At 72.2% G+C, this 57,671-nt stretch carries 54 protein-coding genes (1 of these 54 running past the window's edge); 33 read left to right on the forward strand and 21 right to left on the reverse strand.

The genetic code is table 11. The features are described 5' to 3' along the window. On the reverse strand, positions 1-628 hold a 628-nt coding region (locus tag CG719_RS00005; RefSeq protein ID WP_100566348.1), incomplete at its 3' end, for a helix-turn-helix domain-containing protein. A 159-nt stretch (positions 629-787) separates the two neighbouring features. On the opposite strand from CG719_RS00005, the gene CG719_RS00010 reads away from it, so the two are divergent. Beyond that, positions 788-1,255, forward strand: a complete 468-nt coding sequence (locus tag CG719_RS00010) for an ATP-binding protein (RefSeq protein ID WP_100566349.1) — start codon at positions 788-790, stop codon at positions 1,253-1,255. A gap of 12 nt (positions 1,256-1,267) precedes the next feature. Here the strand turns inward: CG719_RS00010 and CG719_RS00015 are convergent, their stop codons facing one another. Further along, on the reverse strand, positions 1,268-1,975 hold the full coding sequence (locus CG719_RS00015; protein ID WP_100566350.1) for a GntR family transcriptional regulator: 708 nt from the start codon (positions 1,973-1,975) through the stop codon (positions 1,268-1,270). A gap of 140 nt (positions 1,976-2,115) precedes the next feature. On the opposite strand from CG719_RS00015, the gene CG719_RS00020 reads away from it, so the two are divergent. From CG719_RS00020 to CG719_RS00075, 12 genes are all read left to right on the forward strand, one after another. Next, positions 2,116-3,141 (forward strand): aromatic ring-hydroxylating dioxygenase subunit alpha, encoded by a 1,026-nt coding sequence (locus CG719_RS00020; protein WP_199836445.1) that lies wholly within the window; start codon positions 2,116-2,118, stop codon positions 3,139-3,141. 5 nt (positions 3,142-3,146) lie between these two features. Beyond that, a complete protein-coding gene (locus tag CG719_RS00025) occupies positions 3,147-4,160 on the forward strand; it encodes a succinylglutamate desuccinylase/aspartoacylase family protein (protein WP_199836446.1) in 1,014 nt (337 codons plus the stop codon). 181 nt (positions 4,161-4,341) lie between these two features. Beyond that, entirely contained in the window at positions 4,342-5,259 is a 918-nt protein-coding gene (locus CG719_RS00030; RefSeq protein WP_100566351.1) for an ABC transporter substrate-binding protein, read from the forward strand. Position 5,260: 1 nt separating this feature from the next. Next, a complete protein-coding gene (locus CG719_RS00035; protein ID WP_100566352.1) occupies positions 5,261-6,199 on the forward strand; it encodes an amino acid ABC transporter permease in 939 nt (312 codons plus the stop codon). Next, positions 6,196-6,984: an amino acid ABC transporter ATP-binding protein gene (locus CG719_RS00040; RefSeq protein ID WP_324838176.1), complete on the forward strand. Its 789-nt coding sequence runs from the start codon at positions 6,196-6,198 to the stop codon at positions 6,982-6,984. The genes CG719_RS00035 and CG719_RS00040 overlap by 4 nt, the downstream gene beginning before the upstream one ends. Before the next feature lie 69 nt (positions 6,985-7,053). After that, the gene (locus tag CG719_RS00045) at positions 7,054-7,599 is read left to right on the forward strand and encodes a hypothetical protein (protein WP_100566353.1); all 546 of its coding nucleotides are present in this window, start codon (positions 7,054-7,056) and stop codon (positions 7,597-7,599) included. Next, complete coding sequence (locus CG719_RS00050) at positions 7,599-8,573, forward strand: PDR/VanB family oxidoreductase (RefSeq protein ID WP_100566354.1); 975 nt, start codon at positions 7,599-7,601, stop codon at positions 8,571-8,573. Before CG719_RS00045 ends, CG719_RS00050 begins: the two co-directional genes overlap by 1 nt. Positions 8,574-8,837: 264 nt before the next feature. Beyond that, positions 8,838-9,677, forward strand: a complete 840-nt coding sequence (locus tag CG719_RS00055) for a polyphosphate polymerase domain-containing protein (protein ID WP_234375376.1) — start codon at positions 8,838-8,840, stop codon at positions 9,675-9,677. Next, complete coding sequence (locus tag CG719_RS00060) at positions 9,674-10,357, forward strand: DUF4956 domain-containing protein (RefSeq protein ID WP_100566356.1); 684 nt, start codon at positions 9,674-9,676, stop codon at positions 10,355-10,357. Before CG719_RS00055 ends, CG719_RS00060 begins: the two co-directional genes overlap by 4 nt. Continuing rightward, positions 10,357-12,093: a CotH kinase family protein gene (locus CG719_RS00065; protein WP_100566357.1), complete on the forward strand. Its 1,737-nt coding sequence runs from the start codon at positions 10,357-10,359 to the stop codon at positions 12,091-12,093. Before CG719_RS00060 ends, CG719_RS00065 begins: the two co-directional genes overlap by 1 nt. 166 nt (positions 12,094-12,259) lie before the next feature. Further along, a complete protein-coding gene (locus tag CG719_RS00070) occupies positions 12,260-13,012 on the forward strand; it encodes a response regulator transcription factor (protein ID WP_100566358.1) in 753 nt (250 codons plus the stop codon). Beyond that, a complete protein-coding gene (locus CG719_RS00075; RefSeq protein WP_100566359.1) occupies positions 13,009-14,544 on the forward strand; it encodes a sensor histidine kinase in 1,536 nt (511 codons plus the stop codon). The genes CG719_RS00070 and CG719_RS00075 overlap by 4 nt, the downstream gene beginning before the upstream one ends. Here the strand turns inward: CG719_RS00075 and CG719_RS00080 are convergent. Beyond that, positions 14,534-15,400, reverse strand: a complete 867-nt coding sequence (locus CG719_RS00080; RefSeq protein WP_234375354.1) for a L,D-transpeptidase family protein — start codon at positions 15,398-15,400, stop codon at positions 14,534-14,536. The genes CG719_RS00075 and CG719_RS00080 overlap by 11 nt on opposite strands. Before the next feature lie 184 nt (positions 15,401-15,584). Here CG719_RS00080 and CG719_RS00085 point away from each other — a divergent pair, with 184 nt between their 5' ends. The 3 genes from CG719_RS00085 to CG719_RS00095 all read left to right on the forward strand — a co-directional run bounded on the left by CG719_RS00085 (position 15,585) and on the right by CG719_RS00095 (position 18,523). Next, positions 15,585-16,274: a response regulator transcription factor gene (locus CG719_RS00085; protein WP_199836447.1), complete on the forward strand. Its 690-nt coding sequence runs from the start codon at positions 15,585-15,587 to the stop codon at positions 16,272-16,274. A 59-nt stretch (positions 16,275-16,333) separates the two neighbouring features. Next, on the forward strand, positions 16,334-18,073 hold the full coding sequence (locus CG719_RS00090; protein WP_234375355.1) for a sensor histidine kinase: 1,740 nt from the start codon (positions 16,334-16,336) through the stop codon (positions 18,071-18,073). Positions 18,074-18,184: 111 nt separating this feature from the next. Next, the gene (locus CG719_RS00095) at positions 18,185-18,523 is read left to right on the forward strand and encodes an STAS domain-containing protein (protein ID WP_100566361.1); all 339 of its coding nucleotides are present in this window, start codon (positions 18,185-18,187) and stop codon (positions 18,521-18,523) included. A 63-nt stretch (positions 18,524-18,586) separates the two neighbouring features. Here CG719_RS00095 and CG719_RS00100 read toward each other — a convergent pair whose 3' ends face one another. Both CG719_RS00100 and CG719_RS00105 read right to left on the reverse strand, forming a co-directional pair. Further along, a complete protein-coding gene (locus tag CG719_RS00100) occupies positions 18,587-19,039 on the reverse strand; it encodes a DUF5707 domain-containing protein (protein WP_100566362.1) in 453 nt (150 codons plus the stop codon). Positions 19,040-19,145: 106 nt separating this feature from the next. Beyond that, entirely contained in the window at positions 19,146-20,543 is a 1,398-nt protein-coding gene (locus CG719_RS00105) for an MATE family efflux transporter (protein ID WP_234375377.1), read from the reverse strand. Between the two features lie 144 nt (positions 20,544-20,687). Here CG719_RS00105 and CG719_RS00110 point away from each other — a divergent pair, with 144 nt between their 5' ends. Further along, positions 20,688-21,239 (forward strand): PadR family transcriptional regulator, encoded by a 552-nt coding sequence (locus CG719_RS00110; protein WP_100566363.1) that lies wholly within the window; start codon positions 20,688-20,690, stop codon positions 21,237-21,239. A gap of 300 nt (positions 21,240-21,539) precedes the next feature. On the opposite strand, the gene CG719_RS00115 is transcribed toward CG719_RS00110, so the two are convergent. From CG719_RS00115 to CG719_RS00125, 3 genes are all read right to left on the reverse strand, one after another. Further along, the gene (locus CG719_RS00115; RefSeq protein ID WP_100566364.1) at positions 21,540-22,358 is read right to left on the reverse strand and encodes a rhomboid family intramembrane serine protease; all 819 of its coding nucleotides are present in this window, start codon (positions 22,356-22,358) and stop codon (positions 21,540-21,542) included. A gap of 125 nt (positions 22,359-22,483) precedes the next feature. Continuing rightward, complete coding sequence (locus CG719_RS00120; protein WP_199836448.1) at positions 22,484-23,893, reverse strand: FAD-dependent oxidoreductase; 1,410 nt, start codon at positions 23,891-23,893, stop codon at positions 22,484-22,486. Positions 23,894-24,079: 186 nt separating this feature from the next. Further along, positions 24,080-25,078: a DUF4349 domain-containing protein gene (locus CG719_RS00125; protein ID WP_100566365.1), complete on the reverse strand. Its 999-nt coding sequence runs from the start codon at positions 25,076-25,078 to the stop codon at positions 24,080-24,082. A 172-nt stretch (positions 25,079-25,250) separates the two neighbouring features. On the opposite strand from CG719_RS00125, the gene hemG reads away from it, so the two are divergent. Both hemG and hemQ read left to right on the forward strand, forming a co-directional pair. Next, positions 25,251-26,705 (forward strand): protoporphyrinogen oxidase, encoded by a 1,455-nt coding sequence (hemG, locus tag CG719_RS00130; protein WP_100566366.1) that lies wholly within the window; start codon positions 25,251-25,253, stop codon positions 26,703-26,705. 4 nt (positions 26,706-26,709) lie between these two features. Continuing rightward, positions 26,710-27,441: a hydrogen peroxide-dependent heme synthase gene (hemQ, locus tag CG719_RS00135; RefSeq protein WP_100566367.1), complete on the forward strand. Its 732-nt coding sequence runs from the start codon at positions 26,710-26,712 to the stop codon at positions 27,439-27,441. Here the strand turns inward: hemQ and CG719_RS00140 are convergent. From CG719_RS00140 to zapE, 10 genes are all read right to left on the reverse strand, one after another. After that, positions 27,392-29,167 (reverse strand): alpha/beta hydrolase, encoded by a 1,776-nt coding sequence (locus CG719_RS00140; RefSeq protein WP_100566368.1) that lies wholly within the window; start codon positions 29,165-29,167, stop codon positions 27,392-27,394. The two genes, hemQ and CG719_RS00140, sit on opposite strands and share 50 nt — an antisense overlap. Positions 29,168-29,430: 263 nt before the next feature. Next, positions 29,431-29,655: a hypothetical protein gene (locus CG719_RS00145; protein WP_159024794.1), complete on the reverse strand. Its 225-nt coding sequence runs from the start codon at positions 29,653-29,655 to the stop codon at positions 29,431-29,433. Further along, positions 29,652-30,491: a TIGR04222 domain-containing membrane protein gene (locus CG719_RS00150; protein ID WP_100566370.1), complete on the reverse strand. Its 840-nt coding sequence runs from the start codon at positions 30,489-30,491 to the stop codon at positions 29,652-29,654. Before CG719_RS00150 ends, CG719_RS00145 begins: the two co-directional genes overlap by 4 nt. 125 nt (positions 30,492-30,616) lie before the next feature. Continuing rightward, the gene (locus tag CG719_RS00155) at positions 30,617-31,945 is read right to left on the reverse strand and encodes a DUF692 domain-containing protein (protein ID WP_100566371.1); all 1,329 of its coding nucleotides are present in this window, start codon (positions 31,943-31,945) and stop codon (positions 30,617-30,619) included. 330 nt (positions 31,946-32,275) lie between these two features. Then, entirely contained in the window at positions 32,276-33,043 is a 768-nt protein-coding gene (locus tag CG719_RS00160; protein WP_100566744.1) for a peptidyl-tRNA hydrolase, read from the reverse strand. A 278-nt stretch (positions 33,044-33,321) separates the two neighbouring features. Then, positions 33,322-34,191 carry a polysaccharide deacetylase family protein gene (locus CG719_RS00165; protein WP_100566372.1) on the reverse strand — a complete coding sequence of 290 codons (870 nt, stop codon included), beginning with the start codon at positions 34,189-34,191 and terminating at the stop codon, positions 33,322-33,324. A 104-nt stretch (positions 34,192-34,295) separates the two neighbouring features. Next, positions 34,296-34,775 (reverse strand): YbhB/YbcL family Raf kinase inhibitor-like protein, encoded by a 480-nt coding sequence (locus CG719_RS00170; protein WP_100566373.1) that lies wholly within the window; start codon positions 34,773-34,775, stop codon positions 34,296-34,298. Between the two features lie 170 nt (positions 34,776-34,945). Further along, on the reverse strand, positions 34,946-35,950 hold the full coding sequence (locus tag CG719_RS00175; RefSeq protein ID WP_100566374.1) for a slipin family protein: 1,005 nt from the start codon (positions 35,948-35,950) through the stop codon (positions 34,946-34,948). 100 nt (positions 35,951-36,050) lie between these two features. After that, complete coding sequence (locus CG719_RS00180) at positions 36,051-36,629, reverse strand: carbonic anhydrase (protein WP_100566375.1); 579 nt, start codon at positions 36,627-36,629, stop codon at positions 36,051-36,053. Positions 36,630-36,747: 118 nt separating this feature from the next. After that, positions 36,748-37,866, reverse strand: a complete 1,119-nt coding sequence (gene zapE, locus CG719_RS00185) for a cell division protein ZapE (RefSeq protein WP_100566376.1) — start codon at positions 37,864-37,866, stop codon at positions 36,748-36,750. A 37-nt stretch (positions 37,867-37,903) separates the two neighbouring features. On the opposite strand from zapE, the gene CG719_RS00190 reads away from it, so the two are divergent. The 4 genes from CG719_RS00190 to msrB all read left to right on the forward strand — a co-directional run bounded on the left by CG719_RS00190 (position 37,904) and on the right by msrB (position 41,219). Then, on the forward strand, positions 37,904-38,731 hold the full coding sequence (locus CG719_RS00190) for a pyrimidine reductase family protein (protein WP_100566377.1): 828 nt from the start codon (positions 37,904-37,906) through the stop codon (positions 38,729-38,731). Between the two features lie 130 nt (positions 38,732-38,861). After that, a complete protein-coding gene (locus CG719_RS00195) occupies positions 38,862-39,335 on the forward strand; it encodes an indole-3-glycerol phosphate synthase (RefSeq protein WP_199836449.1) in 474 nt (157 codons plus the stop codon). A gap of 73 nt (positions 39,336-39,408) precedes the next feature. Beyond that, entirely contained in the window at positions 39,409-40,797 is a 1,389-nt protein-coding gene (gene murC / locus CG719_RS00200; RefSeq protein ID WP_100566379.1) for a UDP-N-acetylmuramate--L-alanine ligase, read from the forward strand. 14 nt (positions 40,798-40,811) lie between these two features. Next, positions 40,812-41,219 (forward strand): peptide-methionine (R)-S-oxide reductase MsrB, encoded by a 408-nt coding sequence (gene msrB, locus CG719_RS00205; RefSeq protein ID WP_100566380.1) that lies wholly within the window; start codon positions 40,812-40,814, stop codon positions 41,217-41,219. 39 nt (positions 41,220-41,258) lie between these two features. Here the strand turns inward: msrB and CG719_RS00210 are convergent, their stop codons facing one another. Beyond that, positions 41,259-43,940, reverse strand: a complete 2,682-nt coding sequence (locus CG719_RS00210; protein ID WP_324838177.1) for a SpoIIE family protein phosphatase — start codon at positions 43,938-43,940, stop codon at positions 41,259-41,261. Between the two features lie 240 nt (positions 43,941-44,180). Here CG719_RS00210 and CG719_RS00215 point away from each other — a divergent pair, with 240 nt between their 5' ends. The 5 genes from CG719_RS00215 (at position 44,181) to CG719_RS00235 (ending at position 48,562) form a co-directional block, all read left to right on the forward strand. After that, positions 44,181-44,546: a DUF6479 family protein gene (locus CG719_RS00215; protein WP_100566382.1), complete on the forward strand. Its 366-nt coding sequence runs from the start codon at positions 44,181-44,183 to the stop codon at positions 44,544-44,546. A 363-nt stretch (positions 44,547-44,909) separates the two neighbouring features. Next, positions 44,910-46,082, forward strand: coding sequence for an ABC transporter ATP-binding protein (locus CG719_RS00220; RefSeq protein ID WP_199836450.1), 1,173 nt, complete (start codon positions 44,910-44,912; stop codon positions 46,080-46,082). After that, positions 46,079-46,795 carry an ABC transporter permease gene (locus tag CG719_RS00225; RefSeq protein ID WP_100566746.1) on the forward strand — a complete coding sequence of 239 codons (717 nt, stop codon included), beginning with the start codon at positions 46,079-46,081 and terminating at the stop codon, positions 46,793-46,795. Before CG719_RS00220 ends, CG719_RS00225 begins: the two co-directional genes overlap by 4 nt. Then, positions 46,792-47,460 (forward strand): ABC transporter permease, encoded by a 669-nt coding sequence (locus CG719_RS00230; RefSeq protein ID WP_100566383.1) that lies wholly within the window; start codon positions 46,792-46,794, stop codon positions 47,458-47,460. Before CG719_RS00225 ends, CG719_RS00230 begins: the two co-directional genes overlap by 4 nt. Before the next feature lie 142 nt (positions 47,461-47,602). Beyond that, the gene (locus CG719_RS00235) at positions 47,603-48,562 is read left to right on the forward strand and encodes an ABC transporter substrate-binding protein (protein ID WP_100566384.1); all 960 of its coding nucleotides are present in this window, start codon (positions 47,603-47,605) and stop codon (positions 48,560-48,562) included. Between the two features lie 118 nt (positions 48,563-48,680). On the opposite strand, the gene CG719_RS00240 is transcribed toward CG719_RS00235, so the two are convergent. Beyond that, positions 48,681-49,136 (reverse strand): tellurite resistance TerB family protein, encoded by a 456-nt coding sequence (locus CG719_RS00240; RefSeq protein ID WP_100566385.1) that lies wholly within the window; start codon positions 49,134-49,136, stop codon positions 48,681-48,683. Positions 49,137-49,433: 297 nt separating this feature from the next. On the opposite strand from CG719_RS00240, the gene CG719_RS00245 reads away from it, so the two are divergent. Both CG719_RS00245 and mgtA read left to right on the forward strand, forming a co-directional pair. Beyond that, positions 49,434-49,790 (forward strand): ArsR/SmtB family transcription factor, encoded by a 357-nt coding sequence (locus CG719_RS00245; protein ID WP_100566386.1) that lies wholly within the window; start codon positions 49,434-49,436, stop codon positions 49,788-49,790. Then, positions 49,780-52,419 carry a magnesium-translocating P-type ATPase gene (gene mgtA / locus CG719_RS00250; RefSeq protein ID WP_100566387.1) on the forward strand — a complete coding sequence of 880 codons (2,640 nt, stop codon included), beginning with the start codon at positions 49,780-49,782 and terminating at the stop codon, positions 52,417-52,419. The genes CG719_RS00245 and mgtA overlap by 11 nt, the downstream gene beginning before the upstream one ends. Before the next feature lie 18 nt (positions 52,420-52,437). On the opposite strand, the gene CG719_RS00255 is transcribed toward mgtA, so the two are convergent. Beyond that, positions 52,438-53,451 carry a lytic polysaccharide monooxygenase gene (locus tag CG719_RS00255; protein ID WP_100566388.1) on the reverse strand — a complete coding sequence of 338 codons (1,014 nt, stop codon included), beginning with the start codon at positions 53,449-53,451 and terminating at the stop codon, positions 52,438-52,440. Positions 53,452-53,667: 216 nt separating this feature from the next. Here CG719_RS00255 and CG719_RS00260 point away from each other — a divergent pair, with 216 nt between their 5' ends. The 3 genes from CG719_RS00260 to cyc2 form a co-directional block, all read left to right on the forward strand. Continuing rightward, on the forward strand, positions 53,668-54,315 hold the full coding sequence (locus CG719_RS00260; RefSeq protein ID WP_100566389.1) for a ScbR family autoregulator-binding transcription factor: 648 nt from the start codon (positions 53,668-53,670) through the stop codon (positions 54,313-54,315). Between the two features lie 22 nt (positions 54,316-54,337). After that, positions 54,338-55,516: a damage-control phosphatase ARMT1 family protein gene (locus tag CG719_RS00265; RefSeq protein WP_100566390.1), complete on the forward strand. Its 1,179-nt coding sequence runs from the start codon at positions 54,338-54,340 to the stop codon at positions 55,514-55,516. A gap of 114 nt (positions 55,517-55,630) precedes the next feature. Continuing rightward, on the forward strand, positions 55,631-57,671 hold the 5' portion of the coding sequence (gene cyc2, locus CG719_RS00270) for a germacradienol/geosmin synthase Cyc2 (protein WP_100566391.1). 122 nt of this gene lie beyond the right edge of the window; 2,041 of the gene's 2,163 nt are visible here — the first part of the coding sequence; it begins with the start codon at positions 55,631-55,633; its stop codon lies beyond the right edge, outside the window.

Consider the following 57,671-nt stretch of genomic DNA (forward strand, 5'->3'; position numbering starts at 1 on the left):
CCGCCCCATGGCCAGGGGCTATGCAGAGATCGCTGTTACACCACTCGGTGGGACACCATCCCCGCGTCACCTCCTCCCCGCCCGTGTACCGCTCCAGCACAGCCTGTTCCAGGATGAAACTGAACGCCGCCGGGGGCTTTCGCTTGGCCGACAGCAGCTCCTGCCGAGCCAGCCGCGCAGCGATCCGCGCGTTCATCTCCTCCTCGTCCGGCAGCGGCGGCACACTCAACGACACCGCCCGCGCGTACCCCTCCGTCTGCAACAGGCCTGGCACGACCCGGCATTCGTACGTGCACAGGCTGATCGCCGTCCCCTCCAGCCGCGCCCACTGCCGGAACCACGCCGCAAGTCCCGGCTGCCGGGTCAAATGGCTCGCGGCCTTCCGTAGCGCGCCCGTGTTGCCCAGGGCCTGCTCCGCCTGTTCCACGAAGGTGGGATCCGGCATGCGGCGGCCCAACTCCACCGATGCCACCGTGTGTTTGGAGAAGCGGACCAGTTCGCCCAGCTCCGCCCGGGTCAGGCCGGCGTGCTCGCGCAACGCCTGGACCACCGCGCCGAACGTCCGCAGACTGTCCGAGCACTCGGGCTCGCCGCCCGTGCCCGTTCCCGCCAAGCTGTCCGCCGCCATCGGCCACCTCCCGTGCACCCGCGCCCCGCCGTACACATCGAACAACGAACGCGCTCACGGATAGTCACATGTACTGCCTGCGCCGTGACCGTGTACGCCGTCGCGACGTACGCGGTGTCTGCCTGGTGAAAGGCCGTTCCGGGGCGCCAGATTGGGCCCATGACCGCACCATCCGCGCCTCAACGGCCGGTTACTGTACGTACGTTCACCCAGTGCTTCAGCTCCACCCCGCTCGGCGCCCGCCTCGCCCGGCACCTCGCTCTCGTCCAGCTGCACGCCTGGGGCGTCCCGCACGGCACCCCGCTCTCCGACGCCGCCGCCACGATCGTCGGCGAGCTGGCCGCCAACGCCGTGACCCACGGCCGCGTACCGGGCCGCGACTTCGAACTTCGCCTGACGCACACCCCGGGCGCCCGGCTGCGCATCGAGGTGTCCGACACTCGCGGTGAACGCCGGCCGCCCGCGCGTGAAGAGGCCACGGCCCCGGCGCTGCTCGACGAGACCGGCCGGGGCCTGTTCCTCGTCGACGCGCTCGCCGACCGGTGGGAGGTGCTGGACCGCGTGTGCCGGGGCGTGGCGCTGCCCGGCAAGACCGTCCGCGCCGAACTCGACCTGCCCTCCGCGTGAGGCGGCCCGTCCTCAGTCAGGATTCTCCGACTCCGGCCGCGGTACCAGGTCCAGGCCGCTGTCCGCCGGCAGGGTCTGCCGGTAGCCGGCGTACATGTGCTCGGTCGCCAGGCGGGCCAGGCCGTCCCCGTCCGCCGCGCGGGCGGCCTCCAGGATGGCGCGGTGCTCGCTCACCATCACCGGCACGCTCCCCGGCTCGTGGACGTAGGAGCGGGTGATGCGGCGGTTGACCGGGTGGTCCCAGAGGGTGTCGATCATCCGCAGGAGCAGCGCGTTGTCGCAGGGCTCGATCAGCAGCCGGTGAAAGGACCGGTTGAGTTCGAACTGTGCCGCCGCGTCGGCCGGATCCGTGTCCGCCATCTCCTCGATGACCGCCGCCAGCCGGGCCAGCCGGGCCCGGTCGTGCCGGCCGCAGGCCAGCCGCAGGGCCAGCGTCTCCAGGGACTGCCGCACCTGGTAGACCTCGGCGATGTCCTTGGGCTGCAGGGCGTTGACGATGTATCCGCTGCCGGGAAGCCAGGTGACCAGCCCCTCGTGGGCGAGGCGGTTCAGCGCGTCCCGTACCGGGGTGCGGGACACGCCCAGCCGCTCCGCGACCTGCTCCTGCACCAGGGTGGCGTCGGCCTCCAGGCTGCCCGAGACGATCTCGTCGCGGAGTCGCTCGTACACCCGGACGCCCAACGGCCTGGTGTCCCTGGGGTCGCTCCGCAAAGGCTGCACGTCTGCTCTCCGTCCTTGAGGGCCGTTCCCGCGCGATTCTCGGTGTCCGCTCCGCCGAAGAATTCCACCTCGCGCGGACCGTTGTCTTCCCTGAACTCACTGTATACGGTGTGCGCACTGCATCCAGAGGAGGTCTGGCCGTGTTCGTTCTGAACACCTGGTATGTCGCTGCCTGGTCCACCGAAGTCACCCGCGAGCCCGTACGCCGGGTCGTCTGCAAGCAACCCCTCGTGCTGTACCGCACCCAGGACGGCGCGGCCGTGGCTCTCGCCGACCGCTGCGCCCACCGCGCCTACCCGCTGTCCGCAGGCCGCACCGTGGGGGACTCCGTCGAGTGCGGCTACCACGGTTTCGCCTACGGGCCCGACGGCGTGTGCACCCGCGTCCCAGCCCAGGCCGCCATCCCCGCCCGGGCCCGCGTGCGCCGCTACCCGGTGGTGGAGAAGGACGGCTGGATCTGGGTGTGGACCGGCGACGAGGACCTCGCCGACGAGAGCCTGGTCCCCGACACGCACTGGATGAACGACCCCGCGTGGGCGACGGTCACCCACACGATGCTCTTCGAGTGCCGCCACGACCTCATCCACGACAACCTGCTCGACCTCACCCACGAAACGTTCCTGCACAAGACGACCGTCGGTGACGACTACATCCCCGAGTACGGCATCACCGTCGAGGTGGACGGCACCGTCGTGACCGTGGACCGCTTCATGCCCGGTGTCGAGGCGCCGCCGCTGTACGCGCGGACCATGGGCACCGAGGGCCTGTACGACCGGTTCCACGCCACCGAGTTCCACATCCCGGGCTACCACGTGCTGCACTCCGGCATCACGGCCCAGGGGCGCCCGCGTGAGGAGGGCCACCTCATCAAGGTGCTCAACGGGATCACCCCGGTCGACGAGCGGACCACCTGGTACTACTACGCCTTCAGCCGCAACTTCGCGGTCGACGCCGAGTGGGCCACCAAGGAACTGGAGGTCGGCCTCGAAACCGTGCTGCGCGAGGACGCCGACGCGCTGCGCGAGCAGGAGATCGGGATGCGGGAGCGCCCCGACGCCGAGCACGACGTGCTCATCGGGCAGGACGCCGGTGTCGCCAAGGCCCGCCGGATCCTGGGCCGGCTGCTCGCCGCCGAACAGGCCGCCGACCAGGGCACGAAGGGCTGACGGCTGTGGCACGCCTGTACGGAATCGACCTCGACGCACCGGGGCGCCAGGTCGGCGCCCTCCACCTCACCCACTCGGACAACCGGCACGACAACGGCGTCATCCCCGTCCCGGTCGCGGTGCTCTCCGGCGAGCCCGGCCCGACGGCCCTGCTCGTCGCCGGTACCCACGGCGACGAGTACGAGGGGCAGGTGGTCCTGCACCGCCTGCTGCGTGAGACCGATCCCGAGCGGCTGACCGGCCGGCTCATCGTCCTGCCGGCGCTGAACCTGCCCGCGGTCCGTACCGCGTCCCGGGTCTCCCCGCTCGACGGCGGGAACCTCAACCGCAGCTATCCCGGGAACGGTTCGGGCGGTCCCACGGACCAGCTCGCCCACGCCCTGGCCGGCGAACTCCTGCCGCACGCGGACCTGGCGATGGACCTGCACTCCGGCGGTTCGACCAGCCACTACCTCCCGTCGGTGTTCGTCTACGAGGGCCCCGACGCCGAGGCGTGGCAGGCCAAGCTGCGGCTGACGGAACGGATGGGACTGCCGTGGACGATGGCCGTCCCCGCGCGGTTCGAGCCCGGCTCGCTCTCCACCGCGGCCGACGACGCCGGGGTCGCGATGATCTCCACCGAGCTCGGGGGCGGGGGTGAGGTCAACCACGCGTTCGTGTCCGACGCGGTCCACGGACTGCGCCGGGTGCTGGCGGGAGCCGGCATCCTCCCGGCGGAGCCGGACACTCCGCCCGCCCCGCCGACCCGCTGGATCGACCTGCTCCCCGACGGCGCCGTGTACACCCCCGTCCGGGGGCTCTTCGAGCCGATCGTCCGCCTCGGCCAGGAGGTCGAGGAGGGTGACCTCATCGCCCGGGTCCACCCCGTGGAGGAACTCACCCGCCCCTCCGTGCCCGTCCTCGCCCACCGCACCGGCATCGTGGCCGTCGTCCGCCGTCCACCGCTCGTCGACCTGGGCGACGCCCTCTACCACCTGGCCGCCGACCGCCCGGACGCGGTCGCTCCGGCCACTCGCTGACTGCCCGGACGCGGTCGCTCCCACCACTCACCGACCGTCCGTACCCGGTTCGCTCCGGTCACCCGCCGACCGTCCGGACACCGCCACCCCGGTCACCCGCCGACCGCCCGGGGCCGCCGCTCCGACTCCCGCTGACGCATCACCCACGCCTGTCCTGCCCTCCCTGAAGAAGGACGATCCCGTGCGCCATCCGATACGACTCCCCGTTCTCGCCGCGGCCCTCGCGCTGGCCGTCGCGGGCTGCACCAACGCATCCGCCGAAAGCGATTCCGCCGCCCAGGGACCGTCCGGCACGGCGTCCGGCGGGCCCGCCGCCGCGGCAGAGGTGGACGCCGCCGCCGCGGCCCTGCTCCCCGCCGACGTCAAGGCCAAGGGTGTGCTCGCGGTGGCGAGCGACGCGTCCTACCGGCCGTTCGAGTACTTCGACACCGACAACAAGACGATGATCGGCTTCGACATCGACCTGACCGACGCCCTCGGTGCCAAGCTGGGCCTGAAGGTCACTCACGTCAACGCCGGATTCGACGGCATCCTGCCCGGCCTGGCCGCCCGTAAGTTCGACGTCGGTGCCTCCGCCTTCTCCATCACCCCCGAACGGTCCAAGACCGTTGACTTCGTGCCCTACCTCAACGGCGGATCCGGTATCGCGGTCAAGACGGGCAACCCGCTGGGACTCAAGATGGATCCGGCAGTGCTGTGCGGGCACACCGTCTCCGCTCAGAAGGGCAGCCTCCAGGGCCTCGAACAGCTCCCCGCGATCTCCAAGAAGTGCACCGGCGCCGGCAAGGCCCCCGTCAAGATCGACGTGTTCCCCTCGCAGGACGGCGCCAACCTGGCGGTCGTCAGCGGCCGGGTCGACGCGGTCATGGCCGACTCGGTCTCGCTCGCACTGCAGGCCAAGGCGTCCAACGGCCAGTTCGAGCTGGCACCCGGCACCGACTACGAGCCGACGCCCACCGGCGTCGCCCTGCTCAAGGACTCCCCACTCAAGCCGGCTCTGGACGCGGCCATGAAGAGCATCCTGAACGACGGCACCATGGAGTCGCTCATGAAGAAGTGGGACATTCCGGCCGGCCTGCTCCTGAAGTCCGGGAGCTGACATGGCCACCCTGCCGGCCCCTCCCGCACTGGACACCGACAAGGTGTCCGACTCCGACCTGACCGTCGTTCCCAAACGGCACCCGGTCCGCTGGCTCACGGCAGCCGTGCTGCTGCTGATCAGCGCGGCGACACTGCGGTCGGTGTTCACCAACCCCCGTTTCCAGTGGGACGTCGTCAACACCTACCTGCGGGACATCTCCATCGGCCGCGGGCTGGCCGTCACCCTGGAACTCACCGCGATCTGCATGGTCCTCGGCGTCGCCCTGGGCGTCGTCCTCGCGGTGATGCGCCTGTCGGTCAACCCGGTCGTACGGTCGGCGGCGTTCCTGTACGTCTCGTTCTTCCGCGGCACACCGGTGCTCGTGCAACTGCTGTTCTGGTACAACCTGGCGGCGCTCTACCCCACGCTGTCCTTCGGCATCCCGGGCCTGTCCCTCGACGCCAACCGGCTGATCACCCCGCTGGTCGCGGCCATCCTCGGCCTTGGACTGAACGAGGCGGCCTACATGTCGGAGATCGTGCGGGCCGGCATCCTGTCCGTGGAGCAGGGCCAGGCCGAGGCCGCCGGGGCGCTGGGGCTGACCAGGACGCAGACCATGCGCCGGGTGATCCTCCCGCAGGCCATGCGGGTGATCATCCCGCCGACCGGCAACGAGACCATCGGCATGCTCAAGACCACCGCCCTGGTGAGCGTGCTGGCCGTGCCCGACCTGCTCTACTCCGCGCAGATCCTGTACTCGCGCAACTTCCAGACCATCCCGCTGCTCATCGTCGCCAGCATCTGGTACATGGTCGTCACCAGCGTCCTCACGATCGGTCAGTTCTACATCGAGCGCCGGTTCGCGCGCGGCAACCGCACGTTGCCACCGACCCCGTTGCAACGGCTGAGGCAGATGCTCAGCACCCATGCGCCGATCGCCACCGGGAGGCAGTCATGACCGTCGACGGTGCCGCCGGGGACCTCGTCCCGATGGTCAGGGCCGAGAAGGTCCGCAAGCACTTCGGGCGTCTTGAGGTCCTCAAGGGCGTCGACCTGGAGGTCCGGCGGGGCGAGGTGGTCTGCCTCATCGGGCCCTCCGGCTCGGGCAAGAGCACCTTCCTGCGCTGCATCAACCACCTGGAGACCGTCGACGGCGGCCGGATGTGGGTGGACGGCGAGGTGATGGGCTACGAGCAGCGCGGAAACAAGCTGCACGAGCTCGGCGACAAGGAGATCTGCCGTCGGCGCACCCGGATCGGCATGGTGTTCCAGCACTTCAACCTCTTCCCGCACATGACCGTGCTGGAGAACCTCGTCGAGGCGCCCCGGCGGGCACTGAAGGAGCCCAGGGCGGCTGTCACCGAACGGGCGATGGACCTGCTCGACCAGGTGGGTCTCAAGGACAAGGCCCAGGCCTACCCCCGCCACCTGTCCGGCGGACAGCAGCAGCGCGTGGCCATCGCCAGGGCACTGTGCATGCGGCCCAAGCTGATGCTGTTCGACGAGCCGACCTCGGCCCTGGACCCCGAACTCGTCGGCGACGTGCTCAGGGTGATGCGGGACCTGGCCGCGTCCGGCATGACCATGATCGTGGTCACCCACGAGATGGGCTTCGCCCGCGAGGTCGCCGACCGGGTGGTCTTCTTCGACGGCGGCCAGGTCGTCGAGACCGGTCCCGCCCGGCAGGTCATCACCGAGCCCCGGCACGAGCGGACCAAGGCCTTCCTGGCCGCCGTGCGGTGAGCGCCCCTGGCACCCACCCTTGAGGAAACCCCCTCGAGTTCCCCGAGTGACGACGAAGGAGGACGACCGATGAGACTCCTGCTCCGCGCCAACGCCCACCGGCAGGTGGACGGCGGCTGCCGGGAGGTCGCGGCCGCACCGGACACGCCCCGCCGTGAGACCTGGCAGTGGCAGGTGCGGCTGCTCGCCCAAGGCCACGGCCCCACCACCGCCCCACTGCCCGGCGCCCGGCGGGTCACCGAAGCCCTGCCGGACGGGGCGTTGCTGGAGGTCACGGCCGACCCCGCCGCGGTCACCGCCCGCGTGGAGGTCCTCGACCCCGGCGCCGGCACGACCGTGGACCGCGCCGAGGACGACGTGCTGGTCCTCGTCTCCACCGGGGGACGGCTGCTGGTGGAGGGACGGCACCTGCTGGCGGACGCCGACGCGATGGTGCTGGCGGGGGACGACCCCCTGCACGTGGACGTCCGGCACCCGGACGGCCCATCCCGCGACGGCTCAGTCTCCCGCGACGGCTCCTGCGACGACCAAGTCTCCTGCGACGGCCCGGACGCCCGGGTCGCCGTGGTCCGCCTCGGCTCCGCCCGGGGCCGCACCCTGAGCTGGGTGCCCTGATGGCGGCGGCACCCGTCGCGGACGGGGAGCAGCGGCTGCGACTGCGTGTGTCCGCCCTGGTGCGGGAGGCCGAAGGCGTGGTCTCCGTGCGCCTGCGGCGTTCCGACGGCGGCGAGTTGCCGGCCTGGGAGCCGGGCGCGCATGTCGACCTGCACCTGCCCGGGGACCTCACCCGGCAGTACTCGCTCAACGGATCGCCCGAGGACCGGTCCCTCTGGCAGGTCTCCGTGCTCAGGGAACCGGCGTCCCGTGGCGGCTCCCTGGCCGTGCACGAGGCCCTGCGCCCGGGCCAGGAGATCGAGGTGACCGGGCCGCGCAACCGGTTCCGGCTGGTCGACGCCCCCGAGTACCTCTTCGTCGCCGGAGGCATCGGCATCACCCCGCTGCTGCCGATGCTGGACCGGGCCACCGCCGCCGGTGCCCACTGGACGCTGCTGTACGGCGGGCGGACCCGAGCGAGCATGGCATTCCTGCCGACGCTCGCCCGCCACGGCGACCGGGTGCTGGTGCGCCCGCAGGACGAGTACGGCCTCCTCGACCTGGAGCCCTTCCTCGGCACACCGCGGGAGGCGACGAAGGTCTACTGCTGCGGCCCCGAGCCCCTGCTCGCCGCCGTCGAGCGGCTCTGCGCCCCGTGGCCCACGGGAACCCTGCACACCGAGCGGTTCGCCGCGGCACCCCGTCAGGACGCCGACACGGACGCCGACGGGGAGTTCGAGGTGGTGCTCCAGCGCTCCGGCCGCAGCGTCACCGTGCCCGCCGGAACGACGATCCTCCAGGCGCTGGAGGACCAGGGGATCGACGCCGCGAACTCCTGCCGGGAGGGCATCTGCGGCACCTGCGAGACCAAGGTCGTCGAGGGGGTGCCCGACCACCGGGACAGCCTCCTGTCCCCGGAGGAGCGCGCCGCCAACGACACCATGATGATCTGCGTCGGCCGCGCCCGCTGCTCCCGGCTGGTGCTGGACCTCTGACCGCCGGGCCTTCGACCACCGGACCGCGCCCGGGCACAGCCCCGGCGCGGTCCGGCCGTACGTGCGCCCGTTCTCCCGGCGTTCGCTTTTTCGCCATCCCGAGGACTCCTGGAATCGACCAGGAATTCTCATGAGCCCATCATGTGCCGCTGATTGCGTGTGCGGAACCGGTCGGTCCGCGACGTATCAGCAAGGAGGCGCATGGTGTTCCTGTCGAAGGAGGCCGCAGCGCATGAGAGCCGCGTCGGCCAGGAGCCGTCGCATGTGGCCAGTCGGCTGCACGCGTTCAACCGGTTCGAGCTGAAGTACCTGGTCCCCGTGGACCAGGCGGCTCAGATCCGGGACGAGTTGGCCGAGCGGATGGACCGGGACGCGCACAGCCCGGTCGGTGGCTACGGCGTGTGGAGCCTGTACTACGACACCCCTCGGCTGCGGTTCTACTGGGAGAAGATCGACGGTCTGAAGTTCCGCCGCAAGCTGCGCATCCGCCACTACGGCGACCTCGACGGCGTCACCGACGAGTCACCGGTGTGCGTGGAGATCAAGCAGCGGGTGAACCGGGTCACCCAGAAGCGCCGCATCACCCTTCCCTACGGCGTGGCGCGTCAACTCTGCGACGGCCGGGAGGAGGTGGCGCACTCGGCGAAGGAGAGCGCCTTCGTCCAGGAGGTCCTGGACCTCGTCGTACGGCTGGACCTCAAGCCCACCGCGATCACCGGCTACCAGCGCGAGGCCCTGGTCGGGCGGCACGCGGACACCGGTCTGCGGGTCACCTTCGACCGCCGTGTCCGCGGCCGGGACAGGGACTTCCACTTCGGCATCGAGACACCGGAGAACCGATTCACGATCCCGCCGCACCTGTCGGTCATGGAGGTCAAGGTCAACGAGCGCACCCCGCACTGGATCACCGACCTGGCCGCCCGCCGCAACCTCAACCTCGTGCGGGTCTCGAAGTACGTGCAGTCCGTTGAGGCGTTCGGCCTGGCCCCCCGGTCGGTCTTCCACATCCACGAGGCGGACTACCCGCCACCCACCCCCACCGAAGAGCAGCCGCCCCCGCGGCGGCCGGCGCCGGACGCGCCGTTGAAGGCAGGAGCACAGTGAACTTCGACCTCGATCTGCAGGAACTCAGCGGCACGTTCAGCGTGGCGGACGTCGTGGCGGCGATGGCGCTGTCGTTCATCCTGTCCACGCTCATCGGCTACGTGTACCGGTACACGCACCGCAACGTCTCCTACAGCCAGTCCTACGTCCAGACCCTGGTCATCGTCGGCATGATCGTCGCGTTGATCATGCTGGTCGTGGGCTCCAACCTGGCCCGCGCGTTCTCCCTGGTCGGCGCGTTGTCCGTGGTCCGTTTCAGGAACGCGGTCAAGGAGACCAGGGACGTCGGTTTCATCTTCCTCGCCATGGCGATCGGCATGGCCTGCGGTGCCCGCTTCTACACGCTGGCCGCGGTGGGCGCCGTGGTGATCTGCGCCGTCGTCGTCGTGATGGCCAAGTTCAACTGGTTCGCGCTGAACGTGCAGCGCCAGGTCGTCAAGGTCCAGGTACCGGCCGGTGACGACTACACGCCGCAGATCCGTGACGTACTGATCAAGTACACCAGCGAGTTCGAGCTGGTGAGCACCGAGACGATCCGTGGCGGCGCGCTGAGCGAGGTCTTCTACACGGTGCGGCTGAAGAAGGGCGCCGAGCCCGGCGACCTGGTCAGCGCCCTTCAGGAGCGGACGTCCGGACAGCGGGTGACGGTTCTGACCGGTTACGACACCACCGATCTGTGATGGCCGAGGACACCACCGCGCGCCGCCGGCGCCGTCTGCGGGACCGGCTGCCCGTGCGGCTGCGCCACCACTGGAAGCCGACCGCGGCCCTGGGCGTCGGCCTCACCGCGATGGTCGTCTTCCTGGGCGACGCGCGGATCTCCCCCTATGTCACGTCGTCCTCGCGGGTCGAGGGGGACCCCATCACCGAGAACGTCAGGGGATCGGTGGGCCTGTACGACACGTCGGCGTCGCACTCGATCCAACTCACTTATAAGCAGACCGACTTCGACAAGATGATGAAGGAGTTCCGCGACGACGGCACCAAGGAGTACATCGAGGCGGACCTCATCATCGACGGGGTCTACCTCAACGACGTCGGGATCCGGCTCAAGGGCAACTCCACGCTGATGTCGCTGCGCGGCAACAGGGGCATGCCCGGTGGCGGCCGGGGCCTGCCCGGTGCCGCACAGGGGGCTCCCGCCGGAGCCCCCGGCGGGGCCGGAGCCCCCGGCGGCGTCGGCGGGGCCGCTGCTCCCGGTGGGGCCGCTGCTTCCGGTGGGACCGGCGCACCCAGTGGGACCGGCGGGACTGGGGCTGGTGGGGCTGGTGGGACCGGCGGGGCCGGGGACCAGGACCGCGGCCGGAACCAGAACGCGGGCGGCGGTCCGGGCAGGGCCGGCGGCGTGGGCGGGATGATGCAGTACGACCTGTCCGAGAAGAAGCCGGAGGAACTGCCCTGGCTCGTCAAGATCGACGCGTTCGTCGCGGGCCGCGCCTACCAGGGCGAGCGGGAGATCTCGCTGCGTCCCGGCAGCAACAGTCAGGTGCCGCTGAACGAGGCGCTGTCGCTGTCGCTGATCCAGAAGACCGGGCAGAAGGCCGAACGGTACGCCTTCACCGAGTTGACGGTGAACAACCGGCCCTCCGTCACACGGCTCATGGTCGAAAGTCCCGACACCGACTACGCCCAGGAAGTGGCCGACGGCAACGGCGTGCTGTACAAGGCGAAGGCCGGCGGCAGCTTCACCTACCGCGGTGACGATCCGACGGACTACGAGAGTTCCTTCAAGCAGCTCAACAAGAAGGGCAGCCAGGACCTCGAACCGGTGATGAGGCTCATCAAGTGGGCCGACAAGGCATCGGACAAGGAGTTCGCCCGCGACCTCGGCAGGTACGTGGACGTCGACTCGCTGGCCACCTATCTCGCGACGCAGAACCTGCTGCTGAACTTCGACGACATGGCCGGGCCCGGCAAGAACTACCTGCTGTGGTACGACCTGGACACCAAGAAGTTCTCCGTTCTCGGCTGGGACTACAACCTGACCTTCAGCGGGGACGCGACGGCCGGGCCCGACGACTCCATCAGCATGGGCGGCGGCATCGGTGGCGGCATGGGCGGCGGTAGACCTGAGGGGATGCCGGAGGGGATGCCCCAAGGGATGCCCGGCGGTGGTCAGGGCGACGGTCCGGGCCAGGGCATGCCCGGAGGCAAGGGCGGACTCATGGGTCATGTCCTGAAGACCAAGTTCCTGGAGTCCGACGCGTTCGACGCCGTCTACAAGAAGGCCTACCGGGAGCTGTACCAGAAGTTCTACCAGTCGGGTACGGCGGCCAAGGACCTCCAGGCCCTCGCGGACCAGGCCCGTTCCGCGGGCGCGGACTCCAAGGAACTGGACACCGCCGTCACCAGGCTCGACAAGACCGTCACCGACCGTGCCGCGGCTCTCGCCAAGGACAAGCAGGTGACCGGCTGAAGACTCCGGCATCCCGGGCCGCTCCCCTGGACGGCCCGGGACGCCGGCCGGCCCGCCCGGGCCGGATGCGCGCCTTTCGCGCACAGGGTTCCTGGCTACCATCGCCCCGCACGACCAGGACCGCCCCGCAGCGGCTCCTCCTGCCCGTACCCCGAGGTGCCCGAACGTGACCGATCCACACGCCCCCGCGCGGACACCCGCTTCCCGGCACACCGTCCTGGTCGTCGAGGACGACCCCAGCATCCGTACCCTGCTCACCTCCGCGCTCAGCGCGGCCGGTTACACCGTGGCGAGCGCGGCCGACGGACAGGAGGCCATGTTCGAGGCCGGCAACCGCCGCCCCGACCTGATCGTGCTGGACGTGATGCTGCCCGACACCGACGGTTTCCAGCTCACCCGCGACCTGCGGGCCCAGGGCGCCTACACCCCCGTCCTGTTCCTCACCGCCCGTACCGGCGTCGAGGACCGCATCATCGGCCTGAGTTCGGGAGGCGACGACTACGTCACCAAGCCCTTCCACATCCAGGAGGTACTGCTGCGCGTCCGCGCCATCCTGCGCCGCAGCAGCGCTCCCGCCTCCACCTCCGACCTCCGCCCTCCACTGCGCTACGCCGACCTCACCCTGGACGAGCGCACCCGTGAGGTGAGACGAGCGGGCAGGCTCCTGAAGCTGTCGCCGACCGAGTTCCGGCTCCTGGTCTGCCTGCTGTCCCACCCCGAACGCGTGCTGGAGAAGACGGAGATCCTCCAGCAGGTGTGGCAGTACGGCTTCTCCGGCGACACCCGCATCGTCGACACCTACGTCAAGAACCTGCGCGGCAAGGTCGACCGCAGTCCGCCCGCGCTGATCCACACCGTGCGCGGAGTGGGCTACTGTCTGCGGCTTCCGCGCGACGAGACGAACACCGGCGCACGATGAGGTGGCCGGCCCGACCGCGGCCGCGCTCCCTGCGCAGCCGCCTCGTGCTGATCGCCGGCCTGCTGGCGACGTGTGCCGTCGTGCTGTGCCAGATCGCCGGGCTGACCGTCGTACGCACCTGGCTCACCGATCAGGTCGACGACCGGCTGTCCCACTTCCGTCCCCCCGCCGACGCCTACCGTGACATCGGCGACGACGGCATGCCGGGGCCACCCGACGGGAACGCCCCCCTGCCCTCGGACTACCGCGTCTACTTCTACGGCCAGGACGGACATCTGCTGCGCGCCTCCCTGGGCAACGGCGACGGTCCCGGCCCGCGCCTGCCCGCAAAGGCGGACGACCTGCACCTGGACACGGAGAAGCCCCGTACGGTCGAGTCCGAGGACTCGTCCGGATCGGACTGGCGGGTGATCGACCACGCGGGCCCCGACGGGATGCACGCCGTCGTCGCCCTCCCCTTGGACACCGTCGACGGCGCCACCACCAAACTGCTCTGGCTCAGCGCCGTTCTCGGCGTCTGCGTCGCCGGCGGAGTCGTCGTCCTGGGCAACGTCGCCGTCCGCCTCGGCCTGCGCCCCCTCACCCGCGTCGAGCGGACCGCCCAGCGCATCACCGAGGGCGCCCTGGAACTCAGCGTCCCCATCACCGACCCGGACACCGAGGTCGGCCGGCTCAGCCTGGCACTGAACACGATGCTCGACCGCCTGCGCACCGCGCTGCACCGCGCGGAGACCTCCGAACAGCAGCTGCGCCGCTTCATGGCGGACGCCGGTCACGAACTGCGCACGCCCCTCACCGCGATCCAGGGCTTCGCCGAACTGCTCCTCGACGAGTCCCGGATGAGTGACCTGCGACGGCACGAGGCCCACGCCCTGATCAACCACAACGCGGAGCGCATGAGCCGTCTCGTCGACGACCTCTTCCTCCTCGCCACGCTCGGAGACACCCCTCTTCCGCACCGCGAGACCGTCGACCTGCTCTCCCTGGCCGCGGACGCCATCGCCACCACCGCCGTCCGCCATCCGCGGCGCACCATCACCCTCGAACCGCTCCTCAGCCGCTCCGGCGGCGACGAGCACGGTCTCGACATCGTCGAGACGTCCGGCGACCCGCACCAACTCGCCCAGGTACTCGGCAACCTCCTCTCCAACGCCTGCGCCCACACCCCCGACGACACCCCCGTCCGCGTCGCAGTAGGCGTCGCTCACGCCGGCGAGCACGGCTGCGGCACGGACCGCCCCGACCGCGTCCGTACCGGCCCGCCACCGGCGCCCGGCACACCCGTCGGCGTCATCGAGGTCACCGACAGCGGCCCCGGCCTCGCCCCCGACCAGGCGGCCCATGTCTTCGACCGCTTCTACCGTGCCGAACGGCCCGGCCCGCGAACCCAACCGGGCTCCGGCCTCGGCCTCGCCATCGCCGCGGCCATCACCGAGGCACACGCAGGCCGCCTGGAACTGGACACCCAGCCCGGCGAAGGCTGCACGTTCCGCCTCCTTCTCCCCGAGTTCCCCGGCCGCGTCAGCGTGTGAGGGAAGCGGCGTCCCCCATGACGATCACCGGATGCTCGGCGGGGTCGAGTCGCAGCAGGAGTTCTTTCATGTGCTCCTGCTTCAGGCTCACGCAGGCGTGCGTGGGGCCGCCGTGGTCGACGTGGAGCCAGATGCCGCCGCCCTTGTCCGCGCCGAGAGGCCTGGTCCAGTCGAGGGGTGAAGTACCGGGCTCGTGGTTGTAGTTGATGGCGACGACGTAGTCGAAGGCACCCGCCAGCGGCTCTCCGTCGAAGCCGGTGCCGCTGATCGTGAAGCCATGCGACTGGTCGTACGGCAGCCTGGCGCCGGGATCGGGGAGCAGCCCCCCGGCGTCGGTGAGGGAGAACACGCCGATGGGCGACCGCAGATCATTGAGGTGATGGTCGTCCGTCCAGCCCTTGAGGGCGTTGTGCGCCGGCCACGGGGTTCCCGGTGTCCAGCCCGCATCGGTGCGCCGGTAGAGAATCACCTGCGAGGTGGGGGAGTTCTTGTCCTGCCCGGTGACCAGCACCACCTGGCGCGTGTTCGCGGGGATCTCAGCGAGTGTCTTGGGGCCGAGGCCCGGCAGAACGGCGGTGGCGGACGCCTCGCTGCCCGCCGACGCCGTCCCCGTGGTGGGTACTGCCTGCGCGGCCTGTGCCGTGGCGGGCGCGGCGGCCGGTGCGTCGAGTGCTCCGGCCGGGTCCGCGTCCGCCCCCGGCCCCGCGCATCCGGCGAGGGTGAGGGACAGGAGCAGTACGGCGGCCGGTATTCCCGGACGGTTCGGGACCGCAGGGGTGGAGGTGACCGCCCTGTGGTCGCCGAACGGGGCACGCGGAAGCTGCCGTCGCGACGGACGGCGAGTCGATGAAGCCATGATCCACAGCCTGGACGAGACATATCAGGAACCGGTCAGCTCCGACCGGAGTCCTGGGCCGCGACGTCTCGCACCGCGTCGTGGGAACGACCCGACCCTGCCCACCGCCGTCAGGAAGTTGTCAGGGTGTGGGAAGCCCCGCACGCGGGCCTGAACCCCCCTCGCCCGTGCCTATAGTCACCGCGTGTGCGCACGAATTCTGGTCGTCGAGGACGACACCCTGCAGGCTGAGCTCGTACGGCGGCTGCTGCTTCAGGAGGGCCACACCCCCGTCGTGGTCCACGACGGGCGCGCCGCGCTCGACGAAGCCCGGCGCCGCAGGCCCGACCTGGTCATCCTGGACCTGATGCTGCCCGAGGTCGACGGACTGGGCGTGTGCCGCGCGCTGCGCCGGGACGGGGACGTACCCGTTCTCATGCTGACCGCCCGCTCCACCGAGGACGACCTGCTGCTCGGCCTGGGACTCGGGGCGGACGACTACATGACCAAGCCGTACAGCCCGCGCGAGTTGCTGGCCCGGATCCGGACGGTGCTGCGCCGCACCCTCCGCACCGCGGACGCCTCACCGGTGCTGCGCGCGGGCGGCATCGCCGTCGATCCGCTGCGGCACGAGGTGACCTGCGACGGGGTCCCGATCCCTTGCACCCCGGGCGAGTTCGCCATCCTGCACGTCATGACCGCGGAACCCGACCGGGTCTTCTCACGCCGTCAACTGCTGCAGCACACCAAGGGCCAGGACCGTGCCTCCACCGAACGCGCCATCGACGTCCACATCCTGAACCTGCGCAAGAAGATCGAGGCGGACCCCAGCAGGCCCGTCCGGCTCCTGACGGTCTTCGGCGTCGGCTACAAGCTCACCGGCCGGCCGTCGTGACTCCCGGTCCGCGCATACCGTGGCGCAAGAGCCTGCTGGTGCGGCTCCTCCTCACCTCCGTGACCACAGCCGCGCTGTCCGTCGGCGCCACCGCCTGGCTGGCCATGGAGAACACCGCGCGGGCCATTCAGGAGGAGCACGGCCAGGTGCTCTCCGACGACACCGACATCCTGCGGCAGATCAGCGGTTACGCCGCGACACACGCCGGCTGGAACGGCGTGCGCCCCATGGTGCGTTCGCTCTCCCGCACCATGGGGCGACGGATCGCCCTGACGGACGAGACCGGACACGTCATCGCCGACTCCGCCGGCCCCGGCACCGAACTGCCCGCCCGTGCCTCGGCCTCCGTCGACCCGCTGACCACCGACACCTACAGCGAACCCGGAGCTCAACTCGCCGGCATCGACCCGCGCGCGGTGGGCCCTTACCGGCTCACCGCGACCGAACGGGCACTGGTGAAGACGCTCGCCGGGAAGCGTCTGTTGTGCGTACGGAAGTACGACAGCGAGGCCGGCCTCCGTCGGATTCCCAGCGGTCGTACGGTGGTTGTGCGCGACGCCGGGGCGACGTCCATGCCGCCGGACTGCCAGGACAAGGTACTCAGGATGCCCGTGCCCACCGAGCAGAAGGCGCTGGGCGAACTCAGTGTGCTGGCCGAGTCCTGCCTCGCGGAGGGGCGGGCGCAGATCCTCACGTACATGCTGGAGTACGTTCCCGGCTGGCCGCCGGACGGCATCGGCTTCCGGCTGGGTGGAGGCCGACAACGTCAGACGTGTGTCGAGACCGCCCGCCGCACACAACTCGACCCGTACGTCGCCCCGAGGGCCCGCCTGTATCTGGGCAACCTGGGCGGGCAGCCCGCGGGCTTCGACCTCTCACCCGGTGACAAGGCCAGGATCGCCGGTGTGGCGGGGCTGGTCCTGGCCGTCACCGTCGCCATGACCACCGTCGTCGCCGTCCGCCTCGTCCAGCCCCTGCGCGCCCTGACGGCCGCGGCCCTCCAACCGCCGCAGCGGCACACGCGTGTCGTCGTCACCACCCAGGACGAGACCGGGCATCTGGCCGCCGCCTTCAACGACCTCACCGCGCGCCGCGAGCAACTGGAGGCCCAGCGCAAGGCCATGGTCAGCGACATCGCCCACGAGCTGCGCACCCCGCTGACCAACATCCGCGGCTGGCTGGAGGTCACCCGCGACGGGCTGCTCGAACCGGACCCGGACCTCATCGCCTCCCTGCACGACGAGGCACTGCTCCTGCAGCACATCATCGACGATCTGCAGGACCTCGCCGCGGCGGACGCCGGCACGCTGACACTGCACCGGGAGACCGTACGGACGGACGAACTCCTCGCCCAGGTCGTCTCGGCCCACCGTGCCCGCGCCGAAGCCGCCGGGATCCGCCTGGACACCCGCGCCGAACCCGGTCTCCGGCTGGACGCCGACCCGGTCAGGATCCGCCAGTCGCTGGGCAACCTCATCTCCAACGCACTCCGGCACACCCCGGCGGGCGGCACGGTCACGCTCTCCGCCCGGCACTCCGGTGACCTGGTCGTCCTCACGGTGAGGGACACCGGCAGCGGCATCGCATCCGGCGATCTGCCGCACGTCTTCGACCGGTTCTGGCGAGCCGAGAAGTCCCGCAGCAGACACGCCGGCGGCAGCGGACTCGGCCTCTCCGTCGTCCGCCACTTCGTGGAGGCCCACGGCGGGACCGTCACCGCCGACAGCGAGCCCGGCGACGGGGCGGTGTTCACCATCCGGCTGCCCAGTGCCGGGCACCCGGACAACGGGACCTCGTGATCGCCGCGTCCTGGCGGCAAAGCCATGGCCAATCGTTCGCGCATATGCAGAACGCGCGTGCGCCAGGCACTGCCCGCAACCTCTACCCAAGGTTGTGCCGTTGAGCGAGGCATGCACCCCGAATTCCACATCCGTCACCACGACGAGCGCGACTGGACCGTCATCGAGATCCGCGGGGAGGTCGACGTGCACACCGTGCCCCGCATCCGTGAGGACCTGGGCAAGAAGATCCAGGCGGGCCGCCACCGACTCATCGTCGACCTGACGGACACGACCTTCATGGACTCGACCGGCCTCGGCCTCCTCGTCAGCGTCCACAAACGCATCCGCGCCCGCGCCGGCGCCCTGAGACTGGTCATCGTCAACCCCGACATCCGCCAGATCTTCACCATCACGAGCCTCGACCAGATCTTCCCGATCTACGGCTCCACACAGGCCGCGCTGGCCTGAGGGGACCTGGCGGGCGCATCCGGTGGCCACAGCCGGCGCCGCCCGGGCCGGTTGACTGCTCGCTCACCGGACGGTGAAGTCGGCCGCCTCGGTGTTCAGGGTCGTGGTGCCGTCCTTCCCGGTGACCAGGACGGCGACGTACCAGGTACCGCGCGGGGACGACTTGGCGTCGGCGTCGGTGACCCGGACGGTGTAGGTGCAGCGCAGGGTGTCCTGCCCGGCGGGCTTGCAGACGGCCGTCTCCGCGGCGGCCATGTCCTCGGCGGTCGGCCTCTTCTCGGCGAGGGACGACTGCTGCGGCCAGGCCAGCACCTTCACGCTCTTGACACCGGAGGACTCCGTGACGTCGGTGACGAAGACCAGCGAGCCGTCGCGGTTGCCGTCGGGAGCCGAGTAGCGGGCGGTGCTGTGCGCCGACGCAGGGGACTGCTCCCCGGCCCGGGCGAGAACGAAGGCACCGGCGCCACCGAGGAGAACGACACCGGCGACCACGGACAGGGCAACACGTCGGGACATGGGAATCTCCGTAACTGTCTCAACCCTGGATCGGGCTGCGCCACTTGGCTGCGGCGCTGCACCGATCCTCGCCGCGCGAGGACTCGCCGGACATGAGCGCGCGTACTCAAGCCGAGTTGAGTAGAGGGCTGGGCCTGGCCGGGCCCACCACGCGCCGGAAGAGCAGCACCGTCATGGCGTACTGGGCCGCCGTGCCGATGATCATGGAGAGCCACACACCTTGGACGCCGAGAGCCGGCAAGGAACTCAGCGCGTAGGCGAACGGCAGTTGGACACACGCGCCGAGCACGGTGACCCAGAACAAGGATCGTGTCCTGCTGCCGCCCATGAACACGCCGCCCAGCCCGACCACTCCGGCGAGCAGGACGAGGTACGGCAGGAGGTACCACAAGAGGACTTCACCCGAGTCGACGACTGGCGGGGCATCGCTGAAGAAACCCATGATCACTCGTCCGCTCAGCGCGAGGACGAGTCCGGCGCCGGCACCGACCACCGTGGCCAGCAGCAGGCTCTGTTGCCCAATGACCCGGTCCGCGTTCTGCCCGGAGCCACGAGAGCGCGCGGTGAGGATGCTGCCGGCCTGGCGGAGGGCGTAGAAGGCCATGGTGGCGAAGAGGATCAGCTTGATGCCGATGCCGTAGGCGGCGAGCGGATCCTCGCCGAACCTCGCGACGATGCCGACCAGAGCCGCGCTGATGCCCATGCGCAGCACGAAGTCCCCGGACGCGGGGAGCCCGACGCCCAGGATGCGGCGCAGCGCGGCCTTCCAGTGCAGGGTGGTGGTCTCACCTCCGGTTGCCCCGACACGCTTGCGCCGCAGAAGGACGAGGCTCACGCCGAGGGCGACCGCTCGGCCCAGCATCATCCCGAGCGCGGCACCCTGCACGCCCATCTTCGGCAACCCGCCGACGCCGTAGATCAGCAGGGGGTCCAGGACGAGGATGCAGGCGTTGGCGAGGAGCGCCATCCTCATCGGTGTCCGGGTGTCCCCCGTGCCTTTGAAGATCCCGTCGACGACGTTCTGGGCGAAGAAGACCGCCATGCCGGGGAACGAGATGGCGAAGAACTCCGCCGCCAGCCGGTGTACGTCGCCGTCACCGCTGCCCACCAGCAGCTGTGCCACTTGGTCGCGAAGGAGGAAGCCGCCCAGAGCGACGACGGGCGTGATGGTCAGCCAGAGAGTTCCCGCGGCGCGGACCGCGACGGGCAGTTCCGCCCGTCGCCCGCCTCCGAGAGCGTCCGCGATCAGTACCGTCGTCCCGACGTTGGCCATGAGGATGACACCGAGCAGCACGTTCTCCAATGTGCTGGCGACGGCCACGGCGCCGACCGCCGCCTCCCCGAGACGGGCCACCCAGATGGTGTCGATGATGCCGGCGACCACCCCGGAGAGCAGTTCGAAGTAGACCGGTATGCCCAGCCCCAGCAGCGCTCGGCGCGTGGCGGCCGGGCTCAGCGGTTCGTGTCCACCATCGCTCGCATCGTCGTACAGCCGGACACGCACAGTCACCCTCTTCCCCCGCTCTTCTTGCCGCCTGGCAGCGACAGGCTAGCTCGATTCGTGTCACTCTAATAGAGGTAGTCAAGACTTTGGCCCGACGCCCATCGAACGACGCGGCACCCGTCGTCCGGACAACGAAGGAAGACCGTGCTGACCCTCTCGATCCTCGGCTTTCTGGCAGAACGTCCCATGCACGCCTACGAGTTGCGTCGCCGTATCTCGGACCTGATCGGCCACAACCGGCCGGTGAGCGACGGAGCGCTCTACCCGGCCATCAACCGGCTGCGCCAGGCCGGACATGTGGAACGCCAGTCAGAGCCGGGCGACAGCGCGCCGCCGCGGCAGGTTCTGCGGATCACGCCCGCGGGCCGCGCCGAGCTGCTGCGTCGGCTGAGTGAGCCGAAGGAGACCGAGATCACCGATGGTGGATCGTTCTTCACCCTGCTGGCCTTCCTCGGTCAGGTGCCGGACCCCGAGCGGCAGGCAGCCGTTCTGCGACGGCGGCTGGACTTTTTGTCCGCGCCGGGCAGCTTCTTCAGCCGATCCGGCACGCCTGTGCGGATCAAGGACGAGGAGGACCGGTATCGCCGGGGGATGCTGATCATGGCCAGGGCGGCGCAGCGGGCGGAGCGCGCCTGGCTGGAGGAGACTCTTCGAGCCCTGCTCGGGTCGGACGCGGCGGCCGAGCGCCCTTCGTGAAGCGACAGGGGTGCGAACACGATTCGCCGTGCCCGCACCCCACATCCGCTCGCGCTCAGGGCCTCCACGTCGTCCGGCGCCGCTGCCGTGACATCCCGGCCGCCAGGGCCCGCGGCGCTCGGAACACGGCGCAGAGGTTGGCGTCGAGGGCCGACAGAAGCGCGGTCGCGAAGGGTGAGCCCCGCTCCACTTGACGCCACGGGCCCCGGGAGGCCAGCCGTGACATCCCTGGGGCCCGGCTCGGGTGCAGGGCCTGGAGCCGGAACCGCGCGCGGAGCACCCAGGTCCGCGCGTACGGCCCTACCAGGCCCGTCGCGTCTGCCTGCCGAAGAGGATGCGGCCCGGTTCGGGTGGTGGGGGAGTGCCTCGTTTGAGGGGCCAGGCGAGGATCATGCCCGCGATGAAGCCGACCACGTGGGCCGTGTAGGCCACGGTGCCCGACTCGGCGACGGCCTGGCCGGAGGAGTAGAACGCCTGGAGCACGAACCAGAAGCCCAGGACGATCCAGGCCGGAAGGCGTAGCGGCAGGAAGAGGAGGAAGGGGACGAGGATCCAGACCCGGGCCTTGGGGTACAGCACCAGGTAGGCGCCCAGGACGCCGGCGATGGCTCCCGACGCGCCGATCAGGGGCTCGGCGGAGTCCGCGTTGAGCAGCGCGAAGCCGTATCCGGCCACGTACCCGCAGACCAGGTAGAACAGCAGGTACCGCACACGGCCCATGCGGTCCTCGATGTTGTTGCCGAAGATGAGCAGGAACAGCATGTTGCCCAGCAGATGCAGCCAGCTGCCGTGCAGGAACATCGCCGTGAGGACCGACAGCACGGGCGACTTGTCGTAGGCGGGCGGCCCCAGCAAGCAGCCCGGGCCGTGCGCGCCCACCCCGACGGTGCCCGTCGGGACGAGCGACGGCAACTGATCGTGGATCAGCTCCCTCGGCACCAGCGCCCACTGCTGCGTGAAGGCCTGCAGATGGCACAGCTGCGCCGGCGAGCCGCTGCCCGTGAAGGATCCGGCGATGCCTGGCGTGAGCAGGAACACGACGAAGTTCGCGGCGATCAGGGCGTACGTCACCCACGGGGTGCGCCGCGTCGGATTCAGATCATGGACGGGAATGACCACAGAAAAGTACTGCCCGCGATGCGCTCGCCGAATCGGTGAACGCCGCCGTCCGCGTGTACGTACTTCTCCTCAACCGCCCGCGGCCCGGGGAAGGCGGGCCGCGGCCGGCCGGAACGGCGCAGGGCTCACGGTGTGCTGTCGCGGACCTTCGCCGCGGCCTTGCGGGCCGCCACGAGCACCGGATCCCACACCGGGGAGAACGGCGGCGCGTAGCCGAGGTCCAGTGCCGTCATCTGTTCCACCGTCAGACCGGCGGTGAGGGCGACCGCGGCGATGTCCACCCGCTTCCCCGCGCCCTCACGGCCGACGATCTGCACGCCCAGGAGGCGGCCGGTACGGCGTTCGGCGATCATCTTGACGGTCATCGGGGAGGCGCCGGGGTAGTAGCCCGCGCGGCTGGTCGACTCGACGGTGACCGTCTCGAACCGCAGGCCCACCCGGTGGGCGTCCTTCTCTCGCAGCCCGGTGCGCGCGATCTCCAGGTCGCACACCTTGCTCACCGCGGTGCCGACGACGCCCGGGAAGGTGGCGTAGCCGCCGCCGACGTTGGTGCCGATGACCTGGCCGTGCTTGCTGGCGTGGGTGCCCAGCGGGACGTGGCGCAACTGCCCGGAGACCAGGTCCAGGACCTCCACGCAGTCGCCGCCGGCCCAGATGTTCTCGTGACCGCGCACCCGCATCGCCCGGTCGGTGAGCAGGCCGCCGTGCGCGCCGAGCGGGAGTTCGGCCGCCCGTGCGAGCGCGGTCTCCGGGCGCACCCCGATGCCCAGTACCACCACGTCCGCCGGGTACTCGGCGTGCGCGGTCGCCACGGCCCGGACCCCGCCGTCGTCGCCGGTGAGAACCTTGGTCACCTCGGTGTCGTCGACCATGGTGATGCCGAGGCCCGACATGGCCCGGTGCACCAGGCGGCCCATGTCGGGGTCGAGCGTCGACATCGGTTCCCGGCCGCGGTTGACGACCGTCACCTCGTAGCCGCGCTTGATGAGCGACTCGGCCATCTCGACTCCGATGTAGCCCGCCCCGATCACCACCGCCCGGCGGCCACGCGCGCGTGCGAGGGTGTCCAGCAGGGCCTGGCCGTCGTCGAGGGTCTGCACCCCGTGCACGCCGGGCGCGTCGGCGCCGGGCATGTCGGGGCGGACGGGGCGCGCCCCGGTCGCGATCACGAGCTTGTCGTACGGCGTCCAGGACTCCGCGCCGGAATCGACGTCCCGCGCGCGCACGCGTCCGGCGGCCACGTCGATCTCTGTCACCTCGGTGCGCATGCGCAGGTCGATGCCCCGCGCGCGGTGCTCCTCGGGCGCGCGGGCGATCAGCCGGTCCCGTTCGTCGACGTCGCCGCCCACCCAGTACGGGATGCCGCACGCCGAGAACGAGGCGAAGTGGCCGCGTTCGAACGCCACGATCTCCAGCTCGTCCGGCCCGCGCAGCCGGCGTGCCTGCGACGCCGCGGACATCCCCGCGGCGTCGCCGCCGATCACGACAAGGCGTTCCTTCGTACCCCGGGCATCCCGCGCGGCCTTCATCTCCATGCGCCCACGCTACGGGGATCAGACCGCCCCGGTCGTGCGGCTGCCGCAGTCCTGAGCCCGCCCCCGGGTCCCGAGTGTGTCCCCGGTCCCGGGTCGGCCCCCGGTCTTGAGGCTGCCGCAATCCCGAGCCGCTCCCGGTTCCGGGAGCGTCCCGGCCCTGAGGCAGCCTCAGCCTCCGATGCCACCTCAGTCCTCAGTGCCCGGTTCGCCGCCCAGCTCCCCTGCCGGGGGCGCGGGCTCCCGCCGGGAGTCCGGCAGCGCGTCCGGCGCGGTCATGACGGGGGCGTCGGCGGCGGGGCGGCGCGGGAGCCGGGGCCGTATCACCCGAAGCCACAGCGCCGCGACGACGGCCGCCGCCGCGGCGAACGGGAGCAGCGCCCCGACGGCCAGGGCGATCCAGCGGAGCACGGTGACGAACACGTGCCAGCCGCCCGCCAGCGCGTCCACGAACCCGGGCTCGTCGTCCTCGGCGGCCACCGGCTTGGGCGCCGGGTTCCGGGACAGCGACAGCGTGATGGTGGCCAGACTCGTACGGTCCTTCAGCGACGCCTGCTGGGCCAGCAGCGCCTCCAGGTCGGACTCGCGGCGGCTCAACTCGCCCTCCAGGCTGACCACGTCACTGAGCCGGGTGGCCTGGTCCATCAGCTCCCGCACCCGCGCCACGCTCGCCCGCTGCGACTTGACGCGGCTGTCCACGTCCACGACCTGGTCGGTGACGTCCTGCGCCTTCGCCGTGCGCTCGATCAGCTTGCCGGTGCCCTCCAGATCGCTGAGCACCTCGTCGTAGCGTTCGACCGGCACGCGCAGCACCACGCGCGTGCGTTCGTGCCCGTCCTCGTCGCGGCTGGTGCTCTCGTCGCCGACGTACCCTCCGGCGTTCTCGGTGGTGGTCCGGGCCGCGTCGAGGGCCTTCGGCACGTCCTTGACCTGCACGGTGAGCGAGGCGGTGCGGATGATGTGGTTCGCGGTGATCCGGGGCGGCGCGGTGGCCCTCGCCCCGGAGGCCCGGCCGCCGCCGTTGTCCGCCGCGCCCCGCTGGTCCTCGCTGCCGGCCGCGCCCGCCGCGGATTTGGCGGAGGAGTCAGCGGTGCTGTCGCCCGCGCTGCACCCGGTGAGCGAAAGGGCGGTGGCGAGCAGGAGCCCGGCCAGCGCGTGAGCGGGCCGGACGGAACGTCGTGTGCGCATGTGGCATACCCCCGAGGGTCGTCGTGACCACTGACGCTTCTTCGACTCCCGGCCCACGCGAGACGTTGGCCGGGCGTGGGTTCCGATGCGGTCACGTTCGTGACTCGGGCATGACTCGGGCCCGGACACCGGGGCGCGCAGGCGTGTCGGAGGGGTCTGAGAGAGTGGGTTCATGAGCGCAACGCGTACGGGCACGGACCATGTCGTCGTCATCGGGGCCGGGATCGCGGGGCTGGCCGCCGCGCACCGGCTGTTGCGGCAGGGGGCGCGGGTGACCGTGCTGGAGGCGGCCGAGCGCGTCGGCGGCAAGCTGCTGCCGGGCGAGATCGCGGGCGTCCGCGTCGACCTGGGCGCCGAGTCGATGCTCGCCCGCCGCCCCGAGGCCGTGACCCTCGCGCGCGAGACGGGACTGGCGGACCACCTCCAGCCGCCCGCCACGGCGAGCGCCTCCATCTGGACCCGCGGCGCCCTGCGCCCCATGCCGAAGGGGCACGTCATGGGCGTCCCCGGCACCGCCTCCGCGCTGTCCGGCGTGCTCTCCGAGGAGGGCCTCGCCCGTATCGAGCGCGACGCCGGGCTGCCCCGCACGGAGGTCGGCGACGACGTGGCCGTCGGCGAGTACGTGGCCGCCCGCCTGGGCCGCGAGGTCGTCGACCGCCTGGTGGAGCCCCTGCTCGGCGGGGTCTACGCCGGTGACGCCTACCGCATCTCGATGCGCTCGGCCGTCCCCCAGCTCTTCCGGGCCGCCCAGACCCACGACTCGCTGCTGGAAGGGGTCCGCGAGATCCAGGCCGCGGCGGCCGCCGCACAGCAGACCGGGCCGGTGTTCATGGGCATCGAGGGCGGCGTGGGCCGGCTGCCGCTCGCGGTCGCCGAGTCGGTGCGGGCCCGCGGCGGCGAGATCCTGACCGGGACCCCGGTGACGGAGCTGCGCAGGCAGGACCGTACGTCCTGGCAGGTGACCGCCGGCGACCGCGTGCTGCACGCCGACGCGGTGATCGTCGCCGTGCCCGCGCCCGTCGCCGCCGGGCTGCTGAGCGCCGAGTCCCCGGAGGCCGCCGCCGAACTGCGGGCCGTCGAGTACGCCTCCATGGCCCTGATCACCCTCGCCTACCGCCGCGCCGACGCCGCCCTGCCCGAGGGCAGCGGCTTCCTGGTGCCCCCCGTCGACGGCCGCACCATCAAGGCGTCCACCTTCGCCTCCCGGAAGTGGGGCTGGATCGCCGAGGAGGACCCGGACGTGGTCGTACTGCGCACCTCGGTGGGGCGGTACGGCGAGACGGAGATCCTCCAGCGCGACGACGCCGGCCTCGTCGACGTCTCCCGGCACGACCTGCGCGAGGCGACCGGTCTGGACGCCGCGCCCCTGGAGACCCGTGTCACCCGCTGGACCGACGGACTGCCCCAGTACCCTGTCGGCCACCACGCGCGCGTGGCCCGCATCCGCGAGCACGTCGGCAAGCTGCCCGGTCTGGCGGTGTGCGGCGCGGTGTACGACGGAGTGGGCATCCCCGCGTGCATCGCGAGCGCGTACGCGGCCGTCGACCAGCTGCGGGGTGACCTGCGGGGTCTGCAGGAGCTCACCGCGGCCCCGGTGCAGAGTCTGCACGGCGGAGCGGGAGAATAGCCTCATGAGTGACGACGCCCCCACCACCGAGTCCGGCAGGGTCCCGAACAAGGGCAAGCTGGCTAAGGACCTCAACGAGGTCATCCGCTACACGCTGTGGTCCGTCTTCAAGCTGAAGGACCTGCTCCCCGAGGACCGCGCGGGCTACGCGGACGAGGTCCAGGAGCTGTTCGACCAGCTCGCCGCCAAGGGCGTGACCATCCGCGGCACGTACGACCTCTCGGGCCTGCGCGCCGACGCCGACCTCATGATCTGGTGGCACGCCGAGACCAGCGACCAGCTCCAGGAGGCGTACAACCTCTTCCGCCGTACGCGGCTCGGCCGCGCCATGGAGCCGGTGTGGTCGAACATGGCGCTGCACCGCCCCGCCGAGTTCAACCGCTCGCACATCCCGGCGTTCCTCGCCGACGAGACGCCGCGCGACTACGTCAGCGTGTACCCGTTCGTGCGCTCCTACGACTGGTACCTGCTGCCCGACGAGGACCGCCGCCGCATGCTCGCCGACCACGGCAAGATGGCCCGGGGCTACCCGGACGTGCGCGCCAACACGGTCGCGTCCTTCTCCCTCGGCGACTACGAGTGGGTCCTCGCCTTCGAGGCCGACGAGCTGCACCGCATCGTCGACCTCATGCGCCACCTGCGCGCCTCCGAGGCCCGCCGGCACGTGCGCGAGGAGATCCCGTTCTTCACCGGGCGCCGCAAGGACATCGCCGAGCTGGTGGCCGGTCTGGCCTGACCCGTGCCGGTGTCCCGGGGCCGACGGGCCCCGGGACCCGGCCCCGGCCCCGGCCCCGCCGCTCAGCGGTGGGGCCGGCCCGGCCGGTCGCCCGTTGCAAGGCCTCACGCAACTGGCGTACGCGGGTCTCCTGGAACGTCGGGCCGTACGGCCGCGGCTCCGCGCGCGGGGCGCACACCGCCTGCCGCCCCGGCAGGCGGCCCTGGAGCAGGTAGGCGTCCAGATGCGCGTTGACGCAGGCGTTCGGCCCGCCCGCGATGCCGTGCGTGCCCGCGCCCCGCTCGGTCACCAGCACCGAACCGGCCAGCCGCCCGCGCAGCTCCAGGGCGCCCGTGTACGGCGCGGCCGCGTCCCGTTCGGCGGCCAGGATCAGCGTCGGCGGCAGCTCGCCGGGGCCGGTCCTCACGTCCAGGGGCCGCTGCCGGGGCGCCGGCCAGTAGGCGCACGGCAGGTTCGCCCACACATTGCTCCAGGTCTCGAACGGCGCCACCCGCGCGAGCCGTGTGTTATCCCGGTCCCAGACCGCGAAGTCCGTCGGCCAGGAAGCGTCGTTGCACTCCACGGCCGTGTAGACCGCGCTGCCGTTCTCCGCGGCGGCGGCCCCCTCCCGGTGCGGGGCCGCCAGCGCGACCAGCGGCTTCGGGTCGCCCTTCAGATACGCCGACAGGGCCTTGGCGCTGCCCGGCCAGTGGTCGTCGTAGTACCCGGCCGTCAGGAGCAGGCCCTGCAACTGGCCCGGTCCCACCGAGCCGCCCGCCGGTTCGGCGGCGAGCCGCTCCCGCGCCCTGTCGTAGCTCTTCTGCACCTGCCCGGCCGTACCGCCCAGCGCGTACACGTCGTCGTGCCGCGCCGTCCACGCGCGGAAGTCCGCCCAGCGGGCCTCGAACGCGGCCGACTGGTCCAGGTTGGCGCGGTACCAGATCCGGTCGGGCGCCGGGTTCACCGCGGCGTCGAAGACCATCCGGCGGACGCGCGTGGGGAACAGCGCGGCGTACAGCGCACCGAGGTAGGTGCCGTACGAGGCGCCCACGAACGTCAGCCGGTCCTCGCCCAGCGCCGCTCGCAGCACGTCCAGGTCGCGGGCGTTGTTGAGGGAGTTGTAGTGACGCAGGGACTCGCCCGCGCGCCGGGCGCAGCCGCCCGCGTACGCCTTGGCCTCGGCGACGCGCTGTTCCTTGTACGCCCGTGAGGGGTGCGTCGGCGCTGCTCTGGGCGCCCGGAGCTCGAAGAAGTCCTTCGGGTCCTGGCAGGACAGCGGGGCCGACCGGCCCACCCCGCGTGGGGCGTAGCCGACGAGGTCGTACGCGGAGGCGACGCGCTTCCACTCCGGCAGCAGGCCCATCAGCGGGAAGGAGGTGCCGTCGGCGCCCGGACCGCCCGGGTTGAACACGAGAGCGCCCTGACCGGACACTCTGCGCTTGCTGTTGCGCGGGTCCTTGTGCGTGGCCCGCACCCGGCTGACAACGAGCCGGATCCGCTTGCCGTCGGGGTGCGCGTAGTCGAGGGGCACCTGGACCGTGCCGCACTCCATGCTCCGGGGCAGCTCCCGCGCCTCCGGACACGCGCCGAAGTCGATCCCGGCCGCCCGCGCCCACGCCGCGGCGACGACGGCGCCCCGCAGTTCCGCCGCGGCACCGGGGAGGTGTGCGGTGGGCGTGGCCGGGGCGCCGGCGAGGGCGGTGAGGAACAGGGACCCGGCGGCCGTCCAGACGGCGGCAGCGGTCATCGCGTATCCCTTCGGTGCACGGCAGCGACAGAAGGGATGTTTCGTTCACCTCGAGGGCAAGGGCAAGCACCGCCCGCCGGTGTCGCGGCCGATGCCCCCGACGCGCCCCAGGCAGGCCCCGGCGCCGGGCGCACACTCCGGCACGCACGGCCGCCCGCACGCCCGTTCATTCCTGGCCGGGACCGCTCGCGGGGCCATGTCGTGCCTCTCGTTCGTGTCCGACCGGGCGGGCGTCAGTCGGTGACGAGGTCCCAGGCGAGAAGTCAGTCCGCCTGGACTCGCTTCCTGCGGTGCCGCTTGACGTCACGCACGAGCTGCCAGACGGTCGTGATCTGAAGCAGCGCCGCGAAAGAGATGAACCATCCTGAATCGTCTCCGTTCATATATGCCTGCGCGGCGCCGGCGACGAGCATGAGGCAGGCCAGAACGCCAGCCGCTGATATGGCCAAGCCGATTCGATCAATCACCAGCGAAGTGCCTTCGGTCAATCGCCGTCCGCGCCAGCGGTCTTGGGATGCCCGGCCGTGCGGGGCCGGTTGCGTGCGGGGCGGTCCTGCACGGGCCGGTCGTGGTGGGCGAAGGCGGCGCGCAGGTTCGGTTCGCCGATCGCGTTGATGCCGCGTACGGCCACGGATGCCAGGTACGCGCGCTCGTCGCCGAAGCCGTTCATGTGGCGGGCCAGGCTGCCGAGCAGGCGCTGGCCGGCCGGAGAGGCCCAACGCGAGTACGGGTGGACCTCGAAGCGGGCGATGACCAGGCAGCTCAGGGTCAGCGCGAGCGGCAGCGCGAACCAGAGGGCGATCAGCTCCCGGGGCATCCCGGTCGGGCCGGGCAGCAGCAGCGCGGTCAGGCTCAGGGCGAGGACGGCCAGCGCGGCGATCCGCACCCGGCGGACCCCGGCCGCGATCGTGGACCCGTCCCCGTCCGGCACGGCGAGACCTGCCCTGACGAGCCGGTCGGCGAGGCCGCGCACCGCCTCCGCGGTGGCCGCCGCCGCGCGCACCGGCGCGATCCGGGACTGCCCCTCCGGGCCGATCGCCCCTATGACGGAACGCTCCATCTCGTCCCGCCCGCGCGGATCGACGACCGTCGCCCAACCGGTGTGCGCGAGCAGCAGCCGACGCTGGCGCGCCATGGAGACCAGGGTCAGCTCGGCGACCCGCGCCGGTCCGCCCGAGAGGAACGCCGCCTCGTAGAGCGTCAGATCGCGGCCCCGGCCGGCGTCCACGTCGACGGCCGCGGCGCGCACCGCGGCCAGGCACAGCCGCAGGCACGCCGTGCCCGCGAAGGCCCAGGCCAGAAGCAGGAGAAGGACCCAGAACATGACGCGTTTCTATGCCAGAGGCCTGGGAAACACCATGCCCTGTTCGCCATCCGGACAGAGTGTTTCCGGTATGTGACGTTCCGTTTGTTTGCCGAGGTCAGGGCGTCGGGGTGGCGGGGCCGGGCTCAGCGGCCCAGCAGCACCCGCTGGGCCGCGCGGGCCACCCGTGCCGCCGGGCGGCGCGACCGGGGCGCCGGCCCCGAGCGGTCCAGCCACCACTCCCGCAACTCCCGCCGGACGCCCGCGTCGTGAGGACGGCCGGCGAGCAGCAGGGACTCCGTGAACTCCAGGGCGTCCTGCCGGTAGCCCCCGGTCATCGGGTGCCTCTGCGCATAGGAGAGGAACGCGGTCCGGTAGCCCTCGCCGAGCAGTACCGGCAGTTCGGGCGCCACCTTGGCCACGACGTCCGCCCGCTTCGCGGCGAGCGAGCGCGCCTGCACGCCGATACGCACCCGGTCGAACCCCTCCGGCGCGGGCGTCCCGGCGACGAGCGCCGAGAGCAACGAGGTCTGCGCGAGCGCGAGCCGCTGCCGCGCGGCCTCGGTGCCGGCCGCCCGCCACTCCGGTCCGGGCGCGGCGTCGGAGACGGGCGCCGGGTCGGCGTCGGGCACTGGGCGCACGGGCGCCGTGCGTCCCGACTCCACCGCCGTTGCGATGGCCGCCAACTCCCGCTCCAGCTCGCTCGGTTCGGGGAAGTTCTCGTCGCGCTCCAGCAGGACCCCCGGTGGGGCGACGCGCGAGGCGAGATCGGTCAGGATGTCGAGGACCGGGCGCGGCACCGGGTGGGCGTGGCTGTCGTGCCAGACGCCGTCCCGTTCGAAGCCGCCCGCCACATGGACGTACGCGATGGCTTCGAGGGGGAGTTCGGCCAGCGCCCGGGCCGGGTCCTCGCCCCGGTTGACGTGGTTGGTGTGCAGATTGGCCACGTCGATCAGCAGCCTCACCCCCGTGCGGTCGGCCAGCTCGTACAGGAACTGTCCCTCCGTCAGCTCCTCGTCCGGCCAGGCCAGCAGTGCGGCGATGTTCTCCACGGCGAGCGGCACGGGCAGTGCCTCCTGCGCCATACGGACGTTCTCGCACAGCACGTCGAGAGCGTCGCGGGTGCGCGGCACGGGCAGCAGGTGCCCGGCCTCCAGCCGCGGCGAGGCGGTCAGCGCGCCGCCCGCGCGGACGAACGCGATGTGCTCGGTGACCAGTGGCGAGCCGAGCGCCCGCGCCCGCTCGGCGAGGGCGGTCAGCCTGCCCTCGTCCGGCCGGTCGGCGCCGCCCAGGCCGAGCGAGACCCCGTGCGGCACCACGGTCACCCCGCGGCCGCGCAGGCGCAGCAGCGACTCTGGCGGATGCGAAGGGCACACGTTCTCGGCGACGACCTCGACCCAGTCGATGCCCGGCATCTCCTCCACCGCGTCCGCGATCTCCGGCCGCCACCCGATCCCCGTCCCGAGCCGCTCCATCCTGGCCTCGCCCCCCTCTTGCCCCCACACCGGTGCACGTGACGGGGGTATGGCCCGGGCGCCGGGCCCCGAACCCCGCGGCCCGCACCTTCAGAGCAACATTTGAGCTAGGGCCTTTCGTTTGGATCAGGCCGGATCAGGGAGCGGGGTCTGGTGCTGGGGGAACCTCCCACGCGGTTCAGGCAGTGGGGGAGCGTCGCAAGGCGGAGGAGGGCGGCAGGGCGGAGCCCTGCCAACCGACGACAACGCGGCTGGGGTTGCCCCCTGCTCGAAGAGCTTGGGGGAGCGGTGCCAGGGCCCGCGAGCCCGGCCTGATCCAAACGAAAGGCCCTAAGCCCCGCCGTGGGCCCGGAGCCGGTCCGGGCGCAGTGCGGGGTGGTCGGCGACGACCGTGCAGGAGCCGGGGGCGATCTCCGTGAAGCCCGCGTCGCGGACCACCGGCAGTTCGCCGGAGGTGAGTTCCGCCCAGTGGGCGGGGTCGGCGGTGCGGACGGTGAGCGGGAAGCCCGCGTCCCGCCAGGCCGTGCGCCGCTCGTCGGACAGTTCCCACCAGGCGAGCTGGGCGCCGTGGCCGGCCTGGGCCATCGCCTTGCCCGCGGACATGTCCAGCCGGGGGCTCATCCACAGCACCGGGACGTCCGGGTCCGGCGCGGCGGGCGGCTCCGGGTCGTCGAGCTCGGTGCCGGAGACCTGGAGCTTTGCCAGGTCCTTCGGCCAGCCGTCCAGCGGTACGGGCGGGAAGACCCGCACCTGCGCCGCCGTGCCGGTGACGGTGATGCCGGGCAGGGCCTCGGCCCGCCGCCACTCGGCGCCACGCGCCCGTCTCACCACCTTGCGGATCCGGGCGTCCTGCCAGTCCCGCACGGCCCGCTCCCACTCCCCGTCACCGGCCGAGCGCTCGTCGGCGAGCAGCACCAGGACGGCTCGGGCCGCGGTCTCCAGGGCGTCCGTACGGGCCGGGGGAGCGGCCCGCTCGATCCGCACCACCAGCGGCAGCACGAACTGCCGCGCCTGGTCGCGTGCGCCGGGCTCGGACCGGAACGGGCTGTCCTGCGGGGTGGTGGCCGTGGTGCTCTCGTCGGTGCTCACGGCGCCCAGTCTGCCAGCCGGCCGACGGGCCCCGGCCGCCACTGGCTCCCGGTCGGTCCCGGCTCCGGGCCGCCACCGGCCCCCGGTCGATCCCGGCTTTCGGGCTGCCGCCGACTCCGCGTTGCCCCGGGCTTTCGGGCCGCTGTCGGCTCTCCGGCCGCCACCGGCTCCCGGTGGGTCACGGCTCCCGGTGGGTCACGGCTCCCGGTCGGTCCCGGCTTCGGGCCGCCACCGGCCCCCGGGCCGCCACCGGCCCCCGGGCCGCCACCGGCCCCCGGCCCGGATCGTCAGGCGCGGTCGGTCGAGGCGGCGATCAGGTCGGAGACCTTCACCAGGCGGTAGCCCCTCTTGCGCAGCTCCGGTACGACGGCGCGCACCACGCGCTCGGTGGTGGGGGCGGCGCTGCGGGTGCAGTGCATGACCACGACCGAGCCCGGCTTGACCCCGTTCAATACCTGCCTGGCCACGGCGTCCGCGTCCGTCGCGAACGCGTCTCCGCTCACCACGTCCCACTGCACCGCGGTGACACCGAGACTGCTGAGCGCCCGCAGGGCCTGCTGGTCGTAGCAGCCGCCGGGGAAACGGAAGTACGGCATCGGGTGCGGCACGCCCGCCTTGCGGAACGCCTCGTACGCGCCCTCCACGTCCGACCGCATCCGGTCGGCGGGCACCCTGGGCAGTCCGTAGCAGTTCGCGGCGAACGCGTAGTGGCTGTAGGAGTGGTTGGCGAGCTCGAACAGGGGGTCGCTGCCGATGGAGCGGGCCTGGTCCGGGTACTGCTCGGCCCAGCGACCGGTCATGAACACCGTGGCCGGCGCCTTCAGGGCGCGCAGGGTGGCGATGAGCTCCGGGTTGTCGAAGTGCTCGCCCGCCGCCGCGCGCGGCCCCTCGTCGGCGGTCATGTCCGCGTCGAAGGTGAGCGCGACCGTCTTCCCCTTGGTGCGGGGGCCGTTGCTGAAGACGGGGGTCAGGCCGCCGGGCCCCGGGGTGAGGGCCGGCGGCCGGGAGGGCGAGGGACTGGCCGGTGCGGAGGGTGAGGCCGACGCGGACTTCGAGGGGGCCGTCAGCCCGGCGCGGGGGCCCTCGTTGCCGCCGCAGGCGGCCAGGGCGGCGCCGAGGGCGCAGACGGCGGTGATGCGTCGTACAAGTGTGATCACACGATGAACATATGACCTTCTTCGATCACGGGAACGGCGGCATGGCCGCGCGGTCACCCACCCGGTGGCCGAGTGGTCCGGTGGCCCGGCGGTCCGGTCCCGGCTCAGCGGCCGTAGCGGGCGGTGAGGGTGCCGGAGGCCAGGGTGTGGCCGCTCAGCGCGCTCCGTACGTCGGCTGCCGTGGCATTCGGCTTCAGGGCGAGGCGGCGGTCGGCGGCGTACACCGTGAAGACATAGCGGTGGGGTGTGCCCGGCGGCGGGCAGGGGCCGCTGTAGCCCGACTTCGAGAAGTCGTTGCGTCCCTGAGTGGCTCCCGGCGGGGTCGCGTCCGCTGGCAGGCTCCTGGTGCGCGGGTCCATGTTCCACACCAGCCAGTGCGTGAACGTGCCCCCGGGGGCGTCCCGGTCCTCGACCAGCAGGACCAGCCCCGCCGTGCGCGCGGGAACCCCGGAGAACGCCAGCGGCGGCGAGACGTCCGCCCCGCCGCACGTGTAGCGGCCGGGAACGGTGCCGCCGTCGGCGAACGCCGGGCTGGACACGGTGATCCGGCCCGCGGCACCCGGTGGGGCGTCGGCGCTGGGCATGGCGGCGGTTCCGGTGCCTCCACCCCCGCACCCCGCGAGGCCCCCCAGCGTCGCGATCAGGACAACCACAACCCCCACGAGCCGGCTGCGCATGCCACGCACGCTAACGGCGTCCTCACGGCGCCGCGACCGCGCGGGGCCGTACAGGGGACGGGGACGGGAGACGGGAGCTACGTCCCGGTGCGGGCCGCGCTGCCGTCCGGCTCCGGAGTGACCGCGTCGGCACTGCTCCGGACGGGGGTGATCGGGGCCGACTCGGCACTGCTCCGGACAGGGGTGACCGGGGCCGAATCGGGGGCGGTGCCGTCGGGATCCGTGGACACCTCCGTGGCAGCCGCCGGCAGCTCCTCGGGCGGCCGGGATGCCGTCGGTGCCGTGCTCTTGTCGAGGCTCCTGGACCGTTCCGGTTCCGGCTCCCGCTGGGCCTTCTCCAGGAACCGCAGCAGCTCGACCGGGAAGGGCAGGACCAGGGTGGAGTTCTTCTCGGCGGCGACCGCCGTCACCGTCTGGAGCAGCCGCAGCTGCAGCGCGGCGGGCGTGTCCGCCATCTGCTGGGCCGCCTCCGCGAGCTTCTTCGACGCCTGGTACTCCGCGTCCGCGTTGATGATGCGGGCCCGCCGGTCACGGTCGGCCTCCGCCTGCCGTGCCATGGACCGCTTCATCGTGTCCGGCAGGGAGACGTCCTTGATCTCCACCCGGTCGATCTGCACGCCCCATCCGACGGCCGGGCTGTCGATCATCAGCTCGAGACCCTGGTTGAGCTTCTCGCGGTTGGACAGCAGGTCGTCCAGGTCGCTCTTGCCGATGATCGAGCGCAGGGACGTCTGCGCCATCTGCGAGACCGCGAACTTGTAGTCCTCCACGCGGATGAGCGCGTTGGGGGCGTCGACCACCCTGAAGTAGACGACCGCGTCCACGCGTACCGTCACGTTGTCCCGGGTGATGCCCTCCTGGGCCGGGATCGGCAGCGTGACGATCTGCATGTTGACCTTGTAGAGCCGGTCCACGAACGGGACGATCACCGCCAGGCCCGGCGGGCGTACCTCACCGCTCTGCCGCCCCAGGCGGAACACCACCCCGCGTTCGTACTGCTTGACGACCCGCATCGCCGCGGCGAGGTACACGAACCCCACGCAGCCCGCGCTGATCACGGCGGTCACGACTTCCTGCACCATGACGAGGACTCCTCGACCGGTCGCCGGTATGCCTGCTATGCGCTCGCTTCAACGATATGCCCGGTCCGACGCCACGGTCGAGCCGCCGGACGGCCTCCGCTCACAGGGGCGTGAACGTGTCCGTCCGCGAGCAGTGCGCCAGCACCGCGCCGGTGTGCACCTCGTAGTACCAGGCGTGCAACGTGAGCCGCCCGTCCGCGAGCCGCTTCTCGACGCACGGGTACGAGCGCAGCCGCAGCAGCTGGGCCAGGACGTGGCTCCGGACGCCCTCGGCGACCGCCGGGTCCTGGGCGGTCCCCGCCGGACGGGGCGTCGCCTGCGCCAGCCAGTCCCGTACGGCGGGTACGGCGTCGAGGTCGTCCCCGCGGACGAGGGCGCCGACCGCGCCGCAGTGGGAGTGGCCGCAGACGACGATGTCGCCGACACCGAGCACCTCCACCGCGTACTCGATGGTGGCCGCCTCGGCGGTGGGCCGCGCCGAGGCGTACGGCGGCACGATGTTGCCCGCGGTGCGCAGCTCGAACAGCTCGCCGGGCCGGGCGCCGGTGATCAGGGCCGGGACGACCCGGGAGTCGGAGCAGGCGATGAACAGGACCTCGGGGGACTGGCCCTCGGCGAGCCGGGCGAAGTCCTCCGGGCGCCGTCCGAACGTACGGGCGTTGTGGATCAGGGGCTGCATGGGGCGACTCCGTGTCTCCGGCGCGGACCAGCCAACGATCAGGAGCCGGCCAACGATCAAGAGCCGGCAGGAGACACGGTAAACCCCGGGAAGCCGTCCGCCGGGGCGTCGGCCCCGGTCAGTGCGTCTCGACGAGCCCCTTGGCGTCCCGGGCCAGGGCGGTGAGGCGGGATATGGCGCGGAAGTACTTCTTGCGGTAGCCGCCGTTCAGCATCTCCTCGCTGAACAGCCGGTCGAAGGGCATCCCGGAGGCCAGTACGGGCACCTCGCGGTCGTAGAGCCGGTCCGCGAGGACCACGAGCCGCAGCGCCGTCGACTGGTCCGGCACCGGCCGCACGTCGGTGAGGCACACGGCCGTCAGCCCGTCGGTCAGGGCGCCGTAACGGCTGGGGTGCACCTTGGCCAGGTGGTCGAGCAGGTGCGGGAAGTCGTCGAGCGAGGCGTTCTCCGTGGCGTACGCCGCCTTGGTCACCTGCTCCTCGGAGTACGGCGCCGGAGCCTCGGGAAGGCCGCGGTGGCGGTAGTCCTCGCCGTCGATGCGCAGCGCGCGGAAGTGCGCGGACAGGCCCTGGATCTCGCGCAGGAAGTCCGTGGCGGCGAAGCGGCCCTCGCCGAGCTTGCCCGGCAGCGTGTTGGAGGTGGCGGCGAGCGCGACGCCCGCGTCGACCAGCCTGCCGAGCAGGGTGGACACGAGCACCGTGTCGCCCGGGTCGTCCAGCTCGAACTCGTCGATGCACAGCAGGCGGTGGCCGGAGAGCGTCTCGACGGTCTTCTGGAAGCCGAGGGCGCCCACGAGGTTGGTCAGCTCGACGAAGGTGCCGAACGCCTTGCGGGTGGGCTCGGCCGGGGTGGCGTGCCACAGGGAGGCCAGCAGGTGGGTCTTGCCGACGCCGTAGCCGCCGTCGAGGTAGACACCGCGGGGCCCGGCACCGGTGGCCCCGCCCTTGGCCTTGCCCTTGCTCCTGCCGAAGCCGAACAGGCCGCGCCTGCCGGAGCCGGTCGCGGACGCGCCGCCGAGTCCGGCGGCGAAGTCGTCCAGGACCTCGACGGCCTGGGTCTGGCTGGGCTGCTTCGGGTCCGGGATGTACGTCGCGAAGCGCACCGCGTCGAAGCGGGGCGGCGGCACCATCTCGGCGACCAGCCGGTCCGCGGGGACGTGCGGCTCGCGGGCGCACAGGGACAGCGGGGCCGTGGTGGTCAGGGAGCTGAGCCCTGAGGCGGCTGTGGAGGACGACACGGTTCCCCATGGTAAGCGGCGTGGAACACTGCACGTCATGCGACGCCTGTTCCCTGTGACCGACGAAACAGCAGCCCAGAGCCCGGACGCGGCGCACGGGGCCGGTGGTACGAGTGTGCCCGGCGCCCTCGTGGACCGGGAGTGGAGCTTCGCCGAGCTGGCCGCCGCCTACGCCTACCCCGAGCGCGGGGCGGCGGCCGGGGAACCGTGGCTGCGCGCCAACATGGTCGCCACCCTCGACGGGGCCGCCCAGCACGAGGGGCGTTCACAGCCCATCTCCAGCGCCGCCGACATGCGGATCTTCGGCACGCTGCGGGCGCTGGCCGACGTGGTGGTGGTCGGCGCGGAGACGGTGCGCCAGGAGGGGTACCGCCCGGCCCGGGCCCGGGCGGAGTTCGCGGCGCTGCGGGAGGCGGCCGGGCAGGGGCCGGCTCCGGCGATCGCGGTCGTCACGGCGAGCCTCGAGCTGGACTTCTCGCTGCCGCTGTTCACCTCGTCGCTGGTGCCCACGCTGGTCCTCACGGGCGCGGCGGCGGCCCCGGAGCGGATCGCGGCCGCGGAGAAGGCGGGCGCCCGTGTGGTGATCGCCGGTGACGGCGTCGGTGTCGACCCCGCCCGCGCCGTCCGGGCGCTCGCCGGACTCGGCCACACCCGCCTGCTCACCGAGGGCGGGCCGCGCCTGCTCGGTCAGATGGTGGCGTCCGGCGTCCTCGACGAAATGTGCCTCACGGTCTCCCCGATGCTCACCGCGGGTGACGCCCAGCGCATCGCCGGCGGACCCTCCGTCACGGTCCCGCGGCGCTTCACCCTGGCGTCCCTGCTGGAGGACGACGGCTTCCTGTTCAGCAGGTACCGCCGCCCCTGACCGGAGCAGCGCCGCCGCAAATCCCGCGATACCCGTGCGATCACGGGGCAGGATGGTTTCCGCAGGGGTCGCTGCGGCCCGTGGCGGGAGACGGAGGGTCCGGGGACCCTCGGAGGAGAAAGGGCGCCTGGTGTTCACAAGCGTATTGATGATCGAGAAGGCCCTGACGTCCGCCGACGTGGAGTTCGTCACCACCTTGCACGGCGACGAGCCGGTCTTCTTCCACGTGCTGCTCCAGCCGCGCGGCGACCAGGCCGACCGGTTGCTGCGGGCCATCGACGACATCGCACTCGGCGAACTCGACGAGGCGACGCGCGAGGGCGAGACCCCCGAGGGCGCGGCCGCGAAGGGCGCCGGGGAGCAGGCCCTGGACGTGTCCCTCCTCGCGCTGCGCGCGGCGGGCAGCCGGGCCGAGGGCCGGCTCGTCGAGGACCATCCGCTGGACGCCCTGAAGTCCCTGGTCGCCGAGGTCGGCGCCGACGAGGTGATCGTCCTGACCGACCCGCACTACGTGGAGGAGTTCTTCCACCGCGACTGGGCCTCCCGGGCCCGCCACAAGGTGGGCGTACCGGTCCTGAAACTCTTCTCCCACAGCAAGGCATAGGCTGGGGCGGCGCCCCCGCCCGGGGGCGCCCGCACCGTCGTACCGCAGCCGCACCACCTGGGGAGAAAAGCGCATGGCACCCGGCCTTCCTACCGCCATGGACCGACCGCACTTCATCGGCATCGGCGGCGCCGGGATGTCGGGCATCGCGAAGATCCTCGCCCAGCGCGGCGCCAAGGTGGCGGGCAGCGACGCCAAGGAGTCTCAGACCGCCGAGGCGCTGCGCGCCCTGGGCGCCACCGTGCACATCGGGCACGCGGCCGGCCACCTCGCCGACGACGCCAGCTGCGTCGTCGTCTCCTCGGCGATCCGCGAGGACAACCCGGAGCTGGCCCGCGCGGCCGAGCTGGGCATCCCGGTCGTGCACCGCTCCGACGCCCTGGCCGCCCTGATGGAGGGCCTGCGCCCGATCGCGGTCGCCGGCACCCACGGCAAGACGACGACCACCTCGATGCTGGCCGTGTCCCTCGGCGAGCTGGGACTGCGGCCGTCGTACGCCATCGGCGGCGACCTGGACGTCCCCGGCTCCAACGCGCTGCACGGCGAGGGCGAGATCTTCGTCGCCGAGGCCGACGAGTCGGACCGCAGCTTCCACAAGTACGCGCCCGAGGTCGCCATCGTCCTCAACGTCGAGCTGGACCACCACGCCAACTACGCCTCGATGGACGAGATCTACGAGTCCTTCGAGACCTTCGTGGACCGGATCGTCCCCGGCGGCACGCTGGTGATCGCCGCCGACCACCCGGGCGCGCGGGAGCTGACCCGGCGCGTGTCCGGCGCGGTGCGGACGGTGACGTACGGCGAGTCCGAGGACGCCGACGTGCGGATCCTGTCGGTCGTGCCGCAGGGCCTCAAGAGCGAGGTCACCGTCCTGCTGGACGGCACCGGGATCACCTTCCAGGTCTCCGTGCCCGGCCGCCACTACGCGCACAACGCCGTCGCCGCGCTGGCCGCGGGCGCCGCGCTGGGCGTCCCGGCCGCCGAACTCGCCTCCGCGCTGGCCGCGTACACCGGCGTCAAGCGGCGCCTGCAGCTCAAGGGCGAGGCCGCCGGAGTCCAGGTCGTCGACTCCTACGCCCACCACCCGACCGAGATGACCGCCGACCTGGAGGCGATGCGCGCGGCCGCGGGCGACGGCCGGATCCTGGTCGTCTTCCAGCCGCACCTGTTCTCCCGCACCCAGGAGCTGGGCAAGGAGATGGGCCAGGCGCTGGCCCTCGCGGACGCCTCCGTCGTCCTGGACATCTACCCGGCCCGCGAGGACCCGATCCCCGGCATCACCAGCGAGCTGATCATCGCCGCCGCGCGGGCGGCGAACGCCGACGTGACGGCCGTCCACGACAAGGACGAGGTCCCCGACGCGGTGGCGGGAATGGCGAAGGCCGGTGATCTTGTTCTCACCATGGGCGCGGGCGACGTCACCGACCTCGGACCGCGCATCCTGGACCGTCTGCCGAAGTGAGGGGCGCGAGAACCATGCCGTACGACGTCGAGAAGCCGGACGAGCAGTGGCGGGCCGAGCTGAGCCCGGCCGAGTACACCGTGCTGCGCCAGGCCGGCACGGAGCCCGCCTTCGTCGGTGAGTACACCGACACGAAGACCAGGGGCGTCTACTCCTGCCGCGCCTGCGGCGCCGAACTGTTCACCTCCGGCACCAAGTTCGAGTCCCACTGCGGCTGGCCGTCCTTCTACGACCCGAAGGACACCGACGCCGTGGAACTGCTGGAGGACCGCTCCCACGGGATGGTCCGCACCGAGGTGCGGTGCGCCCGCTGCGGTTCGCACCTCGGCCACGTCTTCGAGGGCGAGGGCTACGCGACCCCGACCGACCAGCGGTACTGCATCAACTCCATCTCCCTGCGCCTGGCCCCCGACGAGAACTGACCGTCCGGGGCCGGCGGGCGGGCGTGGGACGGGTGGCCGTCACGGTGGCTCGTCGTCCCACTGGTCGAGCAGCAGGTCGCCCAGGTCTCGGTCGAGCTGCGGTTCCTTGTCGCCGTGCAGGGGCTGTTCGGTCCAGATGACCTTGCCGTGGGGGGTGTACCTGGTGCCCCAGCGGCGGGCCAGTTGGGCGACGAGGAACAGGCCGCGTCCGCCCTCGTCCGTGAGGGCGGCGCGACGCGGGTGCGGTGAGGTGCTGCTGCCGTCGCAGACCTCGCAGATGAGGGTGGCCCGGTCGCGCAGCAGCCGGACCCGGATCGGGTCGCTGCCGTAGCGGATGGCGTTGGTGACCAGTTCGCTGAGCATCAGCTCGGTGTCGAAACCCACCTCCTGAAGTCCCCACGCGTCCAGTTGCCGGGCGCACGCCGCGCGCACCCGGGCGACGGACGCGGAGTCGCTGGGCACGTCCCACCCCACGACGTCCGCCGGGTCCAGCAGCCGGGTGCGGGCGACCAGGAGCGCCACGTCGTCGCTGGGGCGCGCGGGCAGCAGGGCGTCGATCACCGCCCGGCACGTCTCCTCCGGGCTGCGGTCGGGCCGGCCGGCCAGGGTGTCGCGCAGCAGGGCGAGACCGGTGCCGATGTCCCTGTCCCGCTCCGCGACCAGCCCGTCGGTGTACAGGACAAGCAGCGATTCCGGCGCCAGCCGCAGCTCGGTGGTGTCGACGGGCAGGCCCGCCGCCAGGCCGAGCGGCGGGGAGGCCGGCACTTCGGGGAAGTGCACCGTGCCGTCGGGACGTACCAGCGCGGGCCCGGGGTGGCCGGCCCTCGCCACGGTGCAGCATCCGCCCGCGGGGTCGTAGATCGCGTACAGACAGGTGGCCCCCGTGATCGGGTCGGCCTCGGCCTCGGCCGACCGGTCCTGGTCGATCCGGGCGACCAGTTCGTCGAGGTGGACCAGGATCTCGTCCGGCGGCAGGTCCAGGGCCGAGAAGTTGAGGACGGCGGTGCGCAGGCGGCCCATGGTGGCGGCGGCGTGCAGCCCGTGCCCGACGACGTCGCCGACGACGAGGGCCACGCGCGCGCCCGGCAGCGGGATCACGTCGAACCAGTCCCCGCCGACACCGGCCTGCGCGGGCAGATAGCGGTGGGCCACCTCGAGGGCGTCCTGCTCGGGCCGCCCCCGGGGCAGCAGGCTGCGCTGCAGGGACACGGCGACGCCGTGCGCGTGGGTGTAGCGGCGGGCGTTGTCCACGGACACGGCCGCCCGCGCGACCAGCTCCTCGGCGAGGGAGACGTCCTCGTCCTCGAAGGGGTCGCGCCGGTCCGTCCGCCAGAAGTCGGCCAGCCCCAGGAGGACGCCCCGCGCCCGCATCGGCACGGCGATGAGCGAGCGGATCCCGTGGTCGAGGATCCTTCCGGCCGTTTCCGGGCTCCGGACCCGCCAGTGGTGGGTGGCCAGATCGGACTCCAGGACCGCGTGACCGCTCTCCAGCGCCACCGCCATGGGGGTGCCGGGCAGCCAGGTGACCCGCCCGCCCACGGGGAAGACGGGCGGGTCCACGCTGTCGCCGAGGTTGACCGCGCGGCGCATGTCCGCCATGTCCGTCGGCTCGTCGCCGCGCAGGACGGGCTCCAGCAGCTCCACGGTGACCAGGTCGGCGAACCGGGGGACGGCGACCTCCGCCAGCTCCTCGGCGGTCCGTACGACGTCCAGGGTGGTGCCGACCCTGGCCCCGGCGTCGTACAGCAGCCGCAGCCGCTCCTGCGTCTCCTCGACCCGGCCCGAGAGGGCGCGCAGCTCCGTCGTGTCCCGCAGCGTCGTCACACTGCCGGCCGGTCCTCCCGCGTGGTCCGTGGGGCGGGTGTTGGCGATCAGCAGCCGGTCACCCGCGGGGAGCACCTCGTCGCTGGCCACCCGTCCGGAGTGCAGCAGCCCGGCCACCCGCGGCTCCAGGCCGAGGTCGTCGATCCGGCGCCCCTCCGCGTCCGCCGGCAGGTCCAGCAGCCGCCGCGCCTCGTCGTTGGCCAGCAGCAGCCGGCCCTCGCCGGAGACGACGAGGACACCCTCCCGCACGGAGTGCAGGACGGCGTCGTGGTGCTCGTACATCCGTGTCAGCTCGACGTGGCCCAGACCGTGGGTCTGCCGTCGCAGCCGCCTGCTCGCCCACGCCGCCCCGCACGTGGCCAGCACGAGCGCTCCCCCCACGCCCCCGAGCAGGACCGGCAACTGGTCCATGACCATCGCGTTCACGGTCTCCAGCGTGATCGCGACGTCCACGACGCCGGCGACCGAGCCGTCCGTCCGGAAGACGGGCACGACCGAGTCGACCGCGGGGCCGCGGCTCGCTGCGACGACCTCCGTGAAGGACCTGCCCCGGGCCGCCTGCCGGTACGGACCGATGACGTGCCGGCCGATCAGGCCGGTGTCGGGGTGCGTGAGCCGGATCCCGTCCGGCCGGTACACGACCACGAAGGCCACACCGGTCCGCTTCCGGGCCTCCTCGGCGCGCGGCTGGAGGACCGCCGTCGGATCGCGGCTGTCGAGGGCCGCCGCCGTGCCCGGGGCGCTGGCGAAGGACTCGGCCACGGATCGCGTGCGGTGCCGGGCGTCGGCCAGGCTGTTGCTCCGGGTCTGGAGCACGAGGACGGTGCCGGCGGCGACGATGAGCACCAGCAGCATCACCATCTGGAGGGCGAACGCCTGCGCGGCGAAGCTGCGCACGCCCGGCTCAGGACGCCGCCGTCCTTCTGGCCTGCGCGGAAATCCGGCCATGAGTACATTTTCCAGCACCGGCGGCCGCGGCGGAGTCACCGGCGGCCACCGGGGCGCAGGGCGCCCCGCGAGTCGCGGACCCTTTGCGGGGCACTCCTACGGTGGGACAATATGGGACACAGGTGGCGTCATCGGCGCCACCGGCACTCTTCGCTTTCCTTGGTGAGGCGGGTGGAATACGTGGAATACATGGTCATAGCCTCCTACTCCGTACTGGCCGTGGCACCCAATGTGTGGGCCACCTTCGGCGCCTTCATCGGTGGACTCGTCATCGTGATCGCCCTGGTGTGGGCGGTCGGCATGGGCATCGGTGTGATGCGCCGCGAGCCGGACCGGCCGACCGAGGCGGAGCAGCCGCACCTGCCGGTCACCGGCGCCGTCCACGAGATCAGGGAGATGCGGGAGCTCGACGAGCTCCACCCGGACGACGGGGAGCGGCTCATGCCCTATGAGCTGCACGCCACCGGAACCCGCCGCAGCCAGGACCAGCACCGGCGGCGCTGGCACCCGGGCAGCAGTGGATCCTTCGGCGGCGGCGGTCCCGGCCGGACCTGACCCGGCCCCGCGCCGCACCCGTCAAGGGGACGGGCCTTCAGGGGCCCGCCCCCGCCCATGTCGGGACCGGGGCGCCAGGTGGCTGCGTGCCGGACGTGGCGTGGATCGCGTGCCCCTGCCGGTGTCGCGGGCGCGATGCTGGGTAGGCGTCGGTGTCGAAAGGCGCCACGGGGCCTGGGAACCGTCCGGTCGGACGGGCCCGCGCACCGGGCTCACAGCTTGCGCACGGTGCGGTTACGGGGGACGGGGGTGTCGCGTGCGGATGTCGCACGTCACGAGGTGCTTCGATTGTTCCCGCAACGGCCCGCGCGACCTTGGCCGAGAGCGGACAGCTCCTGCCAGACCCGAAGGGTATTCGGCGTTTTGATACGGATAGATTCAGTCACCAAGCGGTATCCGGACGGCACGCTCGCGGTCGACCGGCTCTCGCTCGAGATACCGGACCGCTCGATCACCGTCCTCGTCGGACCGTCGGGATGTGGCAAGACCACCACTCTGCGCATGATCAACCGGATGGTGGAGCCGACCGGGGGCACCATCCTCCTCGACGGCGTCGACATCCAGGACCAGCCCGTCAACACGCTGCGCCGGTCGATGGGATACGTCATCCAGAACGCGGGGCTCTTCCAGCACCGCACGATCGTCGACAACATCGCGACCGTGCCCCGCCTGCTCGGCTGGGGAAGACAGAAGGCGCGGGCGCGGGCGGCGGAGCTGATGGAGCGGGTCGGCCTCGACGCCTCGCTCGCCAAGCGCTACCCGTACCAGCTCTCCGGCGGCCAGCAGCAGCGCGTCGGTGTGGCGCGGGCGCTCGCCGCCGACCCGCCGGTGCTGCTGATGGACGAGCCGTTCTCCGCCGTGGACCCGGTGGTGCGCAAGGGCCTCCAGGACGAACTGCTGCGCATCCAGGACGAGCTGGGCAAGACCATCGTCTTCGTCACGCACGACATCGACGAGGCCGTGAAGATCGGGACGATGGTCGCGGTCCTGCGCACCGGCGGCCGGCTCGCCCAGTACGCGCCGCCCGCCGAACTGCTCTCCGCGCCCGCGGACGCCTTCGTCGAGGACTTCCTCGGCATCGACCGCGGCATCCGCCGGCTGTCGTTCTTCGCCTCCGGGGGACTGGAGCTGACGAAGACCCCGATCGTCACCGCCGACTCCACCGCCGAGCAGATCGCCGCCCGCGCCACCCCCGGTGTGCCCTACCTCCTTGTCACCGACGCCGACGGCAGGCCCCTCGGCTGGAGCGAGCCCGCCGCGCTGGCCGACGGCCCCCTCGACGTGGCACGGCTTCTGTCCCACGGGCGGCCCTTCGAGTACGGCACCGATTCGCTGCGCGCCGCCCTCGACGGCGCCGTGCTCTCGCCTACGGGCTGGGCGGTCGCCGTGGACGGCACCGGCCGTGCGGTCGGCGTCGTCTCGCAGCAGACCATCGGCGAGGCCATCCGCAGTGCCCACGCCGAGGGGCGTACCGGGGCGTGGTCCGCCGCGGGGACCGCGGCGGAGGCCGGCGCCGAGGCCGGGGTCGCCGGATGAACCGATTCTTCGACATTCCGAGCGACCTCCAGCACACCTGGCTGGGCCTGATCGGGCTGCATCTGCGCGAGGCCCTGCTGCCGGTGCTGGCCGGTCTTCTCGCCGCCCTGCCGCTCGCCCAGCTCTGCGTGCGGTTCCGCTGGCTGTACCCGCCGGTGCTCGGCCTGACGACCGTGCTGTACGCGATCCCGTCGCTGGCATTCTTCGTCGTCCTCATCGACTACACCGGCCAGACCGAGCTGACCGTGATGATCCCGCTCGCCGTCTACAGCCTCGTCGTGCTCGTCCCGGCGATCGTCGACGGCGTCCGTTCGGTGCCGCAGGAGACCCTGGCCGCGGCCACCGCCATGGGCCTGGGACCCGTACGCCGTTATCTCCAGGTGCAGTTGCCGATCGCGGTGCCCGCCATCATCGCCGGGCTGCGGGTGGCCGCCGTCTCCAGCATCTCGCTCGTCAGCGTCGGGATGCTGATCGGCAACCAGGGCGCCCTGGGCAATCTGCTGCACGACGCGCAGATCTACAACCGGCCCGAACTCGCCTGGAACTCCGTCCTCACCACGGCGGCCCTGGCGGTCGTCGTCGACGGCGTGCTCGTCCTCGTGCGCCTGCTGCTGACCCCCTGGATGCCGCGCGGCACCCGCCACCGCACCCCGACGGACGCCGCGGACCGCCCTGAACCGGCCACGCCCGCACTGGAGGACGCAGCCCGGTGAACGTACTGCACTTCATCAACGCCTTCTTCAGCGACGCCGCCCACTGGAAGGGCTACGACGGCATCCCCACGCGCCTCGTCGAGCACATCCAGTACTCCCTGATGGCCCTGGGCCTGGCCGCCGTCATCGGACTGCCGGTCGGACTGCTCACCGGGCACTACGGGCGCGGCGGCAACGCCCTCGCTCTGATCGCCACCGCCGGGCGGGCGCTGCCCAGCTTCGGCCTGCTGGTGCTGATGGTCATCCTGCTCGGCTTCGGCAAGACACCCGTGATGATCCCGCTGGTCGTCCTCGCCGTACCCCCGATCCTGATCACGAGCTACGAGGCGATGCGCTCCGTCGATCCCTCGCCGGTGGACGCCGCCCGCGGCATGGGCATGTCCGAGTCGCGCGTCCTCTTCCAGGTCGAACTGCCCGTCGCCCTCCCGCTGATCCTCAGCGGACTGCGCTCGGCGGCCATCCAGATCGTCTCCACCGCCACCATCGCCGCGTACGTCAGCCTCGGCGGCCTCGGCCGGTACATCGTCGACGGCCTCTACCAGCACGACTACGAGAAGGTCGTGGGCGGTGCCGCACTGGTCGCCGTGATGGCGCTGGCGACGCTCGCGGTGTTCTGGGCGGTCGCGCGGGTGACGGTGTCGCCCGGGGTGCGCCATGGCGGCTGACGCCCATCGAGGCCGATCGGTGACCCGGCGCCTCTTGACTGATGAAGAAGCGGCTGGATTGGATCAAAGCGCGGCAATCGCACCCCGCGTGCTGCCGCCGCTGCCACGCGCCCGAACAACCTCTCAGCCGGGAACGGGAATTGTGACTTCCAACACGAAGAGCACCAGGTCCAGCAAGAGCCACCTCGGGGCGGCCGCGGTCGCGCTCGCCGCCGCCTCGGCGCTCCTCGCGGGGTGTTCGTCCGGCGGCTCCTCCGGCAAGGACCCGCTCGCGGAGGGCAGGGCGAGCGGCGGCACGGTCGTCGTCGGCTCCAACAACTTCGCCGAGAGCATCCTGATCGCCGACATCTACGGCGAGGCCCTGAAGGCCAAGGGCATCAAGGTCGAGTACAAGCCCAACATCGGCAGCCGGGAGGCCACCTACGGTCTGCTCAAGAACGGCTCGATCACCGTGCTGCCCGAGTACAACGGGGCGCTGCTGGCCTACCTCGACTCCAAGGCCGCCCCGGAGTCGGTCGAGGCGACGACGGCCGCCATCAGCGCCAAGCTGGACTCGGGTCTCACCCTGCTCGAGCCGGCGCCCGCCGAGGACAAGGACTCCGTGACCGTCAACGCCGCGACGGCGAAGAAGTACGGGCTCACCGACAAGTCGTCCATCGCGGATCTCAAGGACGCCGCCAAGGACCTGGTCATCGGCGGCTCGCCGGAGTTCCAGGCCCGGCAGCAGGGTCTGAAGGGCCTGAAGTCCGAGTACGGACTGGAGTTCAAGTCCTTCAAGGCGCTGGACGCGGGCGGCCCGCTGACCCAGGCGGCGCTGAAGAAGGACACCGTGCAGGTCGCCGACCTGTTCACCACGGATCCGACCATCGCCAAGGAGAAGTTCGTCGTCCTCCAGGACCCGAAGAACCTCTTCGGCTTCGAGAACGTGCAGCCGCTGGTCTACAAGTCCGGCCTCGACCAGAAGGGCGTCGACGCGCTCAACGCCGTCTCCGCCAAGCTGGACACGGCCGCCCTGCTGGACATGGACACCCAGGTGCAGTCGCAGAACAAGGACCCGCTCGACGTGGCCAAGGCCTGGCTGAAGTCCGCGGGTCTCGACTGATCGACGCCGGTGGGACACGGGCCCGCGGGGCCGTGAACCGCCCGCTCGCCGGGTGCCGGACGGACGACCGTCCGGCACCCGGCGAGGCGGGAGCCGTGAGCCGCGAGGACCCGTCGGCTCAGAGGTCGAACTCGTGCGGCGGCAGGCCCAGGGCGAAGCAGGCCTCGCGCACCATGGCCTGCTCGGTCTTGTCGAAGTCGCCGTCCGCGCCGCCGATGACGATGCCGATCTGGACCACGGCACGCGCCTCCGCGGGCTTCTTCTTCGCCTTGGCGATCTCCTGCAACACGCTGACCTTGCCGAAGTCGAAGTCGGCGGTCAGCTTGTTCAGGTTCTCCTCGAAGCGGCGGCGCAGGTCGTCCGCGGGGAAGTTCTGCAGTACCTCGTTGGTGGCGATCAGCTGCGCGACACGCTGACGCTCCGAAGGGTCGACGGTGCCGTCGGCGGCGGCCACGAGGGCGCACATCGCCATGCTCGCGTCCCGGAAGGCACCGCTCTTCAGGTCGTTCTTCTTCGCCACGAGCTGGGTCTGCATCTGCGTCGCGGAGTCCTTGATGCGGTCCCACAGGGCCATGTGCTCTCCAAATGTGGTGTCGGGTGGACTGACACGTCCGTGCTGCATCTACAGCAACGTAGAAACTGACGGGGCGACGGATAAGTTCCGGTGGACGCCGTCGCGGCGGGCTCCGGCGGGCTCTGGCGGGTTCCCGGCGGGCTCCGGCGGGTTCGTTCCGGTACGGGCCGCCTAGACTGGGGCGGCCCGTACCGGGCGTGCGGGCGTGCGCGAGAAGAGCGCGCGCGAACAGTCTGTGCGACCAGCGTGTGCGACCAGCGTGTGCGACCAGTGCGCGCGAACAGGAGGAAGACGACCGTGGCGGCAGCCGGCAGTGGCTTCGAGGATCCGCCCGCCGACGTGCTCGCGGAGGCGGCCGCGGCCTTCGGGCTGCTCGCCTCGCCCGCCCGGCTGCACATCGTGTGGGCCCTGGCCCAGGGCGAGAGCGACGTCACCGGGCTCGCGGAGCGGGTCGGCGGCGCGCTGCCCGCGGTCAGCCAGCACCTGACCAAGCTGAAGCTCGCCGGGCTCGTCCGCTCCCGCCGCGAGGGCAGGCGGCAGGTCTACTTCGTCGACGACCCCGACGTGGTCGACGTGGTACGGCTCACGGTGGCCCGGCTCACCGACCGGGGCGCCGCCGTCGGCGCCCCGGCGCACCGCCTCCGTGGCCTCTGAGCTCGCGGCGGCCCGCCCGGCCTCGCCCGACGGAACACCCCTCCAGGTACTGCGGCGGCTCGACAGCGGCCCGCGCGGGCTGACCGACGCCGAGGCGGAGGCCCGGCTCGCGGCGGTCGGCGAGAACACGGTTCCCGAGGTGCGCACCCCGTCCTGGCCCCTGCGGTGGATGCGCTCCCTGCGGGACCCGTTCACGGCCGTACTGCTCTGCCTCGGCCTCGTCTCCACCCTCGTCGCCTCCTGGGGAACCGCCGCGGTGATCCTCAGCCTGGTCGCGGTCAGCTGTGTGCTGCGCGCGACCGGCGAGCACCGGGCCGACCGGTCCATGGCCGCCCTGCGCGAACTGGTGGCCGGCACCGCCACCGTGCTGCGGCGCACAGCCGGCGGGGAAGAGCCGCGTCCCCGGGAGGTCCCGGTCACCGAGCTGGTGCCGGGGGACGTGCTCCGGCTCGGCCCCGGCGACCTCGTACCGGCCGACGTACGACTGCTGCGCGCCCGCGGGCTCACCGTGCATGAGGCCGCGCTCACCGGCGAGTCCGCCCCGGTCGCCAAGGCGGCCGTGGAGGAGCCGGGACTCGGTGAGCGGGGCCCGTTCGGGCAGCCGCACCTGTGCTTCCAGGGCAGCAGCGTCGCCACCGGCACGGCCACCGCCGTGGTGGTGGAGACGGGGGAGCGGACGCGGTTCGCCGCCGCCCACGGCACGGCGGGCCTCGGGCGGGCGGGCCGGACGGGCCCCAGCGCCTTCGACCGCTCCGTGCGCGGCATCTCCTGGGTGCTCATCCGGTTCATGCTGCTGACACCGCCGCTGGTGCTGATGACCAACGCGGCGCTGCGCGGGCGCGGTCTTGAGACCCTGCCCTTCGCCGTGGCGGTGGCCGTCGGGCTCACCCCCGAGATGCTGCCCGTGATCGTCACCCTGTGCCTGGCCCGCGGCACCCGGCAGCTCGCGGGGGCGCACGGCGTCATCGTCAAGCGGCTGCCCGCCCTGCACGACCTGGGCGCCGTCGACGTGCTCTGCGTCGACAAGACCGGCACCCTCACCCAGGACCGGCCCGTCGTCGAACGGGCCCTGGACGCCGACGGCCACGACGACCCCGAGGTGCTGCGCTGGGCCGCGGTCGGCGCCTGGTGGAACCTCCAGCTCGCCGAACTGCCCGCGCCCGACGCGCTCGACGAGGCGCTCCTGGAGGCCGCCGGAGCGGTCGGCGAGGAGCACGACGGGATCGCCGCCGTCCCCTTCGACCCGGTGCGGCGCCTGGCCACCGCCGTGGTGCGGGGCCGGTTCGGCCGGCACGTCCTCCTCGTCCGGGGCGCCGTCGAGGACGTACTGGAGCGCTGCGCGCTGGAGCCCAACGAGCGCGAGCGGCTGCGCCGGCTCGCCGCGCGGGAGGCGGACGCCGGGCTGCGGCTGCTGGCCCTCGCCACGGCCGACCGCGCCGCCCGCACCGGCGACTACACCCCCGCCGACGAGCGCGGACTGACCTTCCGGGGCCTGATCGCCTTCCGCGACGAACTCGCGCCGACCGCGGCCGAGGCCCTGCGCGGGCTCGCCGAGGCCGGTGTCACCGTCAAGATCCTCACCGGCGACCACCCCGGCACGGCGGCGCGCGTCTGCCGTGACCTGGGGATCGACGTGGGGGAGGTGCACACCGTGGGCCCGGGGCCCGGCGGGGACGGCGCCCTCGCGGCCGCCGCCGCCCGTACCACCGTCTTCGCCCGCTGCACACCGGACGACAAGGCCAGGGTCGTCGCCGCGCTGCGGGCCGCGGGACACACCGTCGGCTTCCTCGGCGACGGCGCCAACGACGTGCCCGCGCTGCGCACCGCCGACGTCGGCGTCGCGCCCCGGGCGGCCCGCGGCATCGCCCGGGGGAGCGCCGACGTGGTGCTCGCCGACAAGGACCTCACCGCGATCGGCCACGCCGTGACGGCCGGCCGGCGGGCCAGCGGCAACATCGCCTCCTACCTGCGCGTCACGCTCTCCTCCAACCTCGGCAACGTGATAGCGATGCTCGTCGCGGGCCTGCTGCTGCCCTTCCTGCCGATGCTCCCGGTGCAGGTGCTCGTGCAGAACCTCTGCTTCGACGCGGCCCAGTCGTCCTTCGCCCACGACCGTCCGGGAAGGGCGGCGCTGCGCCGCCCGACCGCGCTGCGGCCGCGCGCCTTCCTGCGGTTCATCACCGGGTTCGGCGCGCTCAACGCGGTCGCGGACTTCGCCACCTTCGCCGTCCTCGCCCTCGTCCTGTGGGGGCCCGACGCGCTGAACGACGAGGCCGTCTTCCACTCGGCCTGGTTCACCGAGAACCTGCTGACCCAGGCCCTGGTGATGGTGCTCCTGCGCACCGGCCGGGGCGAGGGCGGCCGGCGACGGCTGCCCGGACCCGTGGGCCGGGCAGCGGCCGTCCTCGCCCTCGTCGGACTGCTGCTCCCGGCCAGTCCGCTGGGCCCGCCGCTGGGCATGACGGGACTTCCGCTGCCCTACTACCTCCTGCTCGCCGTCGTCCTCGTTCCGTACGGGCTCGCCCTCGCGGTGGCGGTCCGACGGTACGAGCGGCGGGTGCCGGACGCCGACGCGCCCGGCACCGAGACCCCGGTGACCGAGGAGGGCGCGCCCACCCGCGTCAACTGACCACCGGGGCGGGCGGTTTCAGCGGCCTCGCAGCCGCAGGGCCAGGGCGACGCCAGCGGTGAGCACCAGCACCGTGGCGGCGCCGGCCGCCAGCAGGGGCGCGGAGGGGCCCCGGCCGGTGTCGGTCGCGGACGCCACCGGGGTGCTGTCGGGAGCGGCCGAACGCGCCTGGGTGGCGGCGGAGTCGGGGGTCTGCCGCGCCGGAGCCGGCGTGTGCGACTCGTGCGAATGGCTCGTGCTCGGGTTCCGGATGTCCAGCTTCGGCGTACCGGTGGCCGGGGCCCCGGCCGAGGGGCCGGAGTCATTCTGCCCGGTCCGTCCGGCCGTTCCGCTCGTGCCGCCCGAACCGCCCGAACCGCCCGAACCGCCCGTGCCGGCCGTCGCGTTCGTCGCCTTCGCGAACACCACGTCCGAGCACGAGTAGTAGGTGTCCGGAGTACTGCTGTTCTGCCAGACGGTGAACAGGACATGGCGGCCCGTCCGGTCGGCCGGGAGGGTCGCGCCGATGCGGTACGCGCCGCCCGTCAGCGGCGGGTCCTTGACCTCGGCGAAGGGGCGCTCGGGCAGGTCCGACCAGGTCAGCGGCTTCGTCGGGTCGTAGCCCGGCCTGGTCAGATAGAGCCTGAAGGTGCCCTCGTGCGGGATCGTCGAGGCGTACGACATGGCGAGCCTCGCGCCCGGCGTCAGACGGGTCGACGGCCAGTCGGTGCGGGCGAGGTCGAGTCCCTTGTACGCGGGCAGTCCTCCGCTGCAGAGCCTTCCGTCGGGGACGACCTGGCGGTCCCGGCCGCCCACGTTCGCCACCCGCAGGTTGTCCCACGCGGTGAAGGGGGCTCCGCCGTTCGCGGCGACGGCCGCCCGGCAGGCCGCCGTACCGGCCCAACCCCCGTCCGGCGAGCAGGCGTACACCCGGCTGACCGGGTCGGTCGGGGCGCCGTGCGCCCGGGCGGGCCCCGCCGCCCACAACGTGAGCAGGGCCGATACCGCCACGGCGGCTGCGGTGCCCCTGAGGGGCGCGGTCGTCCGGGTCATCGGGAGGCGTCTCCTGGCCGGCGGGAAAAAGGACTGCTGTCCGGTCCAGTACGGGCGGCGGGCGCGGAGCGTTCAACCGGGTTTCCCGAGCGCGGCCGGTGACGTCAGGGGCCCAAGGGGCCCTGGTGGACGCCTCGTAGCCGTGAGCTATCGTGTACGCGGAGTGAGAAACAAACGGTCCGCCCCGTTCGTTACGGCCCCGGGAGTGTTCTGTCCATGCCGAGGCAGTTACGTGCCGAACAGACCCGCGCGACGATCATCACAGCCGCCGCAGACCTGTTCGACCGGCACGGCTACGAACGGACCAGCCTGAGCGACATCGTCGCACACGCACACGTCACCAAGGGCGCGCTGTACTTCCACTTCGCGGCCAAGGAGGATCTGGCCCACGCCATCCTGGAGTTGCAGTCCCGGGCCGCCCAGCAGGTGACCAACCGCGTGGACGAGCAGGGCTACTCGTCGCTCGAGGCCCTCATACGCATCACCTACGCGCTCACCCGCCTCACCGTGGAGGGTCCCGTCACCCGCGCCGGCCTGCGACTGGCCACCGGAGGGATCGACGTACGGCCGCCGCTGCGGCACCCGTTCACCGAATGGCTGGACATCGCCACCGGCAAACTCCTCGGCGCCGTCAAGGAGTACGAGATCCAGCAGGACGTCGACGTCCACGCCGTCGCGCACTCCCTCGTCTGCTTCTTCGTCGGCACCCGCGTCGCCGGCCGGCGCCTGGAATCCATGGCGCGGCTTCCCCGCCGCACGACCGAGATGTGGCACCTGCTGATCCGCGGCCTGGTGCCGGTGCACCGGCGCCCCCGCTATCTGAGCCTCGCCACCCGCCTGGAGCGGGAGATCGTCGTCCTGTGACCCGCCGGGTACGGTGAGGCGCATGCCCGCCAACCCGTCCGCGCCTGTCATCCTCGGCAACGAACCCGGTTCCTTCCCGCGCAGCGTGCTGGCCGAACGGCACCCGGCCATCATCCGGCAGGTGCGCGACGCCTTCCCCTACGGCCCCGAGCAGCACCGCGCCCTGGACGCGCTCTTGGAGAGCTGCGCCGAGGGCGTGATCGAGGACCTTCCCGCCGCCGCGCCCGACCGGGACCGCTGGCGGTCCTGGGGCCTGGAACGGTACGCCGGGCACTCCTGGTTCGACGTGCCGTGGCTGTGGTCCGAGAGCTACTTCTACCGTCGGCTCCTCGAAGCCGTCGGCTACTTCGGGCCCGGCCCCTGGCAGGGCCTCGACCCCTTCCGCCCGTCCAAGCTCGCCGAACTCGACTCCCGGGAGACCGACGAGGAACTGGCGGCGCTCGACGAACTGGCGAGCGAACCGGCGGCGCAGCGCGCGGACGCCCTGCTGCACGGCTCCCTCTGGGGCAACCGCGCCGACCTCGGCTTCCGGCTGTCGGCGGGCGGCGCCGAGGCCGGACCGCCCGTCCCCGCCCTGGTCGCCGACGACAGCGCTGCCCTCTGGTCGCTGCTGCCGCCCTCCGGCACCGGCACGCTCTGCCTGGTCGCCGACAACGCCGGCCGCGAACTCGTCCCCGACCTCCTCCTCGTCGCCCACCTCCTCGCCCACGGCCGCGTCCGGCGGGCGGTCCTGCACGTCAAGCCGTACCCGTACTACGTCTCCGACGCCACCACCGCCGACGTCGTCGACGCCGTACGCCGGCTGACGGCGGCTCCCGGCGCGGCCGCGGACCACGGGCGCCGTCTGTGGTCCGCGATGGCCGACGGCAGGCTCACGGTCCGGGCGCATCCCTTCTCCTGCTCCCCGCTGCCGTACACCGACATGCCCGCGGACCTGCGTGAGGAGTTCGCCGCGGCGGCGCTGACCGTGTTCAAGGGTGACCTCAACTACCGGCGGCTGGTGGGCGACCGGCTGTGGCCCCCGACCACGCCGTTCGCGGACACCACCGGCTTCTTCCCCGGACCCGTCGCCGCCCTGCGCACCCTGAAGTCCGACGTGATCACCGGTCTGGAGGCGAAGACCGTGGCCGCGCTGGACGCCGCCGAGGGCGGGCGCTGGCGCGTCGCCGGCACGCACGCCCTGATCCAGGTCAGGACCTGACGCGCGGGACCGCCCCACCCCCGCGACCACCCGATTCACGTGCGAATTCACGCGATGGAGTGATCGCGTTGGTGCGTACGGATGGTGCCGGAGTGTCGCGGGTAGGGCCCGGCCATGACGCAGCAGCCCTTCGAACTCCCGCACTTCTACATGCCGTATCCCGCGCGGCTCAACCCGAACGTCGACGAGGCACGCGCCCACTCGACGCAATGGGCGCGCGACATGGGCATGCTGGAGGGCTCCGGGATCTGGGAGCAGTCCGACCTCGACGCGCACGACTACGGACTGCTCTGCGCCTACACCCACCCCGACTGCGACGGACCGGCCCTGTCGCTCATCACCGACTGGTACGTGTGGGTCTTCTTCTTCGACGACCACTTCCTGGAGACCTTCAAGCGCAGCCAGGACCGCGGGGGCGGCAAGGCCTACCTGGACCGGCTTCCCCTGTTCATGCCCCTCGACCCCGAAACCCCCGTCCCCGAGCCCCGCAACCCGGTCGAGGCCGGCCTCGCCGACCTGTGGGCGCGTACGGTGCCGTCGATGTCGGCCGACTGGCGCCGCCGGTTCGCGGTGGCCACCGAGCACCTGCTGAACGAGTCCATGTGGGAGCTGTCGAACATCAACGAGGGGCGGATCGCCAACCCCGTCGAGTACATCGAGATGCGCCGCAAGGTCGGCGGCGCGCCCTGGTCGGCGGGGCTGGTGGAGTACGCGACCGCCGAAGTGCCCGCCTCCGTCGCCGAGGCCCGGCCGCTGAGGGTGCTGATGGAGACGTTCTCCGACGCCGTGCACCTGCGCAACGACCTGTTCTCCTACCAGCGGGAGGTCGAGGACGAAGGGGAGTTGAGCAACGGCGTCCTGGTCCTGGAGACCTTCTTCGGATGCACCACCCAGGAGGCCGCCGACTCCGTCAACGACGTCCTCACCTCCCGTCTGCACCAGTTCGAGCACACCGCGCTCACCGAAGTGCCCGCGCTGGCCCTGGAGAGCGGCCTCGCCCCGGCCGAGACCGCGGCGGTGGCGGCGTACGCCAAGGGGCTGCAGGACTGGCAGTCCGGCGGCCACGAGTGGCACACGCGCTCCAGCCGGTACATGAACGAGCGGGCCCGGCCCACCAACCCCTGGCAGCGGCCCGCGGGCCCCGGCACCTCGGCGGCCGACGTGTGCGCGCTGCTCGCGGCCGCCGGGATGGAAAGGCTGCGCGCGTACACGCACGTGCCGTACGAGAAGGTCGGCCCGTCCCGCATCCCCGACCTCCACATGCCCTACCCGCTGGGGCTGAGCCCCCATCTGGACCGCTCCCGGGGAACGCTCGTCGACTGGTGCCACCGCATGGGCATCCTCGAAGAGGGCGTGTGGGACGAGGACAAGCTCGCCGCCTACGATCTGGCGCTGTGCTCGGCCGGAATCGACCCGGACGCCACGCCGGAGGCGCTCGACCTGAGCGCCCAGTGGCTCGCCTTCGGCACCTACGGCGACGACTACTACCCGCTGGTGTACGGCCAGCGCCGCGATCTGGTCGCCGCGAAGGCGACCACGGCCCGCCTGTCGGCCTGCATGCCCCTGGAGGGGGAGGCGGCGCCCGTCCCGCTCAACGCCATGGAGCGGAGCCTGACCGACCTGTGGGCGCGCACCACCGCGGAGATGACCCCCGACCAGCGGCGCACCCTGAAGCACGCGATCGACTCCATGACCGAGAGCTGGGTGTGGGAGCTGTCCAACCAGATCCAGAACCGCGTCCCCGACCCGGTCGACTACCTGGAGATGCGGCGCGCCACCTTCGGCTCCGACCTCACCCTGAGCCTGTGCCGGATGGGATACGGTCCGGCCATCCCCGCGGAGGTCTACCGCAGCGGCCCGGTCCGCTCCCTGGAGAACGCGGCGGTCGACTACGCCTGCCTGCTCAACGACGTCTTCTCGTACCAGAAGGAGATCGAGTACGAGGGCGAGATCCACAACGCGATCCTGGTCGTGCAGCACTTCTTCGGCATCGACTACCCGGCCGCGCTCAAGGTCGTCCAGGACCTGATCAACCAGCGCATGCGGCAGTTCGAGCATGTCGTCGCCCACGAACTACCCGTGGTCTACGACGACTTCGGGCTGTCCGAGGAGGCGCGGGCGGCCATGCTCGGCTATGTCGCCGACCTGCAGAACT

This window comes from Streptomyces sp. CB01373 (genome assembly GCF_002803075.1).
Taxonomy (GTDB): Bacteria; Actinomycetota; Actinomycetes; order Streptomycetales; family Streptomycetaceae; genus Streptomyces.

Bases quoted from the DNA above. Each gene is read 5' to 3' on its own strand.
- CG719_RS00010 (WP_100566349.1), top strand. From the start codon at position 788: ATGACCGCACCATCCGCGCCTCAACGGCCGGTTACTGTACGTACGTTC.
- CG719_RS00035 (WP_100566352.1), top strand. From the start codon at position 5,261: ATGGCCACCCTGCCGGCCCCTCCCGCACTGGACACCGACAAGGTGTCC.
- CG719_RS00040 (WP_324838176.1), top strand. From the start codon at position 6,196: ATGACCGTCGACGGTGCCGCCGGGGACCTCGTCCCGATGGTCAGGGCC.
- CG719_RS00045 (WP_100566353.1), top strand. From the start codon at position 7,054: ATGAGACTCCTGCTCCGCGCCAACGCCCACCGGCAGGTGGACGGCGGC.
- CG719_RS00050 (WP_100566354.1), top strand. From the start codon at position 7,599: ATGGCGGCGGCACCCGTCGCGGACGGGGAGCAGCGGCTGCGACTGCGT.
- CG719_RS00065 (WP_100566357.1), top strand. From the start codon at position 10,357: ATGGCCGAGGACACCACCGCGCGCCGCCGGCGCCGTCTGCGGGACCGG.
- CG719_RS00075 (WP_100566359.1), top strand. From the start codon at position 13,009: ATGAGGTGGCCGGCCCGACCGCGGCCGCGCTCCCTGCGCAGCCGCCTC.
- CG719_RS00080 (WP_234375354.1), bottom strand. From the start codon at position 15,400: ATGGCTTCATCGACTCGCCGTCCGTCGCGACGGCAGCTTCCGCGTGCC.
- CG719_RS00095 (WP_100566361.1), top strand. From the start codon at position 18,185: ATGCACCCCGAATTCCACATCCGTCACCACGACGAGCGCGACTGGACC.
- CG719_RS00100 (WP_100566362.1), bottom strand. From the start codon at position 19,039: ATGTCCCGACGTGTTGCCCTGTCCGTGGTCGCCGGTGTCGTTCTCCTC.
- CG719_RS00120 (WP_199836448.1), bottom strand. From the start codon at position 23,893: ATGGAGATGAAGGCCGCGCGGGATGCCCGGGGTACGAAGGAACGCCTT.
- CG719_RS00125 (WP_100566365.1), bottom strand. From the start codon at position 25,078: ATGCGCACACGACGTTCCGTCCGGCCCGCTCACGCGCTGGCCGGGCTC.
- hemG (WP_100566366.1), top strand. From the start codon at position 25,251: ATGAGCGCAACGCGTACGGGCACGGACCATGTCGTCGTCATCGGGGCC.
- hemQ (WP_100566367.1), top strand. From the start codon at position 26,710: ATGAGTGACGACGCCCCCACCACCGAGTCCGGCAGGGTCCCGAACAAG.
- CG719_RS00140 (WP_100566368.1), bottom strand. From the start codon at position 29,167: ATGACCGCTGCCGCCGTCTGGACGGCCGCCGGGTCCCTGTTCCTCACC.
- CG719_RS00150 (WP_100566370.1), bottom strand. From the start codon at position 30,491: ATGTTCTGGGTCCTTCTCCTGCTTCTGGCCTGGGCCTTCGCGGGCACG.
- CG719_RS00155 (WP_100566371.1), bottom strand. From the start codon at position 31,945: ATGGAGCGGCTCGGGACGGGGATCGGGTGGCGGCCGGAGATCGCGGAC.
- CG719_RS00170 (WP_100566373.1), bottom strand. From the start codon at position 34,775: ATGCCCAGCGCCGACGCCCCACCGGGTGCCGCGGGCCGGATCACCGTG.
- CG719_RS00175 (WP_100566374.1), bottom strand. From the start codon at position 35,950: ATGGTGCAGGAAGTCGTGACCGCCGTGATCAGCGCGGGCTGCGTGGGG.
- CG719_RS00180 (WP_100566375.1), bottom strand. From the start codon at position 36,629: ATGCAGCCCCTGATCCACAACGCCCGTACGTTCGGACGGCGCCCGGAG.
- CG719_RS00190 (WP_100566377.1), top strand. From the start codon at position 37,904: ATGCGACGCCTGTTCCCTGTGACCGACGAAACAGCAGCCCAGAGCCCG.
- murC (WP_100566379.1), top strand. From the start codon at position 39,409: ATGGCACCCGGCCTTCCTACCGCCATGGACCGACCGCACTTCATCGGC.
- msrB (WP_100566380.1), top strand. From the start codon at position 40,812: ATGCCGTACGACGTCGAGAAGCCGGACGAGCAGTGGCGGGCCGAGCTG.
- CG719_RS00215 (WP_100566382.1), top strand. From the start codon at position 44,181: ATGGTCATAGCCTCCTACTCCGTACTGGCCGTGGCACCCAATGTGTGG.
- CG719_RS00225 (WP_100566746.1), top strand. From the start codon at position 46,079: ATGAACCGATTCTTCGACATTCCGAGCGACCTCCAGCACACCTGGCTG.
- CG719_RS00240 (WP_100566385.1), bottom strand. From the start codon at position 49,136: ATGGCCCTGTGGGACCGCATCAAGGACTCCGCGACGCAGATGCAGACC.
- CG719_RS00255 (WP_100566388.1), bottom strand. From the start codon at position 53,451: ATGACCCGGACGACCGCGCCCCTCAGGGGCACCGCAGCCGCCGTGGCG.
- CG719_RS00260 (WP_100566389.1), top strand. From the start codon at position 53,668: ATGCCGAGGCAGTTACGTGCCGAACAGACCCGCGCGACGATCATCACA.
- CG719_RS00265 (WP_100566390.1), top strand. From the start codon at position 54,338: ATGCCCGCCAACCCGTCCGCGCCTGTCATCCTCGGCAACGAACCCGGT.